Genomic DNA, 54,821 nt, shown 5'->3' on the forward strand with positions numbered 1-54,821 from the left:
CCAGCTGGTAACGGAAGGTCTATACAGGTTCGTCAGGCACCCGCAGTATATGGGGCTGTTTCTCGCCCTGTTTGGCGAAGGGATCGTGCATTGGCCGACCATTTTCTCGGTTAGCCTGTTCCCATTGATCGTGTTCGCTTATTATTTGCTTGCCCGCAAGGAAGAGCGGCAGATGGTTGAGAGTTTCGGAGATGTCTATCGAGCGTATCAATTACGTGTGCCTATGTTCGTTCCCCGCTGGGGCAAATGGAAGGATATGGCCGAAGCGGCCCAGAAATCCGAGGATAATACTGGCCAGAAATAGAATCGATTTCACTGGTACCATTATCGGCTTCGGCGAGTCATGACCGACCCCGGAATGGCCGCTTCGGGGCGATGACGTATCAAGCCAAAGTGCTTTCAGTAGGAAATGGCCCAAGCCGGAATTCTACGCACTTTGGATCCTCGCTGGGTCGACCAATAATTGGGCGTCAACTGCACAAAGACGCTATTGATAAAGCTAGATTTCTCTCCGAGATGCCTTTGCTTTCGTAATGTTGGGCTCAGATGTTTGAACCACCTAAAAGGATAGATGCAGAAAATAGGATAAAACTCGGAGTCTCATTGCGGCTTCATAATTGATTGACCGGCGTCATTATGAACCCACCACCCCCCCATCATCCGTCCGGCACCAGTATTAACGCTTGACCAGTTAAATGCCTTTGCCTTCAATGCTCTCGGGGAATCAGCAGTAAAAAGATGACAAGGATCCCGGAACCTTCGCCTGTGCCAACTGCGCCGCTGAACGCCGGCTGCGTTTGCATAACGCTGGATCGCACGGCGATGCGCACGGCTCTGGCACACGAGACGGGCGATGCCGCGTTTTACAGCTGGTTGGGCGAATCACGCCCTCATCTGTTTGCCGATGTCGCGGTGTTTCTTGACGCAGCAGAACTCGACCAGATGCAGAGCATCGTCGAGGCGATCGAAGCCGTCGTTCGTCATCCCGCCTATCGCGCGGCAGTGCTTGGCTGGGCGCCGGTGAGCGCGATGCGGGACTTCGGACCGAGGGGGGTCTTCATGGGATATGATTTTCACCTCGGACGCAATGGCCCGGCGCTCATTGAAATCAACACGAATGCTGGCGGGGCCATCCTGAATGCTTCTCTCGCGCGCGCCCAACGCTCCTGCTGTAGCGGTGCTGTCATCCCGGAGTTTATGGATCTGGCTGCATTCGATACGAATGTTGCCGAGATGTTCACACGGGAATGGCGGCACCAACGCGAAAGCGGATCGCCCGCAACGATCGCGATCGTCGATGATCGTCCGGGAGAACAATATCTCTACCCGGAATTCCTCTTGATGCAGCGCCTGCTGCAACGCCATGGCTACGAGGTTTGCATCGCCGATCCGTCAGAACTGGAATATTGCGACGGCGAACTTTGTCGAAGCGGTACGCGTATCGATCTCGTTTACAACCGATTGACGGATTTTTCGCTCGAACAACCCGGTCATGCGGCGCTGCGCGCGGCCTATGATGATGGCTCGGTCGTCTTGACGCCCAATCCCCACAACCACGCTTTGTTCGCCGACAAACGCAATTTGACGCTCCTTTCCGATTCAGCCCGGCTTTCAGAATGGGGGGTAGATCCGGCCCTGATCCGGATATTGTCCGCAGGCGTTCCAGCCACCGAACGCGTCACGCCCGAAGGTGCCGATCGCTTCTGGAGCAACCGAAAGCAGTTCTTTTTCAAGCCTTCGTCGGGCTATGGTAGCCGGGCTGCCTATCGCGGTGACAAACTGACGAAGACGGTCTGGCAGGAGATTTGCCAGGGCGACTATGTCGCGCAGGCCTATGTCGCCCCAAGCGAGCGCCTCATAGAATTCGACGGGGAGAAGCAGCAACGCAAGATCGATGTGCGCCTCTATACCTACGACGGGCGCATGCTTTTGGTTGCGGCGAGGCTCTATCAAGGACAGACGACGAACATGCGGACGATCGGAGGGGGTTTTGCACCGGTATTGCTGACAACGACAGACGGTCTTTCAGCAGCATGTCAGATGTGTGCGGGCCGGTCGGACGCTGTTGTATCGCCGCCAACTCGTATGGATGGGCGTCACTGATCCCAACTTGCAATCCGAACGGCCCCAAATCGGCGCGCAGCGGACCATGCAGGGCCCTCACCGCGTACCAATGAAGATTTTTCCCGCGACAGATTGAAAGGGGTTCGTAGCCCACGGGATAGCATATCGCAGTTCACACCCTCGCCTTGCCTGCCGTCGTCAATCTGCGGCGCACAAACGAGCTTGGCCGAATGGCCGGGTGCAATCATTCTCCGCCCGTCGGCACAAGGGTCGATAATAGGACGGACAGGGCAGTCATCGCCCTCGCAGCGTTCGGCCATTTTCAGCAGCGGTGGGCGCATTGCTTCGAGGGCTGCTGCCTTGCGGGCCAAGTCCTCAGTATAGGCAATCGCCATGTTGCGGACCCTCGCGCTTGAGCGGCGGACAGCGCGGGGGCTTCATTGGCTCCGCCACCGGCCATCGACTTATCGCCGGACCTGATCTCTACGACCGCCATCGCTGTGCTGGAAAACGTTGCCGGGTAGCGGTCGCTCGACGCCTTCCTATCCATCGGCGCTATCCGGATGAAGAACCGGGACGAAGGAGAACGTCTCCTTTGCAGCCGGGTCAAACCCGCTGCCCAACTGGAGCCGAGATCGGTTGAGAAACGGATTGAGCAAAAGTCCTGGAGTTCAATCTCCATCAAAGATTCCTCCAGGAACGGGCGGTACCTGACTTGGCCCCATACGGCTCTGCCCCCCGATGACCAACATGGAGAAGGAGCATACGATGACTGACAATTCGATCGCCCTGACAACCGATTCGATCGTCTGGATCGTGGTCGCCGCCATTGTCCTGCTGTACCTCGCGAGCGCGATCCGTATCCTGCGCGAATATGAACGAGCGGTCGTCTTTACGCTCGGCCGCTTCAAGGGTGTCAAAGGCCCTGGTCTGATCCTGGTCTTGCCCTTCTTACAGACGATGGCTCGCGTCGACCTGCGGACGATCGTCCTCGACGTGCCGACCCAGGACCTGATTTCGCGGGACAACGTCTCCATTCACGTCAATGCCGTGATCTATTTTCATGTGGTCGATGCGGAGCGCGCCATCATTCAGGTGGAGCAGTACATCTACGCGATGAGCCAGCTCGCGCAGACCACGCTGCGCTCGGTGCTCGGCAAACACGATCTCGATGAGATGCTCGTCGAACGCGACAAACTGAACATAGACATCCGGGCGATACTCGATGGTCAGACCGATGCCTGGGGCATCAAGGTCTCGAATGTCGAGATCAAGCATATCGACATAGACGAATCCATGGTCCGTGCGATCGCGCGTCAGGCCGAAGCGGAGCGCGAGCGGCGCGCCAAGGTCATCAATGCCGAGGGCGAGCACCAAGCCGCCCAGAAGCTGCTTGAGGCCGCCGAGATCCTTGCGCGGCAGCCCGAAGCGATGCAGTTGCGCTATCTGTCCACGCTCAACACCATCGCCGGCGAGCGCAGCTCCACGATCGTCTTCCCATTCCCGATGGAGTTGATGGACCTGCTCAAGACTGGCAAGGCGCAGGCATAAGACGCGGTCGCGAACCGCCCTTGAGAACCTGAAAGTCTTCACTGGCTCGCTGGCGCCGCCGCTGGCACATTCGCTCAAGCGAGCATGCCTGCAGCAACGGCGATTGCCGGGCCTTATAGGGCGTCCCAATCTCGTCGCGGCCTTGTCCCGCGATCCGTGAACCGTGAACCGTTTGATCGGGATTAAGGTTTGCAGCTGGATATCCATCTATTTTGCGGCATTGGAACATTCGTTCAGCGAGGGAAGGATGGCACTCTCGGTTTTAACTTCGCCTGAACCATCGCGCCGGACGGCGCTGTTGGTGATGCATTCGAGAGACGGGACGGTTCTGTGTCCGTTCTTCAGCAAATGCGATGGTCTTCTAATCATCGATCCCGCGAGCGGCTGCCGCGAGTTTCGCGCGAAGGGACAGCATACAGACGAGGCGATGTGCGATCTGATCCTGAAGACCGGGGTTCATCGGCTCGTCCTGGGCTTCATCAGCGGACCCGCAGCCCAGAAACTCCGAACCGCTGGAATCGATATCCGGTTGGGGTCCTGCGCGCATGCGGTCGAAGACCTTGCGATCGGCTTCGACGATCTTCCCGCTGCATAGGCGGGCCGCATAGCAGCTGCGAAGACCAGAAGCATTGGGCGCCCAGTTGTAGCGGAGTGGGCCTGGGATTTCGCCGCGCTGTCGGGGCTGAGATTCGCAAGCCTGCCGATCGAAGAGTTCATGCTTTCTGGCACTTTGGGCTCCTATTGGGTGGCTTCGCGCTCGCCCGTCACCAAATGAATGGTGGTTCGGCCGCCGTAAATGCAGCAAGTTTTCATACCGATATGGCGCAGGCCTGCGTCTCGGGCCGGATCGCCGTCTCCACGAAGAGTAGACGATGTTGCGCCGCAAGATGAACGGATCCAATGGAGAACCCGGGATGGCTTCTTGGCGGTTGCGCGCGAGGAGGTGGCGAGCGGCGCGCCAAGGAAATTCAGCCGCAACGCCTGCGGCCGCAAATTCTCACTTCTTGCGGGCCACGCCCGCGACACCCACGGGAAGTGCAGCGCTCCGATGGGGTGCAGAGAGAGTACTCAGGTCAATAATGTGCCCATACCCAATGCTGTATTGGTCGTCGCAATCGAAACGTTTGCGTCGCGTTCGCGGCTGGCGAGCGCGCGGATCGCGTCGATGGTCTCGGGGATGACGATCGCCTGATTGTCGACCATGTAGGCATAGAAGGCCTCATCGCCCTGCACCGTCACGTCACCAGATCTTCCCACAGCGCGACCTCATAGAGGTTGCCGCGAGCTACAATCGGCGAGGACGGACTCCCGCAGCAATAGAAGGTGGAGGATGTAGCGCGGGAAATGCCGTTGGCCGCGGTCGCGATCGGAGGGTTTATGGAACGCCACGACATGTGTCTCGCATGGGCTCAAGCGCTGGACGACCTGCTTGATGGCGCCGTCCTTGCTTGCAGGCCCCATCGCCGGTGCAGCAAGTTGTAGATCGGGCAGAAGACGAGACCGGCATAGGCGCCGTAGAGGAAGGCCTCGACGAGACCGAGCAGGAAGCCCCACCAGGTGAGCCATTTGAAGGCGGGCAACATCATTTCGAGAAATCCGCTCATGCGCAGACTTTGAGGTGTGACCAGCCCGTAAATCACGCAAACCACAAAGGTGATGGTGGTCCAGATTCCCAATGACCAGGTGACCAGTTTCGTGTTCAACATCGCACGCTCCGTTCAATTCCGCATGGGGACGAAGACCTGCGCGCGGCGAAACGCCGTCCGCGCGTAAGACCCGTCGCTCTTGCCACACACGCGTCCATGGGGGGCCGGCATCAACCCGAGCGCGGCCCCTAATGCCGGTGCGTGGGCGGTGCATCCTCGTCGCGCCGTTCTGCGGATTCGCGGCCGGTACTCGGGTCGCCGGAGCCGCTGCCGCGATGTCCTCCATGACCGCCGTGCCCCCCATGACCACCATGGCCAAACATGTGCATGGCAATGAAGGCGACTCCGATCAGCACCCAAAGCCAATTCTGCGAAAGCCATTCCATGGCGTAGCCCCTTCATCGGTCGTGCAAGCGGCGCGGAGGGGCCCGGCCCGATGCCGGATCAGTCGCGCCTCTATCTTCTTCACGCAAACAAGCCGCATCCTCTTCGTGCGGTCCATGATCACACCTGGATTCTGGTCTTCCAGCCGACCAATCGCCGACCGTGCGGCGAGTGACGCTTCGCATTCGTCAGGGCAGGGCCGGAAGGCTTCCAATAACGCGGCAACTATGCCGACGGCACTTGGTCGAATCTTTGCCTTGGGTTAAACTTCTGTGCGCCTGCGCAGGACAGCGCGTCCCGGCCATTGAGCAGGGACCCGAGCCGGAGGCGGGACTCATTAGTCGCGATGCGTCCACGGAGCGGCTACGCGCGCCCAGGCGCACATCGATCCCGGTCGTACGCATCCCGCGAATCCCGGGCTCGATGATGAAACCGTAGATGAGCGCCTCGACGCCGCTCGCAAAGATCGGGACGCGCAAGGACTCCGGTGGTCGGGGCGAGAGGGGCGGCTGATCTTCGCGAGCATGGCAATGCCAGATGCATCGATCGAGACAATTTATGCAGCGCTTCAAGATGACTGCATCGACCACTTGCAAGGCTGACACTCCTCGCCGCGCGCGGGCTCGGATAGTGCGATTACGCGAGACTTTTGGACACCGCGCTTGCGAATGAGGTATCCACTCTCACGCCTTCGGACATCCCGCCGCGCCAGCACCTGGCGAACTCGCCCTGGAATCACTGTAATCGTTCCGCCGTCACGGCGTCTGTCTGTCTAGGGTTGCCTCAAGGCGATCCGCATTGGGCGCGAGCATCTCTCAACGTCGATGTGCGACCGGTCTTTGCAGTCAGGAGCTTGGACACGCCAATATTTGGATTGGCTTCAATTCCGGGAGACGCAGCAATGGCGAATATCACGAAGACACCAAGAGGTACTCGTGTCGATTGCGAGACATGCCAGGCCCGCACCGACGGCCTTTGTGCGGGCTACACCCCAGGCACGGTGGGGATAATTTCCGGCTACAGGTCCAATGACCGGCACCTAAAGACCGGTCAGGATCTCCTCAGCCTCGGCGAACCATGCGACGCGATCTACAATCTCGTCGATGGATGGATGTTCCGCTACGCCCTTCTCGCCGACGGGCGGCGGCAGATTCTCGATTTCGCGCTGCCCGGCGCCATGCTCGGCTTTCATTCGGAGCACGGCGCGACGATAACCTTCGGCGCGCAAGCGCTAACGGATGTTGTCGTCTGCGTCATTCCGCACAAGGCTCTGGGTCCCTTGTCGCTGCGGCATCCGGACATCGGGCTGCGGCTCGCCTGGCTGATGTCGCGGGAGCGTAGCCTGTCATTCGATCATCTCACGAGCGTCGGCCGGCGGTCGGCACACGAACGGATTGCCCGCCTCCTGCTCGAGTTGTTCGTCCGTTCCCGGGCACAATGGCCTGGGCACCAGATCGAGGAAATGCATCTGCCGTTGACGCAGGAGCATATCGGGGATGCGACGGGTCTGACCGGCGTTCACGTCAACCGGGTCCTGCGGGATCTTGGCAAGGACGGTATCCTCAAATTCTGTTACCGACGCCTCAGCATCCTAGACCCCGACAAGCTGGTGGACCTCGCAGGCATCGATCCGGACCTGCTGCAATCATGGACTGGGCACGGGCGGACCGAAGCAGGCACCCTGGGTGGGGTATATCGACGTGCAGCCTGACGAGAGGACTGCGAGGTCGCATTGAGCAAGCCGATATCCGCTCTGGCCAATTGTGTGTTTCGGCCCCGGAGATCAATGGTATGAACACGAAGATCGCAAATCTGAATGGCCTCGAAATCCTCGATTCACGGGGAAATCCGACGGTTCGTGTCACCGTCGAACTTGAATCGGGGATTCGAGGTACTGCGAGCGTGCCATCAGGCGCTTCCACCGGAATGAACGAGGCCGTTGAACAACGCGACGGGGACTCGAACCGATTTGCCGGCAAAGGCGTGCTGGGGGCGATCGAGCATGTCGAGACCGAGATCGCCCATGCCGTCGTCGGCCGCGATGCCTGCGCCCAAATCGAGATCGACAGTGTTCTCGTCGACCTCGACGGAACGCCGAACAAGGCACGCCTCGGCGCCAATGCCATCCTGGGCGTCTCTATGGCCGTCGCGTGCGCGGCGGCTGCGGCGGCTGGCAAACCCCTCTATACCTACCTTGCAGCCGGCAGGCCCGTCCGCCTGCCGGTCCCGATGATGAACGTGCTCAACGGCGGCCGACACGCCGACAGCAGCCTGGATTTTCAGGAGTTCATGATCATGCCGCTGGGCGCGCCGAGCTTCCGGGAAGCAGTGCGGTACGCAGCCGAAACGTTCCATGCCCTGCGCGCACTGCTGGCGGCCGGTGGCCACATGACCGCAGTCGGCGATGAAGGCGGCTTCGCCCCAAGACTGGCCGACAACGAGGCCGCTTGCGAGCTGATCGTCCAGGCGATCGAACGAGCCGGCTACCGCCCCGGCGAGGACATCTACATCGCGCTCGATCCGGCAGCAACGTCGTTCCATGATGGAAATTATAATCTCGAGCGTTCGGGCCAAGGCCGGAAAAGCGCGGCAGAATTGATTGAGCTCTACGAGAGCTGGGTCCGCAAGTACCCGATCGTGTCGATCGAGGACGGCCTGGCCGAAGACGACTGGGCCGGCTTTCGTCGCATGACGGCGGTACTCGGCGACCGCATCCAGATCGTCGGCGATGATATTTACGTGACCAATATCGACTTCATCCGGCGCGGCATCGACGAGAAGTGCTCCAACGCGGCCCTCATCAAGCTCAACCAGATCGGCACGGTCTCAGAGACGATCGACGCAATAGAGTTCTGCCGCAGTGCGGGGTGGCGGTACGTGATCTCGCACCGATCGGGCGAGACCGAAGACACCTTCATCGCCGACTTCGCCGTCGCTATGGGCGGTGGGCAGATCAAAGCCGGCGCGCCGTGCCGCGGCGAGCGGATCGCCAAGTACAACCGGCTGCTTGAGATCGAACGACAGCTTGGGACGGATGCACTCTTCGGCAACCCGCTGAAAGAACAACCGTTCAGGTCGACATAATGTGCGCTCCGGCGGAGTACACCTTAGCGCCGCCTGAGTTCAGAACCAAATCCGGTGTTCCCCATTTGCACACGACCCCTCTCCGCCGCTATCGGCGGCTCGTCAGCCAGTGCGACGCCTTTCTGGTGCTTCGGATCGGATCGTCGTCTACGTCAGCCTCGATTCTCGAAAGCGTGCTGGAACCATTCGAGGCGTCATGGCGAATCTGGAAGGCCGACGCCTCGTTTGGCGCGCTTTCAAGGACAGTGGCCTTCATTTGACACGTCCCCTCGCCGGAATGGCCTCGGCGCGGAGGATTCCCGCATCCTCCTCAGGTCGTGACGGGTTGATCGGCAGACCGGCACCCAACTCGAAGCCGCCCGGCGTGACGAGATCGGGAACGATCCGGAGCCGCCAATGCGAGTACGGAGCATCGGCGTGCTCTGCCGCGCCAGCTTCGATGACGTAATTGTACGACGGCTTGTGGAGAACGGCATTGAGCCGGCGGAGCGCGCGCTGCAGGATTCGCCCAAGCTCGGCCAACTCTGTGTCGTCGCATTGGGCGATCGAGGCCTGATGCCGCCTGGGCAGGATCGACAGCTCGAAGGGGCTAGCCGCTGCGAATGGCACAACGACCAGAAAATGCTTTGTCGCCTCGACGACCCGGCGGCCGTCCGCGAGTTCGCGCTCCAGCTCCTCGCACGTCACACATCGGCCTTGTCCTGCGTAATATGACCGTGCCCAGGCGAACGCCGCGGAGAGCTGCGGCGGCATCATGCCGATGGCGATCACCTGTGAGTGGGGATGGACAAGGGATGCGCCCCCGCCCCGGCCTCGGTTCCGGAAAACGAGGACGACCTTGACCTTTGGCCGCGAGATCAGCTCCACGTAGCGCTGCCGGTAAGTCCGAACGACGGCGTTGAGATCAATATCTGAAAGCGTCGTGAAATCCGCATCGTGGCGCGCTGTCTCAACAATCACTTCATGGTAGCCATATCCGGCCCTGACTGGACCCGTGGATTCACCCATCGGTGCTGAGCCGTGTTCGGAACGCAGAACGGGATACTTGTTGGGCACAACACGCGTGCGCCAGCCCGGCACCTTGTGGCTTCTGACCTCTTCGATGATCCCCGGCAACAGCCGCTCATTGCCGGGACAGAAGGGACAAGCCGAATCAAAGGGGGCCGCGGATTTGGCCTCGCTTTCGCAGCGGTGCCACTGGCGAGGTCGCCGGCCGCGCTCCGGCGCGATGACCACCCATCTGCCGGTCATCCTGTCCTGTCGAATTTCGCTCATTGCTATTGGTCGATCGTGTCGCTTCTGTTCAGCACCTCATGGCTGATTGGTGAGAACCCGGTCGCGCCTTTGGCGCCCAATAGGTTGCATGCGGTCTTTGCTGCTGGTGGAGAGCCCTGGTGCATGAAATGCCTTCCTGCTCTATCGTCACGCACTGCTGCCTCCCCTTAATCGGAAGTGCGGCTCGAACGACGCAATGAGGTCCAGCCAGTCCTCCATCAGTCGGGTCATCAAAAAGCGCTCCCTTACCGTCTCCTTCGCCTTTTCGCCGAGTTGCCGGCGAAGGCCGGGGTCCTTGAGGACTTGGACGATCCGTTTCGCCGCCTCATCCACGCTGTCGACGAGGAAACCGTTGACCCCGTCCTCGATCTGGTGCCGGATGCCTCCGACCTTGCCGCCGATGACGGGTGTACCCTTCCACATGGCCTCGGTCACGGTCAGACCAAAGCCTTCCCGGATCGATTTCTGCAGCACAACAGCCGCGCGGCGCTGCAATGCGTTGACGAGAGCGGAGTCCTGGACGGACAGAACCCGGATGCGGTCCTCATTGCATTTGCAGAGAGATTCGAAGATTTCCTGGCCCTCGGGGTCGTCGGTCGCGATATTGCCGACCAGCACGAGCGTCGCGTCTACCTCATTCCGGGCAATCCGGAAGGCGTCAATCACGCCCTGCGGATCCTTCCATTTGTCGAAGCGTGAAACCTGAACGATGAGGGGTCGATCAGTCGGGATCTCATAGTGGCTGAGCCGATCTTCGATCTCCGCGTCCGACAACTCCTTGTTTGTCGTCGAGAAAGGATTGATCGCCGGCATGATGAAGCGCTGCGGCGGCGTGATTTTCTGGGCATATTCAGGGAGCGAAAGGACGACGGCATCGTAGCGCTCGATGAACGGCGCAAGATATGACCAAAGGTCCCGATGGGGGTTGGACAGGTCAACGTGGCAGCGCCACACCCACGGCGCCTTCTGTCGGAAATGGTCGATGAGCGGCAAGGGCTGCGGATCGTGGACGATGACGAGGTCGTGGTCGAGATGCATCCGCGCCGCATTCTCGAAGACGACCTCCTCGTAGATGTCGCGCTTGAGGTCGCTCAGATTGATGGCGGCGCCCTGGAGCGCGTTGTGCATCTTCTTGGTGATGCTGAAGAAATCGGGTCTACCCTGAATCACCCGCCAGCCAGTCCGGATGCCAGCCGCATTCATCAGCAGGGTCAGCGATGACAGAATCTCGGCAACCCCGCCACCATAGTAGGTGGAGTTGACGTTGACGACATGGAGGTCCCGAAGCTTCTTCGCTTTCATGAGGAGGCGCTCGACCGTCTCGGCGCCAATAAGAGCTTCGTATTCGTGGACCGATGTCAGACGCCAAGTTTGTGAATCGCCGGTAGTTCCATCCATCTATGCCGACCTCCCCTTCTTGAGGACGAGCCGCCGACGTGGTCCACGACAGATCCTGACCACAGGACGGCGCGGAAGGTGACCGCCGTTCACGAGATGGTCGACGGCCCCACCCAGCCGATTACCCGTCCGGGTCCTGAACCCGACGCTGTACCCAACCGGACTTTGACCGACTTGACCGCGTAAGCGTCGGGGACGAGCGACATTGCCTCGAACAGGCTGTGCGCCTCGATCAGCCACGTCTTTGCTCCCTCCGCCTTGCCTCGTTCCTTGTCGGCCTCGACACGAAAGAGATTCATCTTCACCTCCCGAGTGCTCCTCGGCACACCAACTCGATCTCGACATAAACAATTTCAGGCCTTCTGCCGCGTGGGTCTTTAATGTGGATCAAAGATAACCTCAGGCGCGCCAGGACTTGATCTTGAAAGAACGCATAAGGGGGTCGGCCGCAGTCAACGAGCTTGGACTCAATGGGCGCGAAGCTCGCATGCATCCTGGGTGCCGCAGGGGATGGCAGAAGCACACTCAAGTGCTTCGAGCATTTGTTTAACGCGCATTAAAGACGCGGCGGGCCGGCGGGCCTCTAATGGAAATGTTTTCGGCTCCGGTGCGGCGATGATTCCTTGTTTAATGATCAAGAAAGCGAACCTCGATCAGGTGAGGGTCAGCACGGCAGGGACGACAAAATTCCTGGTGGTCGGATACAGCGCCATGCTGGGTCCAGACCTCGCCCTCGCCCATCAGCGGCTTTCTAGCAGCAGCTCACTGATATTACAGGGGTTCCAGGAAACCGATTTGATCTGGGTCGGGTCCATCGTTCTGTTCCTCATCCTGACGTCTTGCCTGCGCGAGACCGGTTCGACAGCGCGACCGACAGCACGGCATCGGCAGCCGCGCGCCGAGCGACAAAAAGCGAGCGACAAGCGGCGCGAGATAGAAACGGGAGGATCGCACCAATGCTGAAGCAAACCGACGCAACCCGCACGCGCGCCGTTGCCGTCGGGACAGGAGCGACGCGGCAACAATTCCCGCGCTGGATCGAGCATCTCCCGCCTTGTAATGCGGCCTGCCCGGCCGGTGAGAACATCCAGGCCTGGCTGGATCTGGCGCAAACGGGCAAATTCCGGGAGGCGTGGGAGATGCTGGTAGGCGACAACCCGCTGCCGGCCGTGCATGGGAGGGTCTGCTACCACCCGTGCGAGACCAGCTGCAACCGTGTCGAGCTCGACGCGGCCGTGAGCATCCATGCGGTCGAACGCTTTCTCGGCGACCTGGCGGCCGCCAAGGGGTGGCCCTACCCGGCTGCTGCGGAACCGAGCGGAAAGCGGGTTCTGGTCGTCGGCGCAGGCCCGAGCGGACTTTCGGCCGGCTATCACCTCGCGCGGCTCGGCCATGCGGTGGAAATCCGCGAGGCGGGTCCGCTGCCCGGCGGCATGATGCATTTCGGCATCCCGGCCTATCGGCTGCCGCGCGCGGACCTCCTGCGCGAGATCGGGCGGATCGAGGCGATAGGCGTCAAGATCGTCACCAGTCACAAGGTCGAAGACGTGCTTGCCGAGAAGACAGCCGGCGGCTTCGACGCCGTCTTCCTCGCCATCGGCGCGGGCGTCGGCAAGCACGTCGACATTCCCGCCCGAGACGCGGTCCGGGTGCTCGACGCCGTCTCGCTCCTGCATAATGTCAGCAGCGGCGAGGCGCCGCGCCTCGGGCGGCGCGTCGTGGTGTACGGCGGCGGCAACACGGCGATGGATGCGGCCCGCACCGTAAAACGCCTCGGTGCCGACGAGGCGCTGATCGTCTACCGAAGCGACCGCACCCATATGCCGGCGCACGCCTTCGAGACCGACGAGGCGATCGAGGAAGGGATCAAGATCAAGTGGCTGACCACGGTGAAGGAGATCATCGGCCCCGACCTCACCGTCGAGACGATGGAGCTCGACACCGACGGGCGGCCGCAGCCCACGGGGCGGTTCGAGACGCTGACGGCCGATGCGATCGTGCTGGCGCTTGGCCAGGAGACGGACAGCGGCTTTCTCCGGCAGGTCTCGGGCGTCGAATTTGCATCGAATGGTGCGGTCAAGGTAGGTCCCGACATGATGACCGGCCACCGCGGCATCTTCGCCGGCGGCGATATGGTGCCGGGCGAACAATCGGTCACCGTCTCGGTGGGGCATGGCAAGCGCGCGGCGCGCCACATCGATGCCTGGCTACAGGGCGTGGTCTACGAGCGGCCAGCGAAGCATCCGCCGATCACCTTCGGCATGCTCGACCTGCCTATATTCCTGGAGGCAGCCCGAAGCACCGAGCCGCAACGGCCTTTGGCGGCGCGCGCGACTTTCGAGGAGGTCGTGCAGGGGCTGAGCGAGCAGGAAGCACGGTTCGAAGCGGGCCGGTGTCTCTCCTGCGGCAACTGCTTCGAATGTGACAACTGCTTCGCAGCCTGTCCCGAGCAAGCGATCAGGCGTCTCGGCCGCGGGCGCGGCTATCGGGTCGAGCTCGACCTCTGCACCGGCTGCGGCATCTGCTTCGAGCAGTGCCCCTGCCATGCCATCGAAATGCAGCCCGAATCTGGGCCAGAATCCGCCCCGCCGGGGCCGGACGGCGAGCCGCTCGCGCCTCATCGTTTCCGGCTGCGCGAATGAGGTGCCCGGAAGGAGATCGGCAGTCATGGAACGGATGACCCTGGACGGCAACGCCGCCGTCGCTCACGTCGCCTACCGCGTCAACGACGTCTGCGCGATCTTCCCGATCACGCCGGCTTCGCCGATGGCCGAACTCGCCGACGAATGGTCGGCGGAAGGCCGGAGGAACCTCTGGGGCGCGGTGCCGATCGTCCAGGAGATGCAAGCGGAAGGCGGCGCCGCTGGCGCCGTGCACGGTGCGCTCCAGGGCGGCGCTTTGACCACCACCTTCACCGCCTCGCAAGGCCTGCTGCTGATGATGCCGAACATGTTCAAGATCGCGGGCGAGCTCACGCCCTGCGTCTTCCATGTGGCGGCGCGGTCGATCGCCACCCAGGCGCTCTCGATCTTCGGCGACCATTCCGACGTCATGGCCGTGCGCGGCACCGGCTTCGCCCTGCTCGGCGCGGCATCGGTGCAGGAGGCGCACGACCTCGCTCTGGTGGCACAGGCGGCAACGCTTGAGTCGCGCGTGCCTTTCCTCCACTTCATGGATGGCTTCCGCACTTCGCATGAGGTCAATACGGTCGCGATGCTGTCCGACGAACAGATCCGGGCCATGATCGATGACGAGCTGGTGCGCGCCCACCGTCAACGGGCACTGAGCCCCGAACGGCCCGTGACGCGCGGCACCGCGCACAATCCGGACACCTTCTTCCAGGCCCGTGAGACCGTGAACCCGTTCTATCTCGCAGCACCCAAGATCGTTCGGGGGGCCATGGACCGCTTTGCCGCGCTGACCGGTCGCCAATACCACCTGTTCCGCTATGACGGTCATCCCGAGCCCGAGCGTGTCATCGTGGTCATGGGATCGGCGGCCGAGACGCTGCGCGCCACGCTCGCGCAGCTGAGCGCGCAGGGCGAGCACGTCGGGGTCCTCCAGGTTCTGCTTTACCGGCCGTGGTCGGCCGAGGACTTTCTGCTGGCGCTGCCGGCAAGCGTGCGCCGGGTCGCGGTCCTCGATCGCACGAAGGAGCCCGGTGCGCCGGCCGAGCCGCTCTGCCTCGACGTGGCGCACACCTTGGCGGACGCCTTTGCGCGCGGGGATCGTGCAACCCTGCCGCTGGTGGTCGGCGGCCGCTATGGTCTGTCCTCGAAAGATTTCACCCCGGCCATGGCAAAGGCGGTGTTCGATCACCTCGAGACCGACGAGCCGCGCAGCGGCTTCACCGTCGGCATCAACGACGACGTCTGCGGCACCAGCCTGCCGGTCGAGGCCGGCTTCGTGATCGAGCCGCCGGGTGCGACATGCGCGTTGTTCTTCGGTCTCGGCTCGGATGGCACGGTCGGGGCGAACAAGAGCAGCGTCAAGATCCTCGCCGACGACCCCGGGCGTTATGCCCAGGGGTATTTCGTCTACGACAGCCACAAATCGGGCGCTGAGACGATCAGCCATCTGCGCTTCGGCAGCGCGCCGATCACGGCGCCCTATCTGCTGTCGTCGGCCGACTTCATCGGCGTGCACAAGTTCGAGTTCCTCGACAAGCTGGATGTCTTGCGCCAGGCCCGCGATGGGGCAACGGTCCTGATCAACGCCCCCTACGATCCGGCCGAAATCTGGGACCACCTGCGCCGGCCGGTGCAGCAGCACATCCTGGACAAGCATCTGCGCCTTTTCGTCATAGACGCCAGCGGGGTCGCCCAGCGCCTGGGGCTGGGGCCACGGGTGAACACGATCCTGCAGACCTGCTTCTTCGCGATCAGTGGCGTCCTGCCACGTGAGGAGGGCGTCCGCCGCATCCGCAAGTCGATCGAGGAGAGCTACGGCGACAAGGGCCGCGCGATTCTGGACAAGAACTTCGCTGCCGTCGATACCGCGCTCGATCACCTGCACGAAGTCGTCGTTCCGGAGGCGGTCACCTCGACGGAGGAGCTGCGCGTATTCGTGCCGCCCGATGCGCAAGACCAGATGAAGCGCATCGCCGCCCTGCAATTCGCCGGCCGCGGCGACGAGATCCCGGTTAGCGCCATCCCTGCGGACGGCAGCTACGTCGGCGGCACCACGCAATACGAGAAGCGCAACCTCGCTTTCGAGGTGCCGGTCTGGAAATCCGATCTGTGCATCCAGTGCGGCCAATGCAGCATCGTCTGCCCGCACAGCGTAATCCGCGCCAAATCCTATGATGCGGCGCTGCTGGAGGGGGCGCCGGAAGGTTTTCCTTCCGCCCCCGTCAATGCGCGCGGTTATCCGGACAAGCGCTTCACGCTGCAGATCGCGGTCGAGGACTGCACCGGCTGCGGCCTCTGCGTCGATCATTGCCCTGCTCACGATCCGCTCGAACCTGGCGTCAAGGCCATCAATCTCAAGCAGCGGCAGCCTCAGATCGAGCCGGGACGGCGCAACCTCGCCTTCTTCGAGTCGCTGCCGGAACATGCTCGTGAGGAGGTGGATCTTCATCTTTCGCGCGGATTGCAGTTCGTGCGGCCGCTGTTCGAATTCTCAGGCGCGTGCGCCGGTTGCGGCGAGACCCCCTATCTGAAGCTCTTGTCGCAACTCTTCGGCGACCGGTTGCAGATCGCCAACGCCACCGGCTGCACGTCGATCTATGGTGGCAACCTGCCGGCGCTGTCGTGGCGCACGGGGGCCGATGGACGGGGCCCGGCCTGGAACAACAGCCTGTTCGAGGACAACGCTGAATTCGGCTACGGCATGCGCCTCGCGATCGACCAGCAGGTCGCCATGGCGCGCGCCCTGGTCCAGACTCTTGCTGAGCGTGTCGGCTCCCGTCTCGCCGAAGAAATTTTGGGTGCATCCCAGCGTACCGACAGCGAGATCGCGGCGCAGCGGAGACGGGTCGAGGAGCTCCGGCGCGCGCTGACGGATGCGACCGATGATCCGTCGCGGGATCTTCGCGCCTTGGCCGAGTACTTGGTGCGCCGGAGCCTGTGGACGGTCGGCGGCGACGGATGGGCCTACGACATCGGCTCGGGCGGCCTCGACCATGTTCTCGCTCAGACTCGGGACGTCAATGTCCTGGTGCTGGACACCGAAGTCTATTCGAACACCGGCGGCCAGTCATCGAAGGCGACGCCGCTCGGGGCCGCGGCCAAGTTCGCTGCGGCCGGCAAGCGCACGCCGCGCAAGGACCTGGCACTGCAGGCGATCGCGTCCGGCTACGTCTATGTCGCCCAGATCGCCCTTGCCGGCAGCCCGGAGCAGACGATCCAGGCCCTGCGCGACGCGGAGGAATATGACGGACCGTCGCTCATCCTCGCCTACAGCCAATGCATCGCGCATGGCCTGAAGCTCAACTTGCGCGATGGCATGAAGCAGCAGCGCCGGGCGGTGGCGAGCGGATACTGGCCGCTGTTCCGCTACGACCCCAGGATGCGTCAGGCCGGCATGAACCCCTTCCGGCTCGACAGCACCCGGCCGCGGCTGCCGCTCGAGGACTTTGCCTATCAGGAGCTCCGCTACCGGATCCTGACTCAGACACGGCCCGAGGAGGCGCGGATGCTGCTGCGTCAGGCCCAGGCTGCAGTGGACGAGCGCTACCGGATCTACGAGGACATCGCAGCGAGGGACGGAACGCGGTTCCACCCGTTCTGGCAGGAGGAGAACGTCACCCCCGATCGCGGGACGGAAGAGGCTGCTCCATGAACCTCGAAACGACCTATCTCGGCCTGCAGCTCGCCCACCCCGTCATCGCCGGTGCCTCGCCCTTGTCGGCGACGCTCGATGGCATCCGGCGGCTCGAAGACGGCGGCGCAGCGGCGATCGTGACCGCCTCGCTCTATGAGGGCGAGATTCTTGCCGACGAAGAAGCGCTGGAAGCTGCCCTGATCGTCGGCGCGGAAAGCCATCCCGAGGTGACCAGCTATCTGCCGCCCCTGTGTGGGTGTCGCCGGCCGCAGGCGGGACACGTCGAGATGGTTCGCCGCGCCGTCGAGAGCGTCTCGGTCCCGGTGATCGCCAGCTTGAACGCCATGACGCGTGAAGGATGGGTCGACATCGCGCTGGATCTTCAAGCCGCAGGGGCCGCAGCCATCGAGCTCAACTTCTTTTACATGCCCACCGATCCCGCCGAGACATCGGCCGACGTGGAGCAGCGACTGGTCGAGACCGTGCGCGACGTGCGCGGCGCGGTGCAGATCCCCCTCGCGATCAAGCTCGGCCCCTATTTCAGCGCGCCGGCTCACATGGTGCGTTTGCTCGCCGATGCCGGAGCTGATGGTGTCGTCCTGTTCAACCGGTTTTACGAGCCCGACATCGACCTTGAGACGATGACGTACCGCCCGAAACTGGAGTTGTCGCAAGAAGGGGATATTCGTCTTCGCCTCAAGTGGATTGCGTTGCTGGCCGGCAAGACGCCGCTCAGTCTCGCCGCGAGCGGAGGCGTCGAAGGAGCCGACGAGGTCGCAAAATACCTGCTCGCGGGCGCGGATGCGGTGCAGACCACCTCGGCGCCGCTGCGCCACGGACCGGGATATCTGGACCGGCTCGTCAAGGGGTTCACCGAATGGATGGAGGCGCACGAGGCCAGTTCGGTCACGGAATTTCGCGGGCGCATGAGCGCCGAACGGCTGGCCGATCCCGAAGTGCTGGTGACCGCCCACCACACCGCGACTTTGCTTCTGCAGTACCCCTGCCGAGGCGCCGCCACTGGGCTATGAGCCACGACAAGACAGCTCTCCTCGGATGGATTCGGCGCCAACGTGCGGGATGGGTCAGCGCAGGTTCGTCTTTAACCTTCGTCAAGGACGCGGGAGGGCTTCTATCGCTTAATTTGATCCGACTTCACGGACGGCAGCATCTACCGAAATAACAAGGACGATCACTGATATGTCCGAGCACTATTCCACTCTCGACGACCTCGATGTGAGAGGCAAGCGCGTGCTTGTGCGCGCCGATCTCAATGTGCCGGTCCGCGACGGCAGGATCACCGACACGGCCCGGATCGACCGGCAGGCGCCGACGCTTCGGGAGCTAGCCGAAAAGGGCGCGCGCGTCATCGTGCTGTCCCATTTTGGCCGCCCCAAGGGCAAACGCGTGCCGGAAATGTCGCTGAAACCTATTGTCCCGGCGCTTGCCAAGGCCGTCGGCCGCACCGTGGCCTTCGGTGACGATTGCATCGGCGATGTGGCGAAGGCCGCGGTGTCGAAGCTGAAGGATGGCGACATCGTCCTGCTCGAAAACACCCGTTTCCATGCCAACGAGGAAACGAATGATCCGGATTTCGCGCGGGCGCTGGCTGAACTCGGCGATCTCTATGTGAACGATGCGTTTTCGGCGGCGCACCGCGCACATGGTTCGACCGAGGGTGTGGCCCACTTTCTGCCTTCGGCGGCGGGGCGAGCGATGCAGGACGAACTCCTCCATCTGCATAAGGCGCTAGACCAGCCCAAGCGGCCAGTCTTGGCAGTCATCGGCGGCGCTAAGGTCTCGACCAAGATCGCCCTGATCGAGAACCTGCTGAAAAAGGTCGACATCCTCGTCATCGGCGGGGCGATGGCCAATACGTTCCTGGCCGCCGAAGAGATCAATGTCGGTAAATCGCTCTATGAGGCCAATCAGCTCGGGACGGCCAAGCGCATCTCCAGTCTCGCGGCCAAAACCGGCACGATTCTGACCCTGCCGACCGACGTCGTGGTGGCGAAGGCCTTCAAAGCGGGTGCACCGCATCGCACGGTTCAGGCGCGCGGGGTCGCAGCCGACGACATGATCCTCGACGTCGGTCCTGACACGATCGCCGAATTCGAACGGCGTCTGCACACGATCAATACCCTGTTGTGGAACGGCCCGGTCGGCGCTTTCGAGATACCCCCCTTCGACCATGGCACGACGACCATCGCAAGGCTTGTCGCAGCGCGCACCAAAGCAGGTGGTCTTCTTTCGGTCGCCGGCGGCGGCGATACGGTATCGGCGCTGAAGCACGCCGGGATCGCGGATGACTTCAGCTACGTCTCGACTGCCGGCGGCGCCTTTCTGGAATGGCTCGAAGGGCGGGAGTTGCCGGGCATCGCGGCGCTGGCGACCAGCAAGGGGAAACCGTTATGACTCTCGCGGAGCTGAACACGATCGCCAGAAAAATGGTGGCCAAAGGTAAGGGGATCCTGGCCGCCGACGAATCTACCGGCACCATCAAGAAGCGCTTCGACACGATCGATGTCGCCAATGTTGAGGAGAACCGCCGCGATTATCGCGAACTGATGTTCCGCACCGACGAGGCGATGACGAAATACATCTCCGGCGTCATCCTTTATGATGAAACCATCCGCCAGAAGGCGAAGGATGGCACGCTACTGGTCAAGATCATCGCTGAAAGCGGCGCCATTCCCGGCATCAAGGTCGACAAGGGCGCGAAGCCCTTGGCCGGCTGCCCGGGTGAAACCGTGACCGAGGGCCTGGACGGATTGCGCGAGCGCCTCATCGAATATCGCGAGATCGGCGCGCGCTTCGCCAAATGGCGCGCGGTCATCGCCATCGCCGGTGGTGCAGTGCCGAGCTACACGGCAATTACAGCCAATGCCCATTCGCTCGCGCGCTATGCGGCGCTGTGCCAAGAGAATGGCATCGTGCCGATCGTCGAGCCGGAAGTGCTGATGGACGGCGACCACGACATCGATCGCTGTGCCGAGGTCACCGAGCGGACGCTCAAGGAGGTTTTCCAGCAGGTCTATCACCAGCGCGTGGCCCTCGAAGGCATGGTACTGAAGCCGAATATGGCCGTCACGGGTAAGAAATGCGCGAAGCAGGCTGGCGTCCAGGAAGTGGCCGAGAAGACCTTGATGGTGCTGAAGCGCTGCGTGCCGGCGGCGGTGCCGGGTATCGCTTTCCTCTCCGGCGGCCAGCCCGCCGAAGAGGCGACCGCCCATCTAGACGCCATGAACAAGATGGGTCCACTCCCCTGGGAACTCACTTTCTCCTATGGCCGCGCCCTGCAGGCCGCGCCACAGAAGGCGTGGTCCGGCAAGCCGGAGAATGTCGCGAAGGCCCAGGCCGCCTTTACCCACCGCGCCAGGATGAACGGGTTGGCTACCCGAGGGCGTTGGAGCGCGGATTGCGAGAGGCAGACAGCCTAAGCAAACCCTGTAACGCCCCGGCTTGGAGCGACCTACATGCGGGCCGACATCCTGATCGGCTCGGAGATCCGAAAGCTAAAGGACGAGCGTCTCGGCGAGATCTCCGATATCGTGCTCAATCCGGAACAGCGCGACATTCTCCATATCCTGGTCTCCCCCGCGGTGGCTTCCTCGGCTTCGGCAACAAGCTCGTCGCCGTCCGCTGGCGCGATCTCCGCACCACTGCGGATCACGAACTCTACGTGCTCGACGTCCCGCCGAAAACCGTGGACGAGCCGCGGGCCGTCGACTGCGGGAACTTTGCGGCAACGGCAAGCGGTGAATAGCAACGCTCGCTGGACCAATATCGGGACAGCGTCTTGAAGCGAGAGTCACGCCCGATAAGCGATTTGAGGCGCGATCTCATCGGCCCCACGCTTCCCGATCGTCAAAGGTTGCAGCTCTGTTGAGTCTCCGTCGATATGTTGCCTGCTGTCTAGGCGCGCCTGAAAAGCCATCTCTCGCATCGGCGGTCTTTCTGGGGACGTGCGTTGGAGAAAAAGGCGGGTACCGGGCGGAGGGCGTCGCTTGCACCGAGCCCCTGGGTTGCTTTCCCGCCAGACGACCATAGCGCGGCGCCGCGACGGCGCTGGACTCCGCCTGCTCGGTTGGCGTCGGTCCTGCGGGTACGGGACAACTCGCCGCAAGTTCGAGGAAAGAACGAACGGCTCTATCATGCGACCGCATGGGGGCTGCCGCCTTCTTCGCCGAGGTTCTTTACGGCCTGAATCATCTTGACCAGCACGGCCTGCGCATCGCCGTACACCATGTTGCAGTTGTCGGCGTAGAACGGCTAGTTCTCAACGCTGGCATAACCTTTCGCAAGGCATCTCAGCAGCAACGCCGTCGGCCATCTTTAACCTGTCGCAAAGTTTCTCCACCCGGCGGTCCGCTATACTGCAAGGGAGATTAAGCGCTCCGGAAGAGAGGAGTACTCCATGGCGAAGACAATGAAGGCTGCGGTGGTGCACGCATTCGGCAAGCCTTTGAAGATTGAGGAAGTGCCCATTCCGACACCGGGACCGGGCGAAGTGCTGGTCAAGGTGGTTGCCACGGGCGTGTGTCACACCGATCTCCATGCCGCAATCGGCGATTGGCCGGTGAAACCGAGTCCGCCCTTCATCCCCGGGCACGAAGGTGCGGGGATCGTGGCGGCGGTTGGTCCGGGCGTTACCGGATTGAAGGAGGGTGACGCGGTCGGCGTGGCCTGGTTGCACGATGCCTGCCGCCAGTGCGAGTACTGCGAGACCGGCTGGGAGACTCTCTGCGAGTTCCAACATATGAGCGGCTACACGGTGAACGGCAGCTTCGCCGAATACGTGATCGGTGCGGCTCCCTTTGTGGGGAGATTGCCGAAAGACGCCGACTTCGCCGCCTTGGCGCCGATCCTCTGTGCCGGCGTGACGACATACAAAGGCATCAAGGAGACCGAGGCAAGGCCCGGCGAGTGGATCGCGATCTCCGGCGTTGGCGGTCTCGGTCACATCGCGATCCAATATGCCAAGGCGATGGGCCTGCATGTCGCGGCCCTCGACGTCACTGATGAGAAACTCGCCCTCGCCCGATCGCTGGGCGCCGACGTAGCGGTAAATGCGAAGGCCTCGGATGCAGCCGCCAGGGTCGTCAAGGAGACCGGCGGCGGCGCGCATGGCGTCCTGGTGACGGCGGTATCGATCCCGGCCTTCGCCCAGGCGCTTGGGATGGTACGCCGTAAGGGCACGGTCAGCCTGGTAGGATTGCCGCCAGGGGAATTCCCGACGCCGATCTTCGATGTGGTGTTGAAGCGCATCACGATCCGTGGTTCGATCGTCGGCACACGAAAGGATCTCGCCGAGGCAATCGAGTTCGCCGCGGAAGGAAAGGTCCGCGCCCATATCCACAAGACGAAGCTCGAAGACATCAATCACGTGTTCAGCGAGCTCAAGGCGGGGAAAGTCGATGGCCGGATGGTGATGACCTTGTAACGGCGCTTCGCGCGGCGATCCTCGCATGGCTTCCGCGATCGAGCCAGAAGTCAGAGGAACCAAGCGAGACGAACCCAACGGCGTGCCACTGCCCGGCCGCGTATGATCAAAAAATCGTCGGCGGTCATCATGGCCTGCGATGAATGTGGGCCGGGTGCGACAAAGCGGTTTTGCATGAATTGCGGCCGGGATCTCGTGCCCCAAGGCAGTGAGAGGGCCGGAACGCGATTGTTCGGCGCGTCCCGGAAGCCCGCAATTATCGAAGATAGGCCTCGGTCGCGTAGCGGCGCATCATGCGCTGACTGTTGAAATAATAGGCGATGTTGCCGATCGCCTGCTTCATCATCCAGCGCCACCGCGCCGGGTCGGCGGCGTAGAGTGGCAGGACGGCATGGTCGAGCTGATCATAAAGCGCGGTGGCATGCTGCCCAGCACCATCGCCGTCGTGGCCGATCGACCAACCAGTCACACCCTCGATGCAGGCCTCGATCCACCAGCCGTCAAGGACGCTCAAGTTGAGCACGCCGTTGAGCGCCGCCTTCATGCCGCTCGTGCCCGACGCCTCCAGCGGCGGCAGAGGCGTGTTGAGCCACACATCGGCGCCGGCAACCAGCGTCATGGCGAGCCGCATGTCGTAATCCGGCAGGAATACGCAGGTAACCTTGCCGCTTAGCCGCCGGGCAAGTTCGTAGACCTGCCGTATCGCTTCCTTACCGTCCGCATCCTGCGGGTGGGCCTTGCCCGCCAGCACCACCTGAAACGGGCGCCGCGACGCCAGATCCACGAGGCGGTCGAGGTCCTCGAAGAGGAGCAACGGGCGCTTATATCCCGTCATCCGGCGCGCGAATCCGAGTATCGGGATGTCGGGATCAAGCGCGACGCCGGTGCTTTCCTTCACCTGCTGGATGAGATCGCCTTTGGCGGATTCATGGCATCGCCAGATTTCGTCCTCCGGCAGCTGCAGGGCACGAACGAGGATTTCGGGCTCGTGCTGCCAATGCGGGAGGTGCGCGGTGTAGAGCTGCGCGAAGGCCGGATGCGTCCAGGTACCGGGATGGATGCCATTGGTGACCGCATGGATCCGATATCCCGGAAACATGTGTTCGGTCGTTTCGGCGTGACGGCGGGCGACCCCATTGACATAGCCGGCAAGGTTCAGAGCCAGGCGCGTCATATTGAGCCGGTCGTCTCCTGCGAGGCGCTTCAGCGCGTCGAGGTCGATGAAACCGGGCAGCAGCCGCTCGAACAGCTCATAGGAAAAACGATCTTGGCCGGCCTCCACGGGCGTATGCGTCGTGAACACGCAGCGGGCGCGAGCCTCAGCGATATCGTACGGTGGTTCTCCGGCGATCAACTCTTCGGGCGCGACCCGCAAGCGGTTGAGCAGATCGAGGGTCAAAAGCGCCGCGTGACCTTCGTTAAGGTGGTAGGTGTGGGGAGCGAAGCCAAGAGCCTGCAATATCCGGATGCCAGCGATCCCAAGGATGATCTCCTGCCTGAGCCGGTAAGCCTCGTCCCCGCCATAAAGGTAATGTGTCAGCGTGCGATCATCCTCACCGTTCTGATCGAGGTCGGTGTCGAGAAACAGAATCGGGATCTGGTGGCCATGCGGGCAGGTATGGACATAGAGCCAGGGCCGAATCCAAACCGGCTTCTTCTCGATATCGACGGCCACCATGGCGTTGAGCGGCGAACACCAGCGCTCCGGCTCCCACCAATCCGGCTGCTCCGTCTGCCGTCCGTCGGCGTCGATAGCCTGTCGGAAATAGCCCGCACGGCTCAGCAACGTCACAAAGACGACCGGAATCCCCAGATCGGCGCAAGAGCGCGCGGTGTCGCCGGCAAGGATGCCCAGCCCGCCCGCATAAGTGTGCATTTCCGGCCGGACCGCCAACTCCATCGAGAAATAGGCGATGTGCTTTCTGGTTATGAAGGCATCGAGGGAGGATGACATCGAGAGACCACTCATGTGTCGCTTTGGTCGGCGCAATCGTAACTGACGGTCAACGATCGCTCCACCGTGCGCTCAGCACTTCGTCCCCGAACCAGCCGAGCTTGCACCTCCGCTGATTAGGCCGAGTTTGGTCAAACCGACAACGTCCTCCGTCACCGGCTGGACCACAGTGTTCGCGGTCACTGCTATCTCGATACCGGCGATGCGGTGAACTTCAGGTTCAGGTGACTGGCGTGTCGCGGGAGGTAGCCCCAGCGATACCCGCGGCCTACTTCTTGTTTTTGCTCCTGGTCTGTGCCGCCGCCGGTTTCGGCCGGTCTGAGCCAGCTCCAGCATCACTGGCAGCCATGACCTCGGCCTCTGCCTGACACCAATGATCGAAGTCGCGGCCATGTGGTCCACCTTCGCTTTCCCAAAGGGCATATGCCCGCTCCTCGACCTGCTTGCGCAGTGCTTCCGCGTTGCACGACCCGCTGGTCTCCGGCATTTCCGATCTCCTCTTCTCGTTGGCAGGACTCCGGGACCGAAAGGATCGCCTCGATGAGACTACGATTCTTTGATGGAGGTTAAAGTCGCTCCGAGATGCCGCTGATAATAAAATTATGCAGAAACAAATTGCGGGTCGATCGGCCGGATATTCAAGATCCAGCCGGGTCGGCAGTTAAACCCCTGGAATAGCGCTCAAGGGCGCCGGATCCGACGAAGACGATGGAAACCGCCCAACCAACCGTGGTAACGACAGAAGGCCTAGAGGCGCTGCTCGACACGCTGCGCCGCCGCGGCTACCGCGTGGTCGGCCCGACCGTCCGCGACCAAGCAATCATCTACGACGATATTGCATCGATCGCCGACCTTCCGCGCGGCTGGACTGACGCACAGGAAGGTGGGCGCTACCGGCTTGCGCGCCGCGACGATGACGCCCTGTTCGGCTATGCCGTGGGGCCGCATTCGTGGAAGAAGTTCCTGCACCCGCCGGTGCTGCGCCTGTGGCACGCCGAACGCGATGCCGCTGGGGTACGCGTTGTGCCCGAACCGGATCCCGATGAGCGTTTCGCCTTCATCGGCGTCCGCGCCTGCGAGCTCCACGCGATCGCCATACAGGATAAGGTCTTTCTGGAGAGTGGACAGATCGATCCGCATTACCGCGCACGGCGCGAGGGTGCATTCATCGTCGCGGTGAACTGCGCGGTGGCCGGCGGAACCTGCTTCTGTGTCTCGATGAACACCGGCCCCAAAGCCGAGGCCGGCTTCGATCTCGCGCTGACGGAGATGCTTCGCGAGGGAGAACACCACTTTCTGGTCGAGGCCGGAACGGACGCTGGAAATGCGATCCTTGCCGAGTTGCCCCACCGTCTGGCCACGACAGAAGACCTGGCCGCAGCGGCGGCCGTCGTCGCGCGGACTGCCGGCTCGATGGGACGGGAGATGCGCTCTGACGACGTGCATGAGCTTCTCCTGCGGAATCTCGACCATTCCCGTTGGGACGAGGTGGCCGCGCGATGCCTCACCTGCGGTAACTGCACCATGGTGTGCCCCACCTGTTTCTGCACCTCGGTCGAGGAGTCGAGCGACCTGGCGGGAGCCGAGGTATCGCGCTCGCGGCGCTGGGATTCCTGCTTCACCATGGATTTCTCGTATATCCATGGCGGCAGCGTGCGGTCGAGCGCACGCGCGCGCTACCGTCAGTGGATGACCCATAAGCTTGCCACGTGGTTCGACCAGTTCGGCACGTCGGGCTGCGTCGGCTGTGGGCGCTGCATTACCTGGTGCCCGGTGGGGATCGATATCACCGAAGAGGTGCGGGCGATCCGCGAGAGCGAGCCGCAGTGAGGAGCAAAGCCATGGAAGGGCTCGAACGCGTCATCAAGGAGCACCCCTTTTTCGCGGGACTCGACGAAGGGTTCTGTGTGCTGGTCTGCGGCTGCGCGAAAAACGTGCGCTACGAGGCAGGCCGGTATCTGTTCCACGAGGGTGATCCGGCCAACGAGTTCTACCTGATTCGGCACGGGCGGGTTTCCCTTGAGCTGCATGCGCCGGAGCGTGGCGCCGTGACCTTCCAGACGCTCGGGCCCGGCGAGGTCGTCGGCGTCTCCTGGCTGATCCCGCCCTATCGCTGGAGCTATGACGCGAAGGCGCTGGAACTCACCCGCGCGATCGCCATGGACGCCGCCTGCCTGCGCCAGAAATGCGAGGCGGACCACGATCTTGGCTACGACATGATGAAGCGCTTTATGCCGGTGCTGGTGCAGCGCTTGCAGGCCGCACGGTTGCAGGCCCTCGATGTCTACAGCGCCCGGCCCTTGAAACCGTGCGCGTAGCGACGGCGACCGCCGACCCGATGGTGCCGCGGATCGCGCGCGTGCGCCGCCGCCGACGCGACGGTCCGGACGTCTGGACACTCGATATCGAAGTGAAAGAAGCGGATGGCCTCCTCTTTGCGCCCGGCCAGTTCAACATGCTCACTGCCTTTGGGGTCGGCGAGGTTCCGATCAGCTTCTCCGGCGATCCCGCCGAGCCTGGTCGCCTTGTCCACACGATCCGCGCCGTGGGACCCGTCTCGGCCGCGCTTGCGCGGCTTGGTCCTGGCGAGCCAGTTGGATTGCGCGGGCCGTTCGGCGCGGGCTGGCCGATGGCCGAGGCGGCCGGGCGGGATGTCGTGATCGTGACCGGCGGGCTCGGTCTCGCACCCCTGCGCCCCGCACTCTACCGCCTCCTTGCCGAACGCGACCGCTACGGTCAGATCGTGCTCCTCTATGGTGCACGCAGTCCCGATGATATCCTGTTCCGGCGCGAGCTCGAAATGTGGCGCCGTCGGCGCGAGATCGACATCGAGGTGACGGTCGATCATGCGATCAGTAACTGGCACGGCCATGTCGGCGTCGTCACGACACTGATCCCGCGTGCCGCGTTTGATCCGCAACACGCAATCGCACTGGTTTGCGGGCCCGAGGTGATGATGCGCTTCGTCATCACCGCATTGCGCGACGCCGGAGTTGCTGACGACACCATCTATCTCTCGATGGAGCGCAATATGAAGTGCGCCGTCGGCTTCTGTGGCCACTGCCAGTTCGGGACCGTCTTTGTCTGCCGGGACGGACCCGTCTTCCGTTACGACCGAGTGAGGCAACTCCTGGCGCTGAAGGAAATCTAGAGCTTCCCCGGTTTTGCAAAGGTGATGCGACGGCGTGTTGATACAATTGTCGAGGGTGCGAAACACAAACAGCTGAACGAGGTCAACCATCATGAATACAATACGCGCCGTGAAAATCTCGCTGGCCTGGATCAGTATCGCCTGGACAGCCTGCTACCTCGCCTTCGGACTCATCCCAGGACTTGGCCCAATGGCGATGCCTTACGTCCTCCATATGAACGTGCCCATGGAAAATATCTTTACGATCGGCAACTTCATCGTCGGTCTCATTGTCTGGAATGTCGTCGTCGCCGCAGGCGTTGGGCTTGCGGGCCTTCTGAGCAACATCATCAAGGCTTAGCGCGATGGCCGCCGCTAAACATAAGCCACGGCTCGCGGTCTGGAAGTTCGCCTCCTGCGATGGCTGCCAGCTCAGCCTGCTCGACTGCGAGGACGAACTGCTCGCCGTGGCAGACGCGGTGGAGATTGCCTACTTTCCCGAAGCGACCCGTGGGAAAATCAGAGGCCGCTACGACGTCTCGCTGGTCGAGGGTTCGATCACCACGCCCCATGACGCTGAGCGCATCCGAGACGTCCGCCGGCGCTCGCGCGTGCTGGTGACGATCGGCGCCTGCGCGACCGCGGGCGGCATCCAGGCGCTGCGCAATTTCGCCGACGTGCAGGAATACACCTCGGTGGTCTACGCCCACCCCGAGTACATCAAGACGCTCGCCAGCTCGACGCCGATTGCCGATCACGTGCCGGTGGATTTCGAGCTTCGCGGCTGCCCGATCAACAAGCGTCAGGCTCTCGAGGTGATCTCGGCGTTCCTTGCCAGGCGTCAGCCGGTGACCCCGCCGCACAGCGTCTGCATCGAGTGCAAGCTCAAGGGCAATGTCTGCGTGATGGTCGCGCACGGCACCCCGTGCCTCGGGCCGGTCACTCACGCCGGTTGCGGCGCGCTGTGCCCCTCCTACGACCGCGGCTGCTATGGCTGCTACGGGCCGAAGGAGTCGCCGAATGCGCCGCCCTTGAGCCGCTGGCTCGCCGGGCTTGGCATGGACGAACGGGCTCTGCAGCGCGTCTATCGCACCTTTAACGCCAACGCAGAGCCGTTCCGCAAGGAGAGCGAGCGTCATGGCCCGTAAGACCATCAAGGTCGACTATCTCGCCCGCGTCGAGGGCGAAGGCGGGCTCAAGGTGGTGGTGCGCGACGGGAAGGTCGCGAGCGCCGAGCTCAGCATCTTCGAGCCGCCCCGTTTCTTCGAGGCCTTCCTGCGCGGCCGTGCTTTCAACGAGGCGCCCGATATTACTGCGCGCATCTGCGGCATCTGCCCGGTGGCCTATCAGATGAGCGCGGTCCATGCGATGGAGAATGCGCTCGGCGTCACGGTGACCGGATCCTTACGCGATCTGCGGCGCCTCATCTACTGTGGCGAGTGGATCGAGAGCCACACTCTTCACATCTACATGTTGCACGCCCCCGACTTCCTTGGGTACGAGGGCGCCATCGACATGGCGCGCGATCACGGTGACGTCGTGCGCCGCGGGCTTTCCCTCAAGAAGGCCGGCAACGAGATCATCACGCTTCTCGGCGGGCGCGAGATCCATCCAATCAATGTACGGGTTGGCGGCTTCTACCGCGTGCCGCGCAAGCGCGAGCTTGCCCCGCTCGCCGAGCGGCTGAAATGGGCGCGCGACGCCGCGCTGGAGACCGTGCGCTGGACCGCCGGTTTCGACTTTCCCGACCGCGAACGCGACTACGCCTTCGTCGCCTTGCGACATGGCGAGGAATATCCCTTCAACGAGGGCCGCATCGTCTCGAACCGCGGACTCGACATCGCGGCCGCCAAATACGACGATCACTTCGAGGAGACGCATGTCGAACGCTCGACCGCGCTTCACTCGCGCTTCAAGGGCGGCGGCTCATATCTCACCGGCCCCCTCGCCCGCTACAACCTGAACTTCGCCTGCCTGTCGCCGCTTGCCCAGGACGCGGCGCGTGAAGCGGGTCTGGGGCAAACCTGCAACAATCCCTACCGCAGCATCGTGGTCCGCGCCGTCGAAGTGCTCTACGCCTGTGACGAGGCGCTCAGGATCATCGCCGCCTATGAGGAACCGGACCGGCCGGCCGTCCCGGCCGAGCCGTGCACCGGAACCGGCTATAGCGCGACCGAGGCGCCGCGCGGGCTATTGTATCACCGCTACCGCCTTGAGGCGGACGGTGCCATCGCCGAAGCCCGGATCGTGCCGCCGACGTCACAGAACCAGGCCAGCATCGAGGAGGATCTCGCGAGCTACATCGGCGGTTTTCTCGATCTGCCCGATGACGAGCTTCGCCATCGCTGCGAGCAGACGGTGCGCAACTACGACCCCTGTATCTCCTGCTCGGCGCATTTCCTGCGGCTCGAACTGGATCGAGGGTAAGCCATGTCGAACGCCGCTTCCCGCCGGATCGTGCTGGGCATCGGTAATCCTGACCGAGGCGATGACGCGGTCGGTCGGAAGGTCGCGCGGCTTCTGCGCCAAATGGCACCGGACGACGTCGAAGTGGCCGAGCACGACGGCGAGGCAACCGCGTTGCTTGCCCGCCTTGACGGTGCCGCGGCGGCCTATCTGGTCGATGCCTGTCAGTCCGGCGCGCCGGCGGGGACAGTGCACCGCTTCGACGTCAGCGCGGCGGCATTGCCGCAAAGCCTGTTCGGCCTGTCGACGCACGGGTTTGGCCTCGCGGAGGCAGTCGAACTCGCCCGCGCGCTCGGCCAATTGCCGGCGCGCTGCATCGTCTACGCGATCGAGGGCGAGTGTTTCGACCTTGGCATGCCGCTATCGCCAGCCACCAGTGCGGCAGTTGCCAAGGTCGTTCGGTGCCTGGGATCGGAGATCATCGACGACATGGAACCGGGAAGGGAACCAAGATGCACGAAGCCCACTTGATGGAGACCTTGATGCGCCGGATTGCTGAGATCGCAGAGGCGGAGCATGCGCGGCGCGTAACCGGCATCTCGGTCTGGCTCGGCGCGCTGAGCCACTTTTCAGTCGAGCATTTCACCGAGCATTTCGAGCGTGCGAGCACTGGCACGATCGCCGAAGGTGCGCGGCTGGACGTGACTGTGTCGGACGATACGCAAGACGCCGATGCTCAGGAGGTCATGCTGGAAAGCGTCGAGGTGGAGGTCTGAACTGATGGACCTTGCGGCTTCTCCAACCGAATCCGGAACGGGCGCACATAAGCGAATACGCCTCCTTGTCCACGGCGCGGTGCAAGGTGTCGGCTTCCGGCCTTTCGTCTACCAGCGAGCGCGGACGCTGGAGCTTTCCGGCTGGGTCGAGAACTCGGCGCAGGGCCTGACAGTGGAAGTGGAAGGCGATTCGGCAAACATGGACACGTTGGTCCGCCTGATCCGCGAGACGCCGCCGCCGAATGCCGCGGTGACCGCGATCGAGATTCAGGAGATCGACTGGCGCGGCGACGAAGCTTTTGCGATCCGTGCGAGCACAGTCTCCGGCGCACGCACGGCCGAGGTGCTGCCCGACCTCGCGACCTGCGACGATTGCCTGCGCGAGCTCTTCGATCCCGCAGATCGGCGTCACCTGTATCCCTTCACCAACTGCACCCAATGCGGGCCGCGTTACAGCATCATCGAGGATATCCCCTATGACCGCGCCCGGACCTCGATGCGGCATTTTCCGATGTGTCCTGCTTGCACTGCGGAATACGGGAACCCCGAGAACCGCCGATTTCACGCCGAGCCCAATGCCTGTCCTGCCTGCGGGCCGCAACTCGCCCTCTGGACCACAGCCGGGGAGGTTGTCACCTGTCATCACGATGCACTGCTCGCGGCCGCTTCGGCCGTTCGTCAGGGGCGCATCGTCGCCGTGAAGGGCATTGGTGGGTTTCATCTGATCGTCGATGCTCGCAACGAGACGGCCGTCCAAAGGCTCCGCCGGCGCAAGCGGCGTGAGGAAAAGCCCTTTGCCGTGATGTTTCCCTCGCTCACGACGCTCCGTGAGGTCTGCGGCCTTTCGCCGGTCGAGGAGGCACTACTGGTCAGCCCGGCGCGGCCGATCGTGCTGATACGGCGGAAGAGCGGCCCGATCGCATCTGCGGTGGCGCCGGCCAATCCTTGGCTCGGGGTGCTACTACCCTATGCGCCGCTGCACCATCTGCTGATGCACGAGCTCGGCTTCCCGGTGGTGGCGACCAGCGGCAATGTCGCCAATGAGCCAATTGTTACCGACGAGCGCGAAGCGCTGGGCCGACTGGCCGGAATCGCCGACCTGTTTCTGGTCCATGATCGGTCGATCGCGCGGCCGGTCGATGACTCCGTGGCGCGCATCGTCTGCGGACGCGAACTCATCCTGCGCCGCGCGCGCGGCTATGCACCTGCATCGGTTTCCGTGAAGGGTATGCATGCCGGGATCCTCGCTATGGGCGGTCACCTGAAGACGACCATCGTCCTGAGCGGCACGGATCGCGTGGTCATGAGCGGGCATATCGGCGATCTCGAGACGGCGGCGGCACGCACGGTCCACGCCCGGGCGGTAGCGGACTCGGTTCGGCTGCAGGATGTAGAACCACGCCTCGTAGTGCGCGACCTGCACCCGGATTACGCTTCGGCTCATGCGGCGGAGGCGGCGGGGCTGCCGGTGATCGCGGTGCAGCACCATGTGGCCCATGTCGCGGCGTGCATGGCAGAGCATGGGCTGGCACCTCCGGTTCTGGGCGTCGCCTGGGACGGCGCTGGCTACGGTCCCGACGGTACGATCTGGGGAGGCGAGTTTCTCCTGGTGACGGCGGCGGGCTGGCGCCGCGTGGCGCATCTCCGGCCCTTCCGACTGCCCGGCGGCGCCGCGGCGATGCGCGAGCCGCGCCGCGCGGCCCTCGGGCTACTCTATGAGGCCTTCGGCGAGGACGCCTTTGCCATGACTGCGCTTGCGCCGGTGGCTGCCTTCACGCCCGCGGAGCGGAGCGTGCTGCGCGCCCAGCTCGAGCGAAGAGTCAATGCTCCGGTGACTTCAAGCGCCGGCCGGCTGTTCGATGCCCTCGCCGCACTGTGCGGATTGCGACAACGTGCGAGCTATGAGGGCCAGGCGGCGGCCGCGCTGGAGTGGGCCGCAGAGGGACATGCAAGCAGTCAGTGCTATGAGTTTGCGTTACGCGAGGTGGGGAAAGACGAGGCCTTGATCGTCGACTGGCAGCCGGCACTCGAAGCATCCCTTGCGGATCTGCGTGCGGGCTCGGAGGCCGGCGCCGTGTCTGCGGCGTTCCACGCCGGCCTTGCGGCGGTGATCGCTGCGGTCGCGCAACGGACCGGAGAGCACTGCGTGGTGCTCTCGGGCGGCTGCTTCCAGAACGCTCGCCTCACCGAAACCACGGTCACGGCCCTGCGTGCCGTCGGCTGCAAGCCGGCGTGGCACCGCCGCGTCCCGCCTAACGATGGCGGAATCGCCCTCGGCCAGGCAGCCTGGGCGGCGTGGACAGAACAGCGGAGCGGAATGCCATGTGCCTAGCGGTTCCGGGACTGATCGTGAGTGTATCCGGCGACGACTCCATCATCCGGGTCGGCCGGGTGGATTTCGGCGGCGTCGTCAAGGAGATCAATCTCGCCTATACGCCGGAGGCGCAACGCGGCGACTACGTCCTGGTTCATGTCGGCTTTGCGCTTGCCGTCATCGACGAGGTGGAGGCGCAACGCACGCTCGCCTATTTGCGCGAGATCGCCGCGCTCGATGTCGCGCATGCGGACGCCGCGCCATGAAGCACGCCGAAGAATACCGTGACGGCCGCCTCGCCCGCGCTCTCGCCGCCCGGATCGCCCGCGCGGCCGCCCCCGCCGCCCGTTACCATTTCATGGAATTCTGCGGCGGCCATACCCATGCGATCGCGCGCTACGGCATCGAGGATCTGCTGCCTGACAACGTGCGGTTGATCCACGGTCCCGGTTGTCCTGTCTGCGTGCTGCCGATCGGACGCATCGATGCCGCGATCCGGCTCGCCGAACGCGCGGAGGTGACACTCTGCAGCTATGGCGACCTGATGCGCGTGCCGGGCTCGCGCGGGACGTCGCTGCTCCGCGCCAAAGCGGCGGGTGCCGACATCCGCATGGTCTATTCCACGCTCGATGCCTTGCGCATCGCCGAGGCCGAGCCCGATCGCGAAGTCGTCTTCTTCGCCATCGGCTTCGAAACCACGACGCCGCCAACGGCGCTCGCCATCCGCCTTGCTGCGGATAGGAAGCTCAAGAACTTTACCGTGTTCTGCAATCACGTGCTGACCCCGTCGGCGATCCAGAACATTCTGGATAGCCCGGACCTCAGGGAACTCGGCTGCGTGCGCCTCGACGGCTTCATCGGCCCGGCCCATGTCAGCACTGTCATCGGCACCGAACCCTACGCCTTCTTCGCCAAGGAGTTTGAAAAGGCGGTCGTGATCGCCGGCTTCGAACCGCTCGACGTCATGCAGTCGATCCTGATGCTCATCAATCAGGTCAACGAGGGCCGGCACGAGGTCGAGAACCAGTATGGGCGGGCGGTACGGCGTCAAGGCAACGAGCGGGCCAAGGCCGATGTCGCCGAGATTTTCGAACTGCGCAAGAGCTTCGAATGGCGCGGCCTTGGCATGGTGCCTTACAGCGGCCTGCGGCTCAAGAGCAGCTATGCCGCCTTCGACGCCGAACGCCGCTTCGGCATCGAGTCCGTATCAACATCCGACAATGCCGCCTGCGAATGCGGCGCCATCCTGCGCGGCGCCAAGAGGCCGACCGATTGCAAGCTGTTCGGCACGGTCTGCACGCCGGAGACACCGATGGGCTCCTGCATGGTTTCGGCCGAGGGCGCCTGCGCCGCCCACTGGACCTATGGGCGCTTTCGCGACCGCGCCCGGGAGGTGTCATGATCCCCAAGACCTATCGTCGCAAGCTCGACATCAGGAACGGCCGTGTCGAACTCTCGCATGGCGCAGGCGGGCGCGCCATGACGCACCTGATTGCCGACATCTTTTACGAGGCCCTGGACAATCCGTGGCTCCGGCGCGGCAATGACCAAGCCGCCTTCGACATTGCCGGCGGCCGCATGGTATTGACGACCGACGCCTACGTGGTCTCGCCGCTGTTCTTCCCGGGCGGCGATATCGGCTCGCTCGCTGTCCATGGCACGATCAATGACGTGGCCATGGCTGGCGCCGAGCCGCTGTATCTTTCCGCCAGCTTCATCCTCGAGGAAGGGCTTGCGCTCGCCGACCTGAAGCGCATCGCCGACAGCATGGGACGGGCTGCGCGCGAGGCCGGCGTGCCGGTCGTCACCGGCGACACCAAGGTGGTCGAGCGCGGCAAGGCCGATGGCGTGTTCATTTCGACGACCGGCATCGGCGTCGTGCCCGTCGGGCTCGACCTCTCAGCCGACAAGGCGCGGCCGGGCGACCGGGTGATCCTTTCGGGCACGATCGGCGACCACGGTGTGGCCGTCATGTCGCGGCGGCAGAATCTGTCCTTCGAGACCGAGATCATAACAGACACGGCCGCCCTGCATGGCCTCGTCGCCGCGATGGTCGAGGTCGGCGGCCGGAGCTTGCGGGTCATGCGCGATCCAACCCGGGGCGGGCTCGCGGCGACGCTAAACGAGCTCGCGCAGCAATCCGGGATCGGCTTTCGTGTGTCCGAAGAGGCGATCCCGGTAAAGCGAGAGGTTGCCGCCGCCTGCGAGCTCTTGGGGCTCGATCCGCTTTACGTCGCCAACGAGGGTAAGCTCGTCGCCGTCGTCGCGCCGGACGCGGCCGAGGCCGTGCTTGCGGCGATGCGCGCGCACCCGCTCGGGCGCGAGGCCGCGATCATTGGCGAGGTGGCGGCCGACGAGCATCGTTTCGTACAGATGACGACGGCCTTCGGCGGTGGGCGTGTCGTCGATTGGCTGTCGGGCGAGCAGCTCCCGCGGATCTGCTGAGGTGCTCGTGCGCATCCTGCTCCTCGTGCACAGCTTCAACAGCCTGTCGCAGCGCCTGCATGTCGAGCTGACCGAGCGCGGCTACGAGGTCTCGGTCGAGTTCGATGTCAACGACGCGGTGACGCGCGAGGCGGTCGCTCTCTTCGATCCCGACCTCGTGCTTGCACCTTTCCTGAAGCGCGCGATCCCAGAGGACATTTGGAAGAATCGGCGCTGCCTCATCGTTCATCCAGGCATCGTGGGCGACCGCGGCCCATCGGCGCTCGACTGGGCCGTGCTCGAAGGCCAAACCGAATGGGGTGTCACCGTGCTCGAGGCGGAAGCCGAAATGGATGCCGGCCCGATCTGGGCCTCGGCAAGCTTTCCAATGCGGGCGGCGACGAAATCGAGCCTCTATCGCCGCGAAGTGGCAGATGCCGCCGTGACCGCCGTGTTCGAAGCGTTGGAACGGATCGAGTCTGGCGCGGTCGCGCCGCGTCGGCCCGAGCGCGACGATCCGGCTGTGCGCGGCCTGGCGCGCCCGCCCTGCCGCCAGAGCGACCGCGTTATCGACTGGGCGACCGATCCGACAGACGTAGTGCTGCGCAAGATCCGCAGCGCCGACGGCACGCCCGGCATCCGCGATCGACTCTTCGACCGAGCGGTGCGGCTCTATGACGCGCATCCGGCCGAGGGCCTTGCCGGCGGCCCGGGCGCGGTCATCGCCCGCTGCGACGGCGCGATCGCGCGTGCCACAAGCGACGGCGCTGTGTGGGTCGGGCACGTGCGCGAGGAGCTTGACAAGGCGCTCAAGCTGCCCGCGACGCATGTCTTCGCGGCAGAGAGCGCGGCACTACCGGAAGTGCCCGGCTATGCGCCGATCCGCTACGAAGAGGACGGCCCGGTCGGCCTTCTCCACTTCGACTTCTACAACGGCGCGATGAGTACGGCGCAATGCGAGGCGTTGCGCGGAGCCTATGCCCAAGCGCTCGCGCGACCGACCCGCGTGCTGGTTCTCACGGGCGGTCCCGATTGCTGGTCGAACGGCATCCATCTCGGCCTGATCGAGGCGGCCGACAGCCCGGCCGATGAATCCTGGCGCAACATCAACGCCATCGACGACCTGGCTCGCGACATCATCACCACAACGGATCGGCTGGTCGTTTCCGCGCTCCGCGGTAACGCCGGCGCCGGCGGCGTGTTTCTGGCGCTCGCGGCAGACGAGCTGTGGGCCCGCGAGGGTGTGGTGTTCAATCCACACTACAAGGATATGGGCAATCTCTACGGCTCGGAATACTGGACCTACCTGCTACCGCGCCGCGCCGGGGCGGAGAACGCCCAGCGCGTGACACAGGCGCGGCTGCCGATGGGCGTTACCGAAGCGCACCGCCTCGGTCTTGTCGACCGCCTCCTGCCCTCCTCTTCTGCGCACGATCCGACAGCGACTGCCCGGCTCGCCCAAACGCTTGCCATGGACTCGGATTTCGAGGCGCGTCTTGCGGAGAAACGGAGGTGCCGCAGCGCGGACGAGGCCGATAAGCCGCTCGCAGCTTATCGCGCCGAGGAACTCGCCTGCATGCGCCTCAATTTCTACGGTTTCGATCCGAGCTATCATGTGGCGCGCTACAATTTCATCCACAAGATTCCGAAGTCGCGCACACCGCTGACACTCGCCCGGCACCGGTCGCAAGGTCACCACCGTCTCGCGCGTGCAATGCTGCACGCCGGCACGTAGCGTGATCCAGGAAGCCACCACGCCCGAAGCCCGCAGTGATAACGTAATCTCCGATAGTATCGGCCAGCTGCGTTTCGGAACTGGTTTGAAGGTAATCACAGCTCCGCGATTGCTGCTGCCTTGACCGGCCCCGATTCTATGCCTTCGCGATGAGCAAGCTGCACGGAAGGTGCCTGAGTAATTCGCCGCCAACCGAGCCATCAAACCAACGCTCGATGATGCCTTTCTCTGAATGGCCGAGAACGACAAGATCAGCGTTTATTCCATGGGCATAGGTAATGATCTCAAGTGCCGGATCGCCTTGCCGGATGCAGGTGATGACATTCACACCCTGCCTGCCGGATTCCAGAGCAGCCACGTTGAGGGCTTGTTCGAGCTCTTCGCGTTCCATCCCCCAGATGTCAATTTCTCCGTACGCCTCAGCAAGCCCGCTGCTGCCCGTTGTCGCGACAATTCCCAACAGATGCAGTTTCGATTTACAGAGACGGGCAAGGCCGGCCCCTTGGTTTAAGGCGGCCTGGCTGAACTTGAGCCCATCATAAGCCACCAGAATATTCTCGTACATAGGCGCTCTCCTGCGATGAAATGGGCATTATCGTTTGACGCCGAATGCTCGACGCCGAAATCACTGTCGCACAGGGGCAGCTGCCAATTTAGGCCAGCCCGACGCATGCAACCGTGTCATGATAACGGTTGATGGTCGAAGCCCCCGGCGTCGCGTCTCTGCAACGTCGAACATGAAGCTGTGCAGTGGCCGCGCCATACGTGCGATCGCGTAATCGAAGTATGCGGCCCTGCGAGCAGTTTATGAAGCGCGTCCCAGCGTAGCCCCCAGTCTACATCCGCCGGTACGTCTGCTTCGCCTCCGTGTGCGATGCACGTACGCGCCGGTAACCACCAGCGCGTTCTATCAGACGTCGAAGGCGACGCACTCCGCTTGTTCGCGAAGGTGCCCGACCGCTGCGAGGACGCTGGGAATGGTCGGTCTGGCGGACGCAGGAATGCGGATCGTGCCATAGCCGGCACGCACGGTCATTGTGTCGCGCATTCGATCACTGGCGGCGCTGTGGCTGTAGTCGTCGACCTCGACCAAGGCGACGACCCCACCCGTAGTCGGGTCCTGAATTACAAAATCCACGATTTTCTGCGAGAAAGCATTGCAATCCGCATAAACGAACCGGCCGCCCAGGCGTGGCGGCGCCTTGAGAAGCGCGCCCATCGCGACCTGCGCGTGGATCCGGTACATCGGCAAGACCTGCTCGAGCGCGACCAGCATCGCCAGCTCGCGTCGCGTCATGAACGGCTTGGCGACAGGCGCGGGCGGCCCCGACAGGCCAAGCTTGCCGCCCAACAATGCAACTATGAGCGCGGCCGAACCTATGAAGATGAGGAGCGGCAGCGCCGGATCGAGCAGCGACTGGATGAGGTGGAAGGGGTCCGTGGCCATCTCCCTCAGCCCCAGCCATCGCGCCGGCCTTCGCCATTGTCGCGCAGATTACGGCCGTCGAGCGCCGAACGGCGGATACTGAGCTCCACGCCATCACCCTTCCGGGTGATCTGCACGTCGCGCGGATCGAGATTGTTGCGCCGGGCATAGTCATCCGCGGCCTTCTCGCTGCCGAACTTGCCGGCCTGCTCAAATTCCCATCCCATGGTTCGTCTCCTTACACTTGCCGCGGGCACCATGCCTGTGGCTTCACACTATAAATCGAGGCCGAGACTCCGTTCGGGGAGCGGCGGCAATGGGTCGGCACGATCCGGCTTGAGGTCTGGCGGCGCCGCGCCATCCGGCAGCGGAGGCAAATCACCGGGCAACGGCGGAAGGTCGGACAGATCGACCCCATCGATCGGCCCGGGATCGAACTTCTCGCGAGGCCCCGGCCCTTTCTTGCCGTCGATGTCGAGCCGGCCGAGGGTTTCGAGCGCCGAGGTCTTGTTGCCGGGGTTCATGTCGAGCTGGCGCTCGAGCTTCTCCTTGTCGTCGACCACCATGGTGAGTTCGTCGCGCACGCGGGTGACGCCTACGTTGAACAGACGCTGGTTCGAGAGGTTGCGCTCATGCGCCGACATGACAGTGATCGCCTTGTCGGTGGTGATACCCTGCGCCATGTGCATGTTGAGGCTGTAGGCAAGGTCGAGCCGCGAGATCATCGGATCGCCGAGGTCGAGCGTCAGGCGGCTCCTGTCAGACGTTTCGACCGTGACGCCGGCGGCGTCAACGCGCACGACGCGGGCAAGCGCAGCATTGTGCAAGCCGCGTTCCTTGTCATTCGCGGTCCAGCGGATACGGTCGCCTTCGCGCAATTCGAGCGATTTTTTCTCGGAGAGCTGAAGCCGGTCGCGCTGCTCGGTCGGTGAGAGCTTCTGCGGATCGAAACGGAGCTTCCGGCGGCCGTCGGCGAGTTCGACCTTGCCGTTCGCATGGACCTTGAGGACGTCGTAGCGCCCGGCCAGGATGCCGACATCCCGCGCCCCGCCCCGCCCGACCTCGAGCGTCTGGCCTGCGCGATAAGTCGAGGCATAGCGCAGTTCCTCGCGCGCGGTGTTGACGCGCTCATAGACGGTGAGATGGAGCGCCTCGCCCTTGACGCTGCCTTCTGCGATCAACCCGTCCTGGATGCGTTGATTGATGATCGCGCGCGCCTCGCGCCCCGAGGCGAACACCGCGGTCGCCTCGCGCTCGGACTGCGGGAGCGCCAGCCACATGTCAGCGGCCTTCGCGGCCGGTTCGGCATTCTCGACGACATTTGTCCCCAGCACCGCCAGCGCGGCACCGGCCTTGCCGATATTGGCGAGCGCCGCGACCGTGCGCAGCTGGTCGGTTCGCTGGCGGATATTCTCGTCCATCCGGGCCATGGTCCCGCCGCCGGCCTGGATCATGGCGAAGGACTTACCCGCGTCGATCGAGGAGAGCTGCTGACGGTCACCGACGAGGACGAGCTTGTCGACGCCCAGGGCTGCACTGATCTGGTGCAGCTTCAGCATGTCATTGCTGGAGACCATCGAGGTCTCGTCGACAACGAGCATCGTGCCGGCAAGCTTGCCGCGTGCCGCATCGTAACGCGGCGTGTCCCGCTCGGCGATGAAACGCTCGTTGGCGAGGACGAAGGAGGCGATCGTCTGCGCCTTGATGCCGGCCCCCTCGCCCAGATCCGCCACCATCTTGTTCTGGAAGGCGAGGCCGGTCACCTGCCGTCCCTCACCTTCCGTGATCTTCGCGACCGCCCCCAGCATGGTCGACTTGCCCGCGCCCGCGACACCCTGGACAGTGACCGTCCGGTCGGCGGAGCTGAGGATCATGGTGGCGGCGGCAAGTTGGCCGGGGTTGAGCGGGCGTTCAGCCACCGCCTGCAGCTGCGTCGGCGCCGCATCTGCCGGGAGGATTGGGCTCGCCGAGCCCTTCCCATCCTCGACGGCCGTGAGGATCCTCTCTTCGGTTCTCAGGGCTTCCTGGGTGGTCACCATGCGCCCCGTCCGGTCCGCCGCGGAGGCCACGCCGGGGATTAGCTGCCGGTTCTGGACGAGCCGGTCGATCCGGCGCTCGATGCTTTCGATGGTGACGCCCTTCACCCCGAGATCGAGCGCGGTCTTGGCGAGCATATGGACGGGGTATGCTGCCTCACGCTCGGAGAGGATACGCACGGCCGAGGCGACCGCCAATTGCGTGCGGGCCTCGGTCGGGGAACGCACCGCGCGTGCCAGCGCATTGTCGATTAGCGGATCATGCGGGCGCAGCAGGCCACCCAGGCGCTCGCGGGTCGCATCGATTGCTTCGCCGATCGCGCGATAGCCCCGCTCGAGCGCGCCATCCGAGAGCGCCATCCCGGCACGAGCTTCGGCCGAGGCGACGAGGCCCTTGCCGTCGAAACCGAGCGCAGCCGCGCGGTCGATCCAGTCTTGCTTGAGGGCAGCGCGATCCTCGACATCGAGCTTTGGATCGCGCGATCTTTTGGTGATCTCGCGCAAGCCTTCAGGCGACTTGATGCCGAGTTTCGTGGCGCGCTCGAGGATCTCTTCGCGGCGCTGGCTGAACTCGCCGAGGACAGCTTTGGGCACGCCTGAGATTTCGAAGGTGCCGTGCTTGCCCTTGAGCTCGACCTGGTAGCCGAGCTTCTCGAGCTCAGCGCGCAGATGCGCGTGGTAGATCGAGCCGATGACGCTGTTGTGGCTCCAGATCTTGTCGGCATGGAGCGCCTGCCATTTGCCGTCGGGCATCCGGGTTAGATTGGCGATGACCGCGTGGATGTGGGCCTGCGGATCGAGCGCTCGACTGGTGTCGTGCTGGAATAGTGCATAGACCAGATTGCCGGTCTGGACCGGCACCTTGCGCCCTTCGACATCGCGGCGGCTTTCGGCGAGGTTCTTCTCGACCCACGCCATGGTCTTCTGGACAGCGGCCATGTTGGCCCCGAGGACACGCTTGTCGCCGGCGACATAGGCCATGACCGAGGCCGACTTGGGCATGGAGAAAGTGAGGTCGACGCCGGCGCGTCGGTTCTCATGCCTTCCGATCGCCTCCCCGCCTGGCAGGATGCCATTCAGCACCCCTTCGAAGGCATCTTTGGAGACCTCGCCGGACAGGCCGATCTCGCTCGCCCCCTCCCCTGCCCACGCCGTGATCTCGGAGCTGCCCTCGACGGTATAATAGTCGTCCCTCGCGAAATAGTTCGCGGCGCCGGAGGCGGAGCGGACGGCGGCGACCGAGAGCATCAGATCCCCATATCCATGCCGTCATCCTCGCGCCCCGAGGCGAAGGCCTGACGCAGCTCGACCAGTGTTTGGTCCTCGATCTGGGGGCCACGCGCGGCATCCTGGCGACCGTCCCGGCGATCGTCGCGATCCCGGGCGGCAAGGGGCTGCTCCTCGGGGCCGGAGCGCGCCGCCTGCGCCTTGTCGGCAGCATGGATCTGAGGGGTCGATTGCTCGTCGCGATCGTCCGCCCGCGGGGCCGCGCGCCGGGCCGTATCATCCTCCTCCTCGACCTCGGCCGACAGGATGCGTGCGGCAAGATCCCTGGCGATGTTGGTGGTCTCGGCCACTTCCTCCACCACCTGCAACGAACCATCCCGCCCGCCGGCTTCCCCCGCCCTCTCCTCCTCGAATGCCTCCTCTCCGCGCTTCGACCGCACGGGCTGAATATCGGGGCGAAGGAGGAAGCCCTGGGCGACTTGAGGATAGTCCTTCCACTCGAGCAGGATGCGCGCCGCCGGGAAGCCGTCGGGGAACTTTACGAAGCCGTGCATCGAGGGCAGGTTGGTGATGTCGTCGGCGATGACCAGCGGCTCGACCTGCTTGCGCGGGGTCAGGGTCGAGGCGTCACGGGTGTTGTTGTAGCCATAGCTATAGGCTTCATCCATCTGGCGGACCTCGCGGTTGCCGATGTAGCGCGCGCATTGCTCCGCAGTGTCCAAATCGGCGGTCGCCAGGATCAGTTTGGAGCGCGCGAGCGAGGCGAGATTGCGGGCGCCCTGCTCGCCATAGACCTCAACCAGTTTTTCGAAGCTGTGGAGCCCGAGGATCATCGCGCCGCCGAAGGCGCGCGCGGTCTGGAGACCGCTTTCGATCGCGGGCAGGCGGTGCAGCGCGCCGAGTTCGTCGAACATGAACCATGTCCGCAACTCGCGGGTGCGCGGCAGGGTCATGAGGCGTGTGATCGCGAGGTCCATCCAGAGCGTCAGCAGCGCCCGGTTCATCGGCAGGTCGACATAGCTGCAGGTGATGAACAGGATCGACCCGGGCTTTTTGTCACGGGTGATCCAGTCGCGGATCGAGAAGGGCGTACCTTCGTCGGGCAGGAAGCGCAAGGCCTGTGCATTGGTGTTGAAGACGGCGCGGATGGACTCGGCCATGCGGGCCGCTTCGGGGGCCGTCAGAGGGTCGGCGATTGTGTTGGCAAGGAAGCGGTGGACGCGCTTCAGGTCCGCCGTCATCAGGTTCTCCGAAAGCGCCAGATTGGTGGTCTGCCCGCGTTCCTGGAGACGGATGCACATCTCGATGAAGAGGGTGCGGGCGGCGAGCGCCCAGAAGGGTTCGGACGAACCGCCGTCGGAGGGTATCAGCGCGGCGGCCCCGGCGGTGAACTCGCTGTGGGTGCGGCAGTCATTGAAAATCGACCAGGCCGGGCAGCGGGCATCCATCGGGTTGAGAATCGTGTCGCGCGCAGGGTCGTAAAAGGCTTCGACATAGGCCCCGGTCAGGTCGAAGATGACCGCCGTATCCTGCCGCTCACGCATCTGCGAGACGAGGCTGCGAAGCTCGGTCGTCTTGCCCGATCCGGTGGTACCGATGAGCATGGTGTGCGACTGCTCGGTGCGGTGCGGATAGGGGATGCCCGCGAGGGTATAAGGATGATGAATCCCGGACTCCTTGCGCGCCCGGAAAGGGAGCTGCAGTACCCGCGTTGACGAGAGACCCGGAAAGAGATTGCGCGCCTCCTCCTCGAACTTGGCAAGGTTATGCCGATTGATTTCGGAGACGAGGATCTCGCGGTCGACGAGCATGGCACCGCGTTCATGGCGTTCCTGAAGGATCGACCGACCGCGCCGGTACGAGATATCGACGAACCAGATCACAATCGGGATGGTGATGAAGATCGAGACCAGGAAGGCGCCGATGAGGCCTCGTACCGCGATCGCCCAGGCCTTGATGACCTCGGGGATATAGGGAACCGCCGCCATGACGGTCCGCATGATTTCGCCATTGGGCATCGTAACGTTGACGCGCTTCTTGGGGTCGAGGTCGATCCAGTTCCAGAGCGTGGAATAGATCTTCATGCAGATGAGCTGGAAGCCGTGCTCGTCGAGCTTGATCGACATGATGGCGAACCAGGCGGCGAGGAAGGCGAAGAACCAGAGGATGAAGGGCAATCTCGCGCCCGAGAACCACATCAGCATCTCGTGGGTGAGGAGCTGGCTGCCGCGTGTGAAATTGCCGGCGTTGCGCTGGACGTTGCCGCGCGCGCTGTGGTGGGTCAGAGGGATCGCCTGACCGTTGCTGCGGATGTCCTTACGCGCCATGATATTGCTCAAGGCGCTTATCGGTTTCCGCGATGATGCGGTCCCGATATTCGGGAAACTGCTCGCGGATGATGATGTCGAGCGCGAGCTGCTGGAACTCGCAAATCCGCGCTATGCGGCGGTGACTCGCGGTGAGCAGATTTGCGGATGTCAGGAAGACGTGAACAGCGGTCCTGATAACGTCGGACGGCTTGCATCCCCGCTCCGCGGCGATGGCAATGAGCCGATCATAATGTGCTTGATCGAGCCTGACCGAGCAGTGTCTGGTGGGGGTCTTCAACGTCAGCCTCCTAGCAGGGAGGCTGGTGGGATCTCAGAATCTGGGCCTTGTTATACCGGAGCCCAGCGCCGGGGGCAACAAGGACCGGGGGACCAAATGGCCTGTGTTCAGTGTGGGACAGTCAAGTCTTTGTAATTGCGTTGCTTTCGTCCCGCGAAAATAGTGTCCCACATTGTCCCACAGAGTGATATTCGGATAAGCCATTGGTTTATCATCAGAGTCCCTGCACCTCTGGTGCGTACGGTGTGCTACTCTGCACCAGGCTGAAGCCCAGTCCCCGGGACGTCTCGTGACGCGGCTGAGATGTATGGGAAAGCGCCTCCGGCGAGGCGCCCGGCCGTCCTTCGGACGGAATGTGTATGCAGCAAGCAATCTGCGTGGAGCTGTTCGGCACTGGTCGGGATCTTCCCCAACATGCGGCATGAACGCGTCATCGACATCGGTGCAGAAACGGCGATGCGGTTGTCGATCTTCTTCTTTCGAGATGGATACCAAGCGCCTATAGTGACCCGGTTCATAGCCCGATCAGCGTGAACCGAGAGGCCCATCATGGCACGCACATTGGAACAGGAAAGAATAGCGATAGAACAGGAAGCCCACCGGCTCGAAGAGCGGCGGCAGAAGCTGGAAGAAAGAGAGCGTGAACAGGCGATCCACGCCATCGACAAGACGGGCCTGCTCAAGCTCGACACCAAGCGGTTGAGCGGCCTTCTGGCCCGCATCCGGAGCCTTGGGATCGATGAAGTGGAAAAGCGCCTGACGGCATGAACAGCCCCCTGCCGCGACCTTGTGTCGCGGCTCGGACATGGGGGGTTCGATGCCCCCCATGTCCGTTTATCCTCCGAGCAAAAAAAGGGAGAGGCGATACCGCCCCTCCCAGTCGTTTCTAAAGCTCGTCAATGATGCCGCCCGGCACGCTGTAGACGATGCGGTCGATGATCCCCAGCGAGAGAGCGCCATAGTCGCCTTCGTCGATGGCGACGTAGCCCAGTTCGTCATCGGCTATGACGTGCTGGTCGAAGTAACTGCTCAGTGCCCGGCGCTCGGCGCAGGCGACAGCGGCGAAGTAGGCGGCGTTGTCGGCGGTGGCGGTGTTCGTCTGCATGATGTCCTCCTGACTGAATTGAAAAACAGGAGGTCGCGGGTCGGGCGGACGAGGTCGGGTCAAGGATCGCCGGCATCGCCGGCGACCGCGAAGCGGGCGATGGGGGTGCCGATTTTGTCGGGGTCGCCGTGGAGCGCAGCGGAGCGGCGGCGCCGGCAAAATTGGGGGAACCGTCGATCCTTGAGGCGGCCTCGTCCGGCTGACAGAATAGGAGGTCTGTGAGAGAGGGATGTTTCCTCAACGGTGCATCTTGGGGCTTCTCTGCTTGGAGCGGCAAGCGAGGGGTGGTCTCCGGGCGTATGCCGATTTGAATGGCCGTTGCTTGGTTGGCCCGTATGCCTGTGCTAGGTGCGTGGTTGCGCCGCGAAGGCTGTGGCGCCGGGACTGGTAATCCCGTCGAGAAAGGCAACTCGGTGTGAATTCACGCCGGGGTGCCTGCGCATATGTCCAGGTGCTTCGGCGCTAAAAGCGTAGGCGCATGTCTCGACATGTTACCAGCCCCGGCTCCCGCGCTGCGCGCGGGGGCCGAAGTGGGCGGATAACCCCCCGTTTACCATTGGCGGCTATCCAGGGTCGGGAGGTTAGGGACATGCGTAGGACCAAGAGCGGCCGTGCTGCCGGACCTGCCCTCACGGATGAGCTGCGTGCTGCGCTTCGCGGAGGGGATAAGAGCGCCGTCCTCGATGCGGATAGTGGCAACCCGCATGACCTACGAACGCTCGATGATCATGGCGTTCAGCGCGCGCTGGCGCTCGTGTTGATGCGCGATGCACTGGCGGTTCTTGAGCTGATCGACGAGCGCCCAAGTGCCTGCCATCTCCAGCTCGCGATCGACACACTGCTGGACCGCAGACCGCTGGAGCCGCCTTCCTGTATCCAGTAAATGCCGCCAGCTTCACGCCCATGCGAGCCGCGCTTCCTCGACCCCCTCCACGCTCGCCAGCAGCCGCTCGAGCCGGGGCAGATAATGCTCGACTCCGAGAGATGCCGCCCGGGGCGCGGTTGCTGGATCGGTAAGGCGTTCGCGCAGGAGATCGGCAGTGACTTCGCCGACGCTTTCTGCGTCGAGGCCGAGGGCTTCGAGCAGTGCATAGGCGTTGCCATAGGCAAGGTCGAGTTCGAGGCCGCAGTCCGATGTGAGCGCAACCCGCATCGTGATTTCGGCGGCTTGGGGGCAATGGCGGATCGACACGCGCCGTCCCCGGAACTGTGCTTCCTCGACCACGGCGATGACCGCCGGATCGTGATCGAACAGGCGCGTTACCGAAGCGAGTGCGAGGGGGCAGACCCGGGCTTCGAAGCAGTCGCCAAGCACCTCGTCCGGTTCGATCAGCGCCATACCGATGTGCTCGCCCTGGGCATGAAGATAGCGGCGCAGCGCCGCGAGTTGGCGCGCCGTTATGACCGCGACGGGCGGTTCGATTTCATCGGCGGGGATGGCGATGCGAAACAGGATGAACATGGCCTTGGTCTCCTCGGCTGGAATCCCCCTCTTCACCCCCTCTTTTCTTTGGGGTCCGGAAGCGCCCGCAAGGGATCACGCGTTCAGCGCTCGACCCGGCGGCGCGCGGGGGTTCGATACCCCCGTGCGCCGCGTCCTCAGACGAAAAGAGAAGAGAGGCCCCGGCAGATGCCGGAGCCTCTCGGAGCGCGGGTCAGTGCCCGCGAGCGGTGCGATTTTCGGAGCGCTGCGAAGCCGGGCGCAGCGACTGCTGATCCGACTTGACGACATGGAGCGGAACGCCGGCCTGACGGAGTTTCTGCGCGAGGTTCATCTGGATGCCCGAACCTTCGCAGATGACGGCTTCGACCGGCTTCAGGGCGAGCAGGCGATCGTTGCGCACGAAGGCAGCCTTCGCTCCGAGCTTGCGGTCCAGGCGGAACAGAATGACCTTGACGCCGCGCGATGCCGCCCATGCCTGCGCGATGGCATCGCAGCCTTTCGTCTGGGCGGTGGTCGCGAGGATCATCTCGGGGATGCGGGCCTTGATGGAGTCGAGGCCGCGCCACAGGAGCTGATCGTCTTCCCAGGCCTGACCGCCCGAGAAGGCGACGACGGGGCCTTCGGGGTTAAACTGCTCGCGGCGCTCGCGGGCCCTGCTGGCGAGATAGTCGCGGGCATCGATCATCGAGGCGGAGAGGCTGCTCGACACCCGGCTTCCCTTGACCGGCGAGAAGGGCTTTCCGGTCTCGACGCGATAGACTTCGCTCGCATGGTCGCGCATGCATTCAAGCGCTTCGCGGCATCCTTGCAGCGTCTGGCAAAGGAGCTGCGTCTCTTCGAGATCGGTGGCGTAATTCTCCGACGGATCGAAGGTGCGGGCGAGATCGCCGAGGCGCTTGGCCGCGTCATCTTCATAGCCTTCGACACGCTTGGCGACGGTGTGGAAGCTGTGCGCGAAGCCCCAGGCAAGATCGGCGGCATAGCGTTCCATGCGCGTGTCGCGCAGCACGTCGAACATCGTCTGCAGCATCATCTCGACGGCGGCGCGGACCTGCTCGGGATCGGGCATGTCGATGCTTTCGGGCTCGTCGACGATGCTCATCTTCGCCATCTCCTCATATTCGATGAAAGCATCTGCATAGGTCGCAACCTGCGCCTCATTGCCGCGGCTGGCGGCGACGAAGCTGGCGAGATCGGCGAAGTTCGTGAAAGACTTGGACATTGGAGCCTCCGTGGGTGTGACGTGTCTCATCCATTCGATGAGGCTTGCCTCTGGGGGTGCGGTGGTCGAGGCAGTCAGGGACGCGGGCCGCAGGACCGCGCCGCGCAGCGGGGGGTGGGGGAACCGATTTTCGCGGATCCGGAATGGAGCGCAGCGCAATGGAGGGTTCGTGAAAATTGGGGGGACCGCTCATCCTTGACGGCCGACAATCCCCGCACACCAGAATAGGAAGTCAGAGAGAGTTATATTATTGGGATACAACGGTTCGTCCGGGCGCCCCCGCAAGGGGATCGTTACCTGGAAGGCGGAGACCCGCAGGGGCTCCGGGAGCGGAACGCGACTAGAGCCCCGGTCCCGGCTGCGCCGGGATGCGCCAGATAGTCATGAACCCCGTGCCGTCCGGCGGTATCGATTTTTCAAAGGGCGCCCCTAAAAGAGGCCTCATGCACGGCGGCGCGAAGACATATCCCGGTGATGTCGCAACCGCGGATCAGATCCAGCGGCTTGCCGACGAGTATCGCGGGGCCGCCCATGATCTGGCGAAAAGAGCGGAGCTTGCGGCATCGACAGGCTTGCGCCTGCGAAAGCGAACGCTGCTTCATCTGAACGATCTCAGCCATAGCCGCGAATATCTCGTGACCCGCTATGGCGCTGAGCTCGCGGGATCGTGGACGCAGCTCAACCGTTTGATGGCGACCCTCGATGAGATCGCCACGAAGGTTGCTCTGGCGCTGGCATTGAAATCAGCAATGAGCGCTGCCGCAGCCAAAACAGGATAGCCGCTGTTGCCCCGCTGGGATGACCGTTGTCATGGCCCGGCGAAGGTCAAAGCGGCTGGATCCAGTCTGCGGCTTCGCGCCATCCGATGATGTCGGCCCCGCTGTCCGTGACAGCGTCGTTCGACATATCGCGCCACGGCGAGCGCGGCCGGTAGGTCGGCATGTAGCGCGCGGTGATGAGTTCGAAGGTCGCGCCGCTATAGCCGCTCAGCCGGATGGCGAGAACCGGCTGGTTCTCAGGTGGCAGGGCGGTAAAGATCGAGGCGAAGCCCGCGGGTATCGGAAACAGCGTCGCATCGATCATGGCGCGGCCGAGGCGCTCTTCAAGCTCACCGGCTTCCGCGCCCCAGGGATGGGCGTCTATGTCCAATGTGTCGGCCTCGCCGGTCGCAGGAACGAAGGAGAACTCACCCGACCAGCAGCGGCTGCCGGGATTGAGCGCGGCGATCTCGGCGGCGAGGCCGGGATCGCCGGTCTTCCGTCGCAGCCAGTTGGCGAGGGCCGGCGTGAGCCGGCCCGACAATCTGCGGGCGCGCGCAGGTGTCGCGTCGAGTTCGAGGAACTCGACAAGCCACCAATTGGCGCGATGGTGCATGACGATGCCGTAGCAATGATGCGGGGGCGGGTGAGGGATGGGCTCGCGATCATGAGCGATTGCCTTGACGGATGGTGATGACGGGTCAGTGGACCGACCCGTCATGTGGGAGGATGGTTTCGGGGTTGATGAGCTGGTGCTCGATGGCGACCAGCGACCAGGCTGCGGCGAGTTCGTCGAAATATTCGCAGTCGACGATCGTGTCGGCACTGGCTTCGCCGAACTGGGCTTCCTCCCATGCGCGGGTGTGGGCGGCATCCGCGGCCTCGGTGACGGCATCGGCGAGGCGCGCAGAGATCTCGTAGCGGTTGAGGCTGTCGGCGGCCCGGCGGATGCGGGCGACCATGCAGGGGTTGATGGCTTCGATCCCGTGGCTGACCCCGGCGATCTCGTCGAAATTCGAGATGTTGAACATGTGCGGTCTCCGAAAATGAAGAGGGCGGCCCGCAGGCCGCCCATCAGGGGTCAGATGAATTCGATCTCTTCGGCGACGATGTCGGTGTTGTAGTAGGTGCGGCCGTCGCGCTCGTTGCGGCTGTACCGGATCTCGCCGGTGACGATCAGGCGGTCGCCCTTCTTCTTGTGGTTCGCGACCGACTTGCCGAGGCCGTTGAAGGCCTTGACCTGATGGAACTCGTCGTAGGTTTCGGTGTAGCCGTTGTCGTCCTTCTGGACCTGGCCATCCTTGATCACCGGCTTGCTGGTGACGAGGGTGAAGCTGACGCCGCCCTTGCTGTCGGTGCCGAAGCGGGTGATGTCCGACGTGATGCGGCCCGAGAGAAAAACCTTGTTCATGTTCGCTTGCCTTTTCGATTCCGCCAGCGGGCCGATCCCGCTGGGATGAAATCTCGCCAGAGCCCGTGAAACAGGGGCGGCCGCACCCGAGCGGGCCGTGCGCAGCGCGGCCAGGGAGGGGGAACCCCAATTTTTCGAGTGGTGCGGGCGGAGGCCGTAGGCCGACAACACGGTCGGAAAATTGCGGGTTGCGGGCGCCCCGCACGGGCGTAGCGTTCATCCCGACAAGCGGGTGGCCGGATGGCATGGAGCGCAGAGGCGCGCAGCGAACGACGGATGAGTCTCTCGCGCCTGGCCTTTACCGCCGGGCACTTGCATGGCTTCGGCGGCGGGGTGGATTCAGTCGGTCTCCACGGGGGGGGCCGGTTACCGGGGCGGCGTGGGAAATGACAACGGCGATGCAGCGCCGGCGGCGAAAGCCACGCCAGGGCCTTACGGCTGGGCTTGGTCTACCAGGCTGTGAAAGGCGGCCACCTGCTGCCGGCGATCAACGCCGAAACAGCAATGCGTGCATGCGCACTGCCGGATATGACCTGGCCGAGAGCACGGAAACGAATGTGATGAGCCGGTGCTCGGGCACTGCGGACGGCGCGGTGCATTCGTTCACCAGAGAGCACCAGCCAGTACGGAATTCGACGAGAGCGGGACCGCTGTGATGATCGGGTCGGCCTGGCCTGTGGCGGCCGTTCGCGGCCAGTGCCTCTGGACTTTCTCCTGTTGGCACGGTGCTATGCGCGTCGACCAAAGGTGTATCCAGGAAGCGTCAATCCCGGTTAATGCCCTTGGCGTGGGCGGTCAGCGCAGAAAGAATGGTATTTGTGAAGCCCGGCGGCATGCGTCCCGCGACATAGGAGGGCTCGGCCGTCACAGGCCTGATATCGTAACCGAGCCAGGTAAAGTGGTTGTACTGGTCGATGACAATCGAAGTGCCACGGGCAAGGCCAGCACGATCGGCGACGACATCGGGGATTGCCAGGGTCTTGCCCGCCTTGTCGTTTTTTGTCGTGATGGCGAGCGTGAAGACGCGTTGCCCTTGGACCGCCACCACCATGACTGGGCGTGTCTTGATACCCTCCTCACGTCCCGCCTGCTGTTCGTGGGTGAAGAGATAGACATAGTGGAGGATGTCGCCGACCTTAGGAAGCGGCGTCATCGTTCCAGCGATCCGCCGCGATTTCCTCTGGGGTCGGACGGGAGGCCTCGAAGAGGCCGATATGCTCCTCGCTCATGTCGGCGGTATCGACGGCGACCAGATCGAGTACCGCGAGAATCTGTCCGGCCGCGATCCGCTCAATCCGCTCGAAATAGGAGGCGTCGGCGATCGTAAGGTCTGGACGGCCATGCTTGGTGATGGTGACAGGCGTCCGCCGGCCGAGATCGAGATACTGGCCGGTATGGTTGTGGAAGGCTGTAAGCGGCACCTTCTTCTTGGCCGCGGGGATGAGGGATTCGGCGCTCATGACAATCTCTTCGATCTGCTGTTATTGCCAGAATAGCGAAAATGGGAATTTTTGCAAGAATGGGAAGTTCTGAGCTCAAGAGTGCGAAGAAGCCGCCCGGCGCTTGCGCTACGATCCGCCAAGAATGAGGGATCGACGGGGATCACCTGCGATGCCGTCCTCAGTCACGGTTGTCTTGGGGCGGACGCAGCGAACGACCAAAGGCTCGGACAAGGCTGCGGCAGCCCTTCGCGCGACGGCGGTCTCCCGCCAGGGAAAATGAAAACAGGGCCCGCTTCGCCGGGGGAGCGAAGCGAGCCCTGCAACCCCGCGCCGGGGGCTCATGGCGCGGGGTCAGGCGTGGTCCGGACTATTCGGCCGGTTCGGGCGTGCGCTGTTTGCGCTGGCGGCGGCCGCTCTCCTGGGGTTCCTCGCCGAAGCCATGTTCGGCGGAGGATTGTCCGAGGCCGGCCTCGGCGGGCTGGGCCGGGGCATCGCCTTCGCCCGGCAGCGGCGGCAGACCGTCGTCGGCCTTGGGCGCCATCTCCGCCGACAGGTCGCGGCGGCGCGTCGGGCGCGACCACACGACATTGTACGACCCGTCCTCCTGGGCGAACGCCGAGATGTACAGCGGCGCGGCCAGACTCGGATCCTCGATCTTGCCGTTGAGGAACGCCTCGCCCGTCCCGTTCGAGAACAGCTCGAACAGCGCTCCCACCTGCACCCACGCACGCGACGCCGACAGCGCCAGCACCTCGAATTTCGGCGCCTTCGGATTCGCCGACTGCACGCTGCGCAGCGCAATCACCATCGCAATGGTCAGCGTCGCGATCTTGCCGACATAAATACCCGCATCATTCTGCTTGATCGTACCGATGTTCATGGGAAAGTCTCCTGGATGATGGTCTCGAACCCTTCGTCCGAACCACCTTCCACTCTCCCCCTCCCCTCCTCGGCCGTTCGGCCGAGCAGGCGCGTAAGCGCCACATCCGAGGCCCGCTTGCGCGGCCTCGGAAACGCTATGGACGTCGAGCGTCAGACCTCGAGATAGCAATCGTGCGCAAGGACGAACGCTCCGGCGACCGACTCCCCCTCGCAGAGATCGCGGGGCTCGCGCGATCCCGCCCAGATCGGGCGGGGCAGATGGTCGCCCATGGCAAATCGCCAGCGGGTCAGATCGTTGGCGGCCTCCAGGAAGAATCCCGAGGCCGTCGTCTCGAAGCGGGCGACGGTCGCGCGTTCGGCTGCGAAATCGGGCAGATCGAGGATTTGCGCATGCCCGGCGTAGCGATGATCCCAAGGCGGAAAATCGCCGATCTGATCGGGATGAACGCCGATGATGCGGCAATCGATGTCGACCTCGAGCGAGAAGAAGTCGGGAGCGGGCAAGATATCCTCGCGGGTCAGCCAGATCCATCCGTCCGAGCCCTTGAGCGGCAGCACCATCCAGGAGCCGCCATTGAGCTGCCAGCCCGACAGGCCGACACCGCCCTGCCCGTAGCTGCCCAGAATATCCGGTGAGCGTCCGGTCGATGGGCCATGTTCCCGGCATCGAGCCGATGATCGAGTCGCCGTGCATGGCGCTGAACGATCCTTGCGCCAGTATGCCCGACAGCCTCGGTGTACGCCCGTGCTGGACGGCCGCACCCGGGAGATCGAGAACACGCCGTGCCTTGTCGAGCGGGTCTTCGTCGCCAATCGTCGCGACGTCGAGCACGAAGAAAAGCGATCCGCATCGCGGCCGCGACGTTCGTGGGCAGTCGAGCCCCAGTCGTACGGCATGCCGGGTACGCGACTGGTCGCCGCGCGGCGACGGCGCGCTTCGGCCGCGCCACTCGATGTGACGGCGCTCGTACCAGCTTTGGGAGAGAAGCCAGCTTCGTGCCCGTTCTTCGGTATCGGCATCGGAATGTGCCAGGATCGCCTCGGGCACGCTCGCATCGAGGGTGACGCGGAAAATCGGCATGGAGATTTCCTTTGAAGCAGGCGTCTCAGGCCGTGCCGGGCCGACAGCGCGGCTGCGCCGTTGGTGGGCTGGGTGTGGCGCCTCGCCACGGAGGCGGTGGCGACGTCAGGCGTAGTGAGGCCGCACCTCGGGAAAGGCCGGCGGTGCCGTCCACTCATAGACGATGGCGGTGTAGCGACCGCCGTCATAGAGGACGGAGTCGACGGGGCGGCGATGCCGCTGCAGCCGGTCGAGGAGACGATTGGCCCGATCGGCGAGTGTCCGCGCGCGATCCTCCGTCGGCGCCAAGGCCAGCAGGCGGACGAGTTCGCCGGTATCGAACCACCACCCGC

56 protein-coding genes (2 of these 56 cut by a window edge) are annotated in these 54,821 nt (G+C 63.7%); 30 read left to right on the top strand and 26 right to left on the bottom strand.

The window, feature by feature from the left end:
• The 4 genes from L3X40_RS03425 to L3X40_RS03440 form a co-directional block, all read left to right on the top strand.
• Window positions 1-304, top strand: partial view of a methyltransferase family protein gene (locus L3X40_RS03425; protein WP_237364391.1) — the end only. The gene continues 353 nt to the left of window position 1, outside the view; the window shows 304 of its 657 coding nt (coding positions 354-657); its start codon lies off the left edge, out of view; its stop codon occupies window positions 302-304.
• Between the two features lie 434 nt (window positions 305-738).
• Window positions 739-2,103 carry a hypothetical protein gene (locus L3X40_RS03430; RefSeq protein WP_237364392.1) on the top strand — a complete coding sequence of 455 codons (1,365 nt, stop codon included), beginning with the start codon at window positions 739-741 and terminating at the stop codon, window positions 2,101-2,103.
• Between the two features lie 729 nt (window positions 2,104-2,832).
• Window positions 2,833-3,615 carry a slipin family protein gene (locus L3X40_RS03435; RefSeq protein ID WP_237364393.1) on the top strand — a complete coding sequence of 261 codons (783 nt, stop codon included), beginning with the start codon at window positions 2,833-2,835 and terminating at the stop codon, window positions 3,613-3,615.
• Between the two features lie 247 nt (window positions 3,616-3,862).
• Complete coding sequence (locus L3X40_RS03440; RefSeq protein ID WP_237364394.1) at window positions 3,863-4,210, top strand: NifB/NifX family molybdenum-iron cluster-binding protein; 348 nt, start codon at window positions 3,863-3,865, stop codon at window positions 4,208-4,210.
• Between the two features lie 473 nt (window positions 4,211-4,683).
• Here L3X40_RS03440 and L3X40_RS03445 read toward each other — a convergent pair whose 3' ends face one another.
• The 4 genes from L3X40_RS03445 to L3X40_RS03455 form a co-directional block, all read right to left on the bottom strand.
• Entirely contained in the window at window positions 4,684-4,872 is a 189-nt protein-coding gene (locus L3X40_RS03445) for a hypothetical protein (protein ID WP_237364395.1), read from the bottom strand.
• Between the two features lie 9 nt (window positions 4,873-4,881).
• Window positions 4,882-5,076 carry a hypothetical protein gene (locus L3X40_RS22485; protein ID WP_445177146.1) on the bottom strand — a complete coding sequence of 65 codons (195 nt, stop codon included), beginning with the start codon at window positions 5,074-5,076 and terminating at the stop codon, window positions 4,882-4,884.
• Window positions 5,025-5,321: a DUF5676 family membrane protein gene (locus L3X40_RS03450; protein ID WP_237364396.1), complete on the bottom strand. Its 297-nt coding sequence runs from the start codon at window positions 5,319-5,321 to the stop codon at window positions 5,025-5,027. The genes L3X40_RS22485 and L3X40_RS03450 overlap by 52 nt, the downstream gene beginning before the upstream one ends.
• Before the next feature lie 128 nt (window positions 5,322-5,449).
• Entirely contained in the window at window positions 5,450-5,647 is a 198-nt protein-coding gene (locus L3X40_RS03455; RefSeq protein ID WP_237364397.1) for a DUF2933 domain-containing protein, read from the bottom strand.
• Window positions 5,648-6,546: 899 nt separating this feature from the next.
• Between L3X40_RS03455 and L3X40_RS03460 the strand changes: the two genes are divergently transcribed.
• Window positions 6,547-7,356 (top strand): Crp/Fnr family transcriptional regulator, encoded by an 810-nt coding sequence (locus tag L3X40_RS03460; protein WP_237364398.1) that lies wholly within the window; start codon window positions 6,547-6,549, stop codon window positions 7,354-7,356.
• A gap of 80 nt (window positions 7,357-7,436) precedes the next feature.
• Window positions 7,437-8,729 (top strand): phosphopyruvate hydratase, encoded by a 1,293-nt coding sequence (eno, locus tag L3X40_RS03465; protein WP_237364399.1) that lies wholly within the window; start codon window positions 7,437-7,439, stop codon window positions 8,727-8,729.
• A 252-nt stretch (window positions 8,730-8,981) separates the two neighbouring features.
• On the opposite strand, the gene galT is transcribed toward eno, so the two are convergent.
• The 3 genes from galT to L3X40_RS03480 all read right to left on the bottom strand — a co-directional run bounded on the left by galT (window position 8,982) and on the right by L3X40_RS03480 (window position 11,707).
• On the bottom strand, window positions 8,982-10,004 hold the full coding sequence (gene galT, locus L3X40_RS03470; protein ID WP_272907917.1) for a galactose-1-phosphate uridylyltransferase: 1,023 nt from the start codon (window positions 10,002-10,004) through the stop codon (window positions 8,982-8,984).
• Window positions 10,005-10,151: 147 nt separating this feature from the next.
• Window positions 10,152-11,402 (bottom strand): glycosyltransferase, encoded by a 1,251-nt coding sequence (locus tag L3X40_RS03475; RefSeq protein WP_237364401.1) that lies wholly within the window; start codon window positions 11,400-11,402, stop codon window positions 10,152-10,154.
• An 89-nt stretch (window positions 11,403-11,491) separates the two neighbouring features.
• The gene (locus tag L3X40_RS03480; RefSeq protein ID WP_237364402.1) at window positions 11,492-11,707 is read right to left on the bottom strand and encodes a hypothetical protein; all 216 of its coding nucleotides are present in this window, start codon (window positions 11,705-11,707) and stop codon (window positions 11,492-11,494) included.
• Between the two features lie 325 nt (window positions 11,708-12,032).
• Between L3X40_RS03480 and L3X40_RS03485 the strand changes: the two genes are divergently transcribed.
• From L3X40_RS03485 to adhP, 8 genes are all read left to right on the top strand, one after another.
• Window positions 12,033-12,365 (top strand): hypothetical protein, encoded by a 333-nt coding sequence (locus L3X40_RS03485; RefSeq protein ID WP_237364403.1) that lies wholly within the window; start codon window positions 12,033-12,035, stop codon window positions 12,363-12,365.
• A complete protein-coding gene (locus tag L3X40_RS03490; protein WP_237364404.1) occupies window positions 12,359-14,044 on the top strand; it encodes an NAD(P)-binding protein in 1,686 nt (561 codons plus the stop codon). Before L3X40_RS03485 ends, L3X40_RS03490 begins: the two co-directional genes overlap by 7 nt.
• A 25-nt stretch (window positions 14,045-14,069) precedes the next feature.
• Entirely contained in the window at window positions 14,070-17,684 is a 3,615-nt protein-coding gene (nifJ, locus tag L3X40_RS03495; RefSeq protein WP_237364405.1) for a pyruvate:ferredoxin (flavodoxin) oxidoreductase, read from the top strand.
• Window positions 17,681-18,697, top strand: a complete 1,017-nt coding sequence (locus L3X40_RS03500) for a dihydroorotate dehydrogenase-like protein (RefSeq protein ID WP_237364406.1) — start codon at window positions 17,681-17,683, stop codon at window positions 18,695-18,697. The genes nifJ and L3X40_RS03500 overlap by 4 nt, the downstream gene beginning before the upstream one ends.
• 169 nt (window positions 18,698-18,866) lie before the next feature.
• Complete coding sequence (locus L3X40_RS03505; protein ID WP_237364407.1) at window positions 18,867-20,081, top strand: phosphoglycerate kinase; 1,215 nt, start codon at window positions 18,867-18,869, stop codon at window positions 20,079-20,081.
• Window positions 20,078-21,106, top strand: coding sequence for a class I fructose-bisphosphate aldolase (locus L3X40_RS03510; protein WP_237364408.1), 1,029 nt, complete (start codon window positions 20,078-20,080; stop codon window positions 21,104-21,106). The genes L3X40_RS03505 and L3X40_RS03510 overlap by 4 nt, the downstream gene beginning before the upstream one ends.
• A 36-nt stretch (window positions 21,107-21,142) precedes the next feature.
• On the top strand, window positions 21,143-21,469 hold the full coding sequence (locus L3X40_RS03515; RefSeq protein WP_237364409.1) for a PRC-barrel domain-containing protein: 327 nt from the start codon (window positions 21,143-21,145) through the stop codon (window positions 21,467-21,469).
• A 614-nt stretch (window positions 21,470-22,083) separates the two neighbouring features.
• On the top strand, window positions 22,084-23,109 hold the full coding sequence (gene adhP, locus L3X40_RS03520; protein WP_237364410.1) for an alcohol dehydrogenase AdhP: 1,026 nt from the start codon (window positions 22,084-22,086) through the stop codon (window positions 23,107-23,109).
• Between the two features lie 256 nt (window positions 23,110-23,365).
• Here the strand turns inward: adhP and glgP are convergent, their stop codons facing one another.
• Together glgP and L3X40_RS03530 are read right to left on the bottom strand one after the other, a co-directional pair.
• Window positions 23,366-25,063, bottom strand: a complete 1,698-nt coding sequence (glgP, locus tag L3X40_RS03525) for an alpha-glucan family phosphorylase (RefSeq protein ID WP_237364411.1) — start codon at window positions 25,061-25,063, stop codon at window positions 23,366-23,368.
• Window positions 25,064-25,331: 268 nt separating this feature from the next.
• Entirely contained in the window at window positions 25,332-25,550 is a 219-nt protein-coding gene (locus L3X40_RS03530; protein WP_237364412.1) for a DUF2934 domain-containing protein, read from the bottom strand.
• Between the two features lie 221 nt (window positions 25,551-25,771).
• On the opposite strand from L3X40_RS03530, the gene L3X40_RS03535 reads away from it, so the two are divergent.
• The 13 genes from L3X40_RS03535 to L3X40_RS03595 all read left to right on the top strand — a co-directional run bounded on the left by L3X40_RS03535 (window position 25,772) and on the right by L3X40_RS03595 (window position 37,848).
• A complete protein-coding gene (locus L3X40_RS03535) occupies window positions 25,772-26,893 on the top strand; it encodes a 4Fe-4S dicluster domain-containing protein (protein ID WP_237364413.1) in 1,122 nt (373 codons plus the stop codon).
• A gap of 11 nt (window positions 26,894-26,904) precedes the next feature.
• On the top strand, window positions 26,905-27,381 hold the full coding sequence (locus tag L3X40_RS03540; protein WP_237364414.1) for a cyclic nucleotide-binding domain-containing protein: 477 nt from the start codon (window positions 26,905-26,907) through the stop codon (window positions 27,379-27,381).
• Window positions 27,372-28,214, top strand: a complete 843-nt coding sequence (locus tag L3X40_RS03545; RefSeq protein WP_237364415.1) for an FAD/NAD(P)-binding protein — start codon at window positions 27,372-27,374, stop codon at window positions 28,212-28,214. Before L3X40_RS03540 ends, L3X40_RS03545 begins: the two co-directional genes overlap by 10 nt.
• A 91-nt stretch (window positions 28,215-28,305) precedes the next feature.
• Window positions 28,306-28,554, top strand: a complete 249-nt coding sequence (locus L3X40_RS03550; protein ID WP_237364416.1) for a hypothetical protein — start codon at window positions 28,306-28,308, stop codon at window positions 28,552-28,554.
• A gap of 4 nt (window positions 28,555-28,558) precedes the next feature.
• Window positions 28,559-29,341, top strand: a complete 783-nt coding sequence (locus tag L3X40_RS03555) for a hypothetical protein (protein ID WP_237364417.1) — start codon at window positions 28,559-28,561, stop codon at window positions 29,339-29,341.
• Entirely contained in the window at window positions 29,331-30,620 is a 1,290-nt protein-coding gene (locus L3X40_RS03560; protein WP_237364418.1) for a Ni/Fe hydrogenase subunit alpha, read from the top strand. Before L3X40_RS03555 ends, L3X40_RS03560 begins: the two co-directional genes overlap by 11 nt.
• 3 nt (window positions 30,621-30,623) lie before the next feature.
• Window positions 30,624-31,130: a hydrogenase maturation protease gene (locus L3X40_RS03565; protein ID WP_237364419.1), complete on the top strand. Its 507-nt coding sequence runs from the start codon at window positions 30,624-30,626 to the stop codon at window positions 31,128-31,130.
• Window positions 31,112-31,375, top strand: a complete 264-nt coding sequence (locus L3X40_RS03570; RefSeq protein ID WP_237364420.1) for a hydrogenase/urease maturation nickel metallochaperone HypA — start codon at window positions 31,112-31,114, stop codon at window positions 31,373-31,375. Before L3X40_RS03565 ends, L3X40_RS03570 begins: the two co-directional genes overlap by 19 nt.
• 4 nt (window positions 31,376-31,379) lie before the next feature.
• Window positions 31,380-33,707, top strand: a complete 2,328-nt coding sequence (gene hypF / locus L3X40_RS03575; RefSeq protein WP_237364421.1) for a carbamoyltransferase HypF — start codon at window positions 31,380-31,382, stop codon at window positions 33,705-33,707.
• Complete coding sequence (locus tag L3X40_RS03580) at window positions 33,698-33,955, top strand: HypC/HybG/HupF family hydrogenase formation chaperone (protein ID WP_237364422.1); 258 nt, start codon at window positions 33,698-33,700, stop codon at window positions 33,953-33,955. The genes hypF and L3X40_RS03580 overlap by 10 nt, the downstream gene beginning before the upstream one ends.
• On the top strand, window positions 33,952-35,091 hold the full coding sequence (hypD, locus tag L3X40_RS03585; protein ID WP_237364423.1) for a hydrogenase formation protein HypD: 1,140 nt from the start codon (window positions 33,952-33,954) through the stop codon (window positions 35,089-35,091). Before L3X40_RS03580 ends, hypD begins: the two co-directional genes overlap by 4 nt.
• A complete protein-coding gene (hypE, locus tag L3X40_RS03590; RefSeq protein ID WP_237364424.1) occupies window positions 35,088-36,134 on the top strand; it encodes a hydrogenase expression/formation protein HypE in 1,047 nt (348 codons plus the stop codon). Before hypD ends, hypE begins: the two co-directional genes overlap by 4 nt.
• Window positions 36,135-36,141: 7 nt before the next feature.
• The gene (locus tag L3X40_RS03595) at window positions 36,142-37,848 is read left to right on the top strand and encodes a hydrogenase maturation protein (RefSeq protein WP_237364425.1); all 1,707 of its coding nucleotides are present in this window, start codon (window positions 36,142-36,144) and stop codon (window positions 37,846-37,848) included.
• Between the two features lie 136 nt (window positions 37,849-37,984).
• Here the strand turns inward: L3X40_RS03595 and L3X40_RS03600 are convergent, their stop codons facing one another.
• The 6 genes from L3X40_RS03600 to L3X40_RS03625 form a co-directional block, all read right to left on the bottom strand.
• Entirely contained in the window at window positions 37,985-38,413 is a 429-nt protein-coding gene (locus tag L3X40_RS03600; RefSeq protein ID WP_237364426.1) for a universal stress protein, read from the bottom strand.
• Between the two features lie 345 nt (window positions 38,414-38,758).
• Window positions 38,759-39,295 carry a DUF2726 domain-containing protein gene (locus L3X40_RS03605; protein WP_237364427.1) on the bottom strand — a complete coding sequence of 179 codons (537 nt, stop codon included), beginning with the start codon at window positions 39,293-39,295 and terminating at the stop codon, window positions 38,759-38,761.
• 5 nt (window positions 39,296-39,300) lie between these two features.
• Window positions 39,301-39,501, bottom strand: a complete 201-nt coding sequence (locus L3X40_RS03610) for a hypothetical protein (protein WP_237364428.1) — start codon at window positions 39,499-39,501, stop codon at window positions 39,301-39,303.
• A 48-nt stretch (window positions 39,502-39,549) separates the two neighbouring features.
• Entirely contained in the window at window positions 39,550-42,558 is a 3,009-nt protein-coding gene (gene mobF, locus L3X40_RS03615) for a MobF family relaxase (protein ID WP_237364429.1), read from the bottom strand.
• A complete protein-coding gene (locus L3X40_RS03620) occupies window positions 42,558-44,864 on the bottom strand; it encodes a type IV secretion system DNA-binding domain-containing protein (RefSeq protein ID WP_237364430.1) in 2,307 nt (768 codons plus the stop codon). Before L3X40_RS03620 ends, mobF begins: the two co-directional genes overlap by 1 nt.
• Complete coding sequence (locus L3X40_RS03625) at window positions 44,854-45,144, bottom strand: hypothetical protein (RefSeq protein WP_237364431.1); 291 nt, start codon at window positions 45,142-45,144, stop codon at window positions 44,854-44,856. The genes L3X40_RS03620 and L3X40_RS03625 overlap by 11 nt, the downstream gene beginning before the upstream one ends.
• 549 nt (window positions 45,145-45,693) lie before the next feature.
• On the opposite strand from L3X40_RS03625, the gene L3X40_RS03630 reads away from it, so the two are divergent.
• Window positions 45,694-45,912 (top strand): hypothetical protein, encoded by a 219-nt coding sequence (locus L3X40_RS03630; protein ID WP_237364432.1) that lies wholly within the window; start codon window positions 45,694-45,696, stop codon window positions 45,910-45,912.
• A gap of 118 nt (window positions 45,913-46,030) precedes the next feature.
• Here L3X40_RS03630 and L3X40_RS03635 read toward each other — a convergent pair whose 3' ends face one another.
• Window positions 46,031-46,249 (bottom strand): hypothetical protein, encoded by a 219-nt coding sequence (locus L3X40_RS03635; RefSeq protein WP_237364433.1) that lies wholly within the window; start codon window positions 46,247-46,249, stop codon window positions 46,031-46,033.
• A 589-nt stretch (window positions 46,250-46,838) separates the two neighbouring features.
• Between L3X40_RS03635 and L3X40_RS03640 the strand changes: the two genes are divergently transcribed.
• The gene (locus tag L3X40_RS03640) at window positions 46,839-47,132 is read left to right on the top strand and encodes a hypothetical protein (RefSeq protein ID WP_237364434.1); all 294 of its coding nucleotides are present in this window, start codon (window positions 46,839-46,841) and stop codon (window positions 47,130-47,132) included.
• Window positions 47,133-47,144: 12 nt separating this feature from the next.
• Here the strand turns inward: L3X40_RS03640 and L3X40_RS03645 are convergent, their stop codons facing one another.
• Both L3X40_RS03645 and L3X40_RS03650 read right to left on the bottom strand, forming a co-directional pair.
• Window positions 47,145-47,711, bottom strand: a complete 567-nt coding sequence (locus L3X40_RS03645; RefSeq protein WP_237364435.1) for a hypothetical protein — start codon at window positions 47,709-47,711, stop codon at window positions 47,145-47,147.
• A 193-nt stretch (window positions 47,712-47,904) separates the two neighbouring features.
• Window positions 47,905-48,915 (bottom strand): DUF2493 domain-containing protein, encoded by a 1,011-nt coding sequence (locus L3X40_RS03650; protein ID WP_237364436.1) that lies wholly within the window; start codon window positions 48,913-48,915, stop codon window positions 47,905-47,907.
• 443 nt (window positions 48,916-49,358) lie between these two features.
• Between L3X40_RS03650 and L3X40_RS03655 the strand changes: the two genes are divergently transcribed.
• Complete coding sequence (locus L3X40_RS03655) at window positions 49,359-49,694, top strand: hypothetical protein (RefSeq protein WP_237364437.1); 336 nt, start codon at window positions 49,359-49,361, stop codon at window positions 49,692-49,694.
• A gap of 46 nt (window positions 49,695-49,740) precedes the next feature.
• Here L3X40_RS03655 and L3X40_RS03660 read toward each other — a convergent pair whose 3' ends face one another.
• From L3X40_RS03660 to L3X40_RS03695, 8 genes are all read right to left on the bottom strand, one after another.
• Window positions 49,741-50,289 (bottom strand): hypothetical protein, encoded by a 549-nt coding sequence (locus tag L3X40_RS03660; RefSeq protein WP_237364438.1) that lies wholly within the window; start codon window positions 50,287-50,289, stop codon window positions 49,741-49,743.
• A gap of 85 nt (window positions 50,290-50,374) precedes the next feature.
• The gene (locus L3X40_RS03665; RefSeq protein ID WP_237364439.1) at window positions 50,375-50,704 is read right to left on the bottom strand and encodes a hypothetical protein; all 330 of its coding nucleotides are present in this window, start codon (window positions 50,702-50,704) and stop codon (window positions 50,375-50,377) included.
• A gap of 50 nt (window positions 50,705-50,754) precedes the next feature.
• Window positions 50,755-51,084, bottom strand: coding sequence for a single-stranded DNA-binding protein (locus L3X40_RS03670; RefSeq protein WP_237364440.1), 330 nt, complete (start codon window positions 51,082-51,084; stop codon window positions 50,755-50,757).
• A gap of 763 nt (window positions 51,085-51,847) precedes the next feature.
• Complete coding sequence (locus L3X40_RS03675) at window positions 51,848-52,237, bottom strand: hypothetical protein (protein WP_237364441.1); 390 nt, start codon at window positions 52,235-52,237, stop codon at window positions 51,848-51,850.
• The gene (locus L3X40_RS03680) at window positions 52,221-52,544 is read right to left on the bottom strand and encodes a type II toxin-antitoxin system prevent-host-death family antitoxin (RefSeq protein ID WP_237364442.1); all 324 of its coding nucleotides are present in this window, start codon (window positions 52,542-52,544) and stop codon (window positions 52,221-52,223) included. The genes L3X40_RS03675 and L3X40_RS03680 overlap by 17 nt, the downstream gene beginning before the upstream one ends.
• Window positions 52,545-52,893: 349 nt before the next feature.
• Window positions 52,894-53,406, bottom strand: coding sequence for a DUF736 domain-containing protein (locus L3X40_RS03685; RefSeq protein WP_237364443.1), 513 nt, complete (start codon window positions 53,404-53,406; stop codon window positions 52,894-52,896).
• A gap of 152 nt (window positions 53,407-53,558) precedes the next feature.
• A complete protein-coding gene (locus L3X40_RS03690; RefSeq protein ID WP_237364444.1) occupies window positions 53,559-54,428 on the bottom strand; it encodes a hypothetical protein in 870 nt (289 codons plus the stop codon).
• Window positions 54,429-54,594: 166 nt separating this feature from the next.
• Window positions 54,595-54,821, bottom strand: partial view of a hypothetical protein gene (locus tag L3X40_RS03695; RefSeq protein ID WP_237364445.1) — the 3' portion only. Its footprint extends 58 nt past the window's final position; 227 of the gene's 285 nt are visible here — the last part of the coding sequence; its start codon lies off the right edge, out of view — the gene reads right to left on this strand; it ends in the stop codon at window positions 54,595-54,597.

The sequence above is a fragment of the Rhizorhapis sp. SPR117 genome (genome assembly GCF_021742065.1).

What these genes read in the sequence shown, in the direction of transcription:
- L3X40_RS03530 (WP_237364412.1), bottom strand. Translation starts at nt 25,550, where the DNA reads ATGCCGGAGACCAGCGGGTCGTGCAACGCGGAAGCACTGCGCAAGCAG.
- galT (WP_272907917.1), bottom strand. Translation starts at nt 10,004, where the DNA reads ATGAGCGAAATTCGACAGGACAGGATGACCGGCAGATGGGTGGTCATC.
- L3X40_RS03550 (WP_237364416.1), top strand. Translation starts at nt 28,306, where the DNA reads ATGAATACAATACGCGCCGTGAAAATCTCGCTGGCCTGGATCAGTATC.
- L3X40_RS03510 (WP_237364408.1), top strand. Translation starts at nt 20,078, where the DNA reads ATGACTCTCGCGGAGCTGAACACGATCGCCAGAAAAATGGTGGCCAAA.
- L3X40_RS03650 (WP_237364436.1), bottom strand. Translation starts at nt 48,915, where the DNA reads ATGTCCAAGTCTTTCACGAACTTCGCCGATCTCGCCAGCTTCGTCGCC.
- hypD (WP_237364423.1), top strand. Translation starts at nt 33,952, where the DNA reads ATGAAGCACGCCGAAGAATACCGTGACGGCCGCCTCGCCCGCGCTCTC.
- L3X40_RS03665 (WP_237364439.1), bottom strand. Translation starts at nt 50,704, where the DNA reads ATGTTCAACATCTCGAATTTCGACGAGATCGCCGGGGTCAGCCACGGG.
- L3X40_RS03610 (WP_237364428.1), bottom strand. Translation starts at nt 39,501, where the DNA reads ATGGGATGGGAATTTGAGCAGGCCGGCAAGTTCGGCAGCGAGAAGGCC.
- L3X40_RS03430 (WP_237364392.1), top strand. Translation starts at nt 739, where the DNA reads ATGACAAGGATCCCGGAACCTTCGCCTGTGCCAACTGCGCCGCTGAAC.
- L3X40_RS03540 (WP_237364414.1), top strand. Translation starts at nt 26,905, where the DNA reads ATGGAAGGGCTCGAACGCGTCATCAAGGAGCACCCCTTTTTCGCGGGA.
- L3X40_RS03645 (WP_237364435.1), bottom strand. Translation starts at nt 47,711, where the DNA reads ATGTTCATCCTGTTTCGCATCGCCATCCCCGCCGATGAAATCGAACCG.
- L3X40_RS03660 (WP_237364438.1), bottom strand. Translation starts at nt 50,289, where the DNA reads ATGCACCATCGCGCCAATTGGTGGCTTGTCGAGTTCCTCGAACTCGAC.
- L3X40_RS03435 (WP_237364393.1), top strand. Translation starts at nt 2,833, where the DNA reads ATGACTGACAATTCGATCGCCCTGACAACCGATTCGATCGTCTGGATC.
- L3X40_RS03535 (WP_237364413.1), top strand. Translation starts at nt 25,772, where the DNA reads ATGGAAACCGCCCAACCAACCGTGGTAACGACAGAAGGCCTAGAGGCG.
- L3X40_RS03600 (WP_237364426.1), bottom strand. Translation starts at nt 38,413, where the DNA reads ATGTACGAGAATATTCTGGTGGCTTATGATGGGCTCAAGTTCAGCCAG.
- L3X40_RS03640 (WP_237364434.1), top strand. Translation starts at nt 46,839, where the DNA reads ATGCGTAGGACCAAGAGCGGCCGTGCTGCCGGACCTGCCCTCACGGAT.
- L3X40_RS03605 (WP_237364427.1), bottom strand. Translation starts at nt 39,295, where the DNA reads ATGGCCACGGACCCCTTCCACCTCATCCAGTCGCTGCTCGATCCGGCG.
- L3X40_RS03635 (WP_237364433.1), bottom strand. Translation starts at nt 46,249, where the DNA reads ATGCAGACGAACACCGCCACCGCCGACAACGCCGCCTACTTCGCCGCT.
- L3X40_RS03670 (WP_237364440.1), bottom strand. Translation starts at nt 51,084, where the DNA reads ATGAACAAGGTTTTTCTCTCGGGCCGCATCACGTCGGACATCACCCGC.
- L3X40_RS03560 (WP_237364418.1), top strand. Translation starts at nt 29,331, where the DNA reads ATGGCCCGTAAGACCATCAAGGTCGACTATCTCGCCCGCGTCGAGGGC.
- adhP (WP_237364410.1), top strand. Translation starts at nt 22,084, where the DNA reads ATGGCGAAGACAATGAAGGCTGCGGTGGTGCACGCATTCGGCAAGCCT.
- L3X40_RS03460 (WP_237364398.1), top strand. Translation starts at nt 6,547, where the DNA reads ATGGCGAATATCACGAAGACACCAAGAGGTACTCGTGTCGATTGCGAG.
- L3X40_RS03475 (WP_237364401.1), bottom strand. Translation starts at nt 11,402, where the DNA reads ATGGATGGAACTACCGGCGATTCACAAACTTGGCGTCTGACATCGGTC.
- glgP (WP_237364411.1), bottom strand. Translation starts at nt 25,063, where the DNA reads ATGTCATCCTCCCTCGATGCCTTCATAACCAGAAAGCACATCGCCTAT.
- L3X40_RS03570 (WP_237364420.1), top strand. Translation starts at nt 31,112, where the DNA reads ATGCACGAAGCCCACTTGATGGAGACCTTGATGCGCCGGATTGCTGAG.
- L3X40_RS03655 (WP_237364437.1), top strand. Translation starts at nt 49,359, where the DNA reads ATGCACGGCGGCGCGAAGACATATCCCGGTGATGTCGCAACCGCGGAT.
- L3X40_RS03675 (WP_237364441.1), bottom strand. Translation starts at nt 52,237, where the DNA reads ATGACGCCGCTTCCTAAGGTCGGCGACATCCTCCACTATGTCTATCTC.
- hypF (WP_237364421.1), top strand. Translation starts at nt 31,380, where the DNA reads ATGGACCTTGCGGCTTCTCCAACCGAATCCGGAACGGGCGCACATAAG.
- nifJ (WP_237364405.1), top strand. Translation starts at nt 14,070, where the DNA reads ATGGAACGGATGACCCTGGACGGCAACGCCGCCGTCGCTCACGTCGCC.
- L3X40_RS03490 (WP_237364404.1), top strand. Translation starts at nt 12,359, where the DNA reads ATGCTGAAGCAAACCGACGCAACCCGCACGCGCGCCGTTGCCGTCGGG.
- L3X40_RS03455 (WP_237364397.1), bottom strand. Translation starts at nt 5,647, where the DNA reads ATGGAATGGCTTTCGCAGAATTGGCTTTGGGTGCTGATCGGAGTCGCC.
- L3X40_RS03680 (WP_237364442.1), bottom strand. Translation starts at nt 52,544, where the DNA reads ATGAGCGCCGAATCCCTCATCCCCGCGGCCAAGAAGAAGGTGCCGCTT.
- L3X40_RS03630 (WP_237364432.1), top strand. Translation starts at nt 45,694, where the DNA reads ATGGCACGCACATTGGAACAGGAAAGAATAGCGATAGAACAGGAAGCC.
- L3X40_RS03440 (WP_237364394.1), top strand. Translation starts at nt 3,863, where the DNA reads ATGGCACTCTCGGTTTTAACTTCGCCTGAACCATCGCGCCGGACGGCG.
- mobF (WP_237364429.1), bottom strand. Translation starts at nt 42,558, where the DNA reads ATGCTCTCGGTCGCCGCCGTCCGCTCCGCCTCCGGCGCCGCGAACTAT.
- eno (WP_237364399.1), top strand. Translation starts at nt 7,437, where the DNA reads ATGAACACGAAGATCGCAAATCTGAATGGCCTCGAAATCCTCGATTCA.
- L3X40_RS03450 (WP_237364396.1), bottom strand. Translation starts at nt 5,321, where the DNA reads ATGTTGAACACGAAACTGGTCACCTGGTCATTGGGAATCTGGACCACC.
- hypE (WP_237364424.1), top strand. Translation starts at nt 35,088, where the DNA reads ATGATCCCCAAGACCTATCGTCGCAAGCTCGACATCAGGAACGGCCGT.
- L3X40_RS03580 (WP_237364422.1), top strand. Translation starts at nt 33,698, where the DNA reads ATGTGCCTAGCGGTTCCGGGACTGATCGTGAGTGTATCCGGCGACGAC.
- L3X40_RS03485 (WP_237364403.1), top strand. Translation starts at nt 12,033, where the DNA reads ATGATCAAGAAAGCGAACCTCGATCAGGTGAGGGTCAGCACGGCAGGG.
- L3X40_RS03565 (WP_237364419.1), top strand. Translation starts at nt 30,624, where the DNA reads ATGTCGAACGCCGCTTCCCGCCGGATCGTGCTGGGCATCGGTAATCCT.
- L3X40_RS22485 (WP_445177146.1), bottom strand. Translation starts at nt 5,076, where the DNA reads ATGGGGCCTGCAAGCAAGGACGGCGCCATCAAGCAGGTCGTCCAGCGC.
- L3X40_RS03555 (WP_237364417.1), top strand. Translation starts at nt 28,559, where the DNA reads ATGGCCGCCGCTAAACATAAGCCACGGCTCGCGGTCTGGAAGTTCGCC.
- L3X40_RS03505 (WP_237364407.1), top strand. Translation starts at nt 18,867, where the DNA reads ATGTCCGAGCACTATTCCACTCTCGACGACCTCGATGTGAGAGGCAAG.
- L3X40_RS03620 (WP_237364430.1), bottom strand. Translation starts at nt 44,864, where the DNA reads ATGGCGCGTAAGGACATCCGCAGCAACGGTCAGGCGATCCCTCTGACC.
- L3X40_RS03515 (WP_237364409.1), top strand. Translation starts at nt 21,143, where the DNA reads ATGCGGGCCGACATCCTGATCGGCTCGGAGATCCGAAAGCTAAAGGAC.
- L3X40_RS03500 (WP_237364406.1), top strand. Translation starts at nt 17,681, where the DNA reads ATGAACCTCGAAACGACCTATCTCGGCCTGCAGCTCGCCCACCCCGTC.
- L3X40_RS03690 (WP_237364444.1), bottom strand. Translation starts at nt 54,428, where the DNA reads ATGCCGATACCGAAGAACGGGCACGAAGCTGGCTTCTCTCCCAAAGCT.
- L3X40_RS03685 (WP_237364443.1), bottom strand. Translation starts at nt 53,406, where the DNA reads ATGAACATCGGTACGATCAAGCAGAATGATGCGGGTATTTATGTCGGC.